The following is a 56,305-nucleotide window of genomic DNA, read 5'->3' as shown; positions in this document are numbered from 1 at the left end:
CCGGGTCAGCCGGTCCACCGAGGCCGGGTCCGACTCCTTTTCCAGGGCCAGCTCCTCCATCCGCAGCCGGTCCACGGAGCGCTGGAGTTCGTCGATCTCGACCGGGGAGGAGTCGATCTCCATCCGCAGCCGGGAGGCCGCCTCGTCGACCAGGTCGATCGCCTTGTCGGGCAGGAAGCGGGAGGTGATGTAGCGGTTGGACAGGGTGGCCGCGGCGACCAGGGCGGCGTCCGAGATCTGCACCTTGTGGTGCGCCTCGTACCGGCCCTTGAGGCCGCGCAGGATGGCGATCGAGTCCTCCACGCTGGGCTCGCCGACCAGCACCTGCTGGAAGCGGCGCTCCAGGGCCGGGTCCTTCTCGATCCGCTCGCGGTACTCGTCCAGCGTGGTGGCGCCGACCATCCGCAGCTCGCCGCGGGCCAGCATCGGCTTGAGCATGTTGCCCGCGTCCATCGCGGAGTCGCCACCGGCGCCCGCGCCGACCATGGTGTGCAGCTCGTCGATGAACGTGACGACCTGGCCGTCCGAGGCCTTGATGTCGTTCAGGACGGCCTTCAGCCGCTCCTCGAACTCGCCGCGGAACTTGGCGCCCGCGACCATCGCGCCGAGGTCCAGCGAGACCAGCCGCTTGCCGCGCAGCGACTCCGGCACGTCGCCGGCCACGATGCGCTGGGCCAGGCCCTCGACCACGGCGGTCTTGCCGACGCCGGGCTCGCCGATCAGCACCGGGTTGTTCTTGGTCCGGCGGGAGAGCACCTGGACCACCCGGCGGATCTCGTGGTCGCGGCCGATCACCGGGTCGAGCTTGCCGTCCCGGGCGGCCTGGGTGAGGTCGGTGCCGTACTTCTCCAGCGCCTTGTAGGTGCCCTCCGGATCCGGCGAGGTGACCCGGCCGCTGCCCCGGACGTCCTTGAACGCGGCCAGCAGCGCCTTCGGCGTGGCGCCCTGCTGCACCAGCAGCTCGGCCGCCTGCCCGCCCTCGGCGGCCAGGCCGACCAGCAGGTGCTCGGTGGAGACGTACTGGTCGTCCAGGTCGTTCGCGCGCTTGCCGGCCTCGGTGAGCACCGCGACGGTGTCCCGGGCGAGCTGCGGGGCGGAGACCGTCGAGCCCATCGCGCTGGGCAGCGCGGCCGCCTGGCGGCGGGCCTCGGCGCCGACCCGGGTGACGTCGGCGCCGACCGCCTCCAGCAGCGGCCGGGCGATGCCCTCGGGCTGTTCCAGCAGCGCGATCAGGATGTGCACCGGCCTGACGTCCGGGTTGCCGGCCGCGCCCGCCTGCCGGATCGCGGCGGCCAGGGCGTCCTGGGTCTTGGTGGTGAACTTGCTGGCGTCCACTGCTGGGGGGCCTCCCTCGTCGTCCTTCACTGCTGCCAACGGCACTGCTGTTCGTGGTGCTGCCACCGCGGCACCGCCGCTCGACGGCACTGCCACGTACAGCATGCACTAAGTTGAGTCTATTCCGCTCAACCTTTACCGACTCCCCCTCCGCCCCGACTTCTCGGTGAACGCTTGCCGGACTGCCGGGTCAGCCCCAGCAGCTCCCGGGCCGGCCCGCTCGGCCGCTGCCCGGCCGGCCAGACCGCCCGCAGCGGCCGCCGCAGGTCCAGTTCCTCCACCAGCGGCACCTCGACCAGCCGCCGGGTGGCCAGCTCCTCCACCACCGCCAGCTCGCTCAGGCAGACCGGCCCCGCCCCGGTCATCGCCGCCGCCTTCAGCGCGGTGGACGAGGCCAGCTCCATCCGGGGCCGCGCCGGGCCCCCGTACGGCCGCAGGGCCGCCTCCAGCACCTCGCGGGTGCCCGAGCCCGGCTCGCGCAGCGCCAGCGGGGTGGCCGCCAGCTCGGCTCCGGTCAGCGGGGTGCGGCGGCGCGCCCACGGGTGGCCGGGTGCCACCACGACCACCAGGCGGTCCGCCGCCACCACCGCGCCGGCCAGTCCGGGCGGGGTGGACGGGCCCTCGACGAAGCCGAGGTCGGCGTCCCCGGCCAGGACGTGTCCGGCGACCTCCGCCGAGTTCGCCGTCCGCAGCGTCACCGCCGTCCCCGGGCTGGCGTCGGACAGGCCCAGCAGCCAGCCGGGCATCAGGTACTCGGCGACGGTCAGACTGGCCACCACCCGCAGTTTGGCGTCCCGCCGCTCGCGCAGCGCGTCGATCCCGGCGTCCAGCGCCTGCGCCGCCTCCACCACCTGCCGGGCCCACTCGACCACCAGCCGCCCCGCCTCGGTCGGCCGGCTGCCCCGGGGCGAGCGGTCCAGCAGCGCGACGCCGATCTGCCGCTCCATGCCCTTGATCCGGGCGCTGGCGGTCGGCTGGCTGACGCCCAGCTCGGCCGCGGCCCGCCCGACGCTGCCCAGCCGGGCCACCGCGAGCAGCAGTTCCAGGGCGCCGAGTTCGGGGACGTGCGGGGAGAGAGCCATAGGTTCAGGCTATGCCCCCATAGAAGTCCCGGCGCTACCGGCCACCGGCCCCGCGGGCGACGGTGGGGACATGTCCACTATGGCCGGTATCCGCCCCCTCGCCCGTCCCGCCGTCCGACCCCGGCCCGACCTCGCCCAGCTCGGCCCCAACTGGTACGCCGCCGTGATGGGCACCGCGATCCTGGCCAACGGCGCCGCCGTCCTGCCGGTGCGGCCGCCCGGGCTGACCGGCTTCGGCGAGGTGATGTGGGCGCTCTCGCTGGCCGCCCTGCTGGTGCTGGCCGGGGCCCGGCTGGTCCACCTCACCCGGCACCGCGGGGCGGCCCGCGCCCAACTGCTGGACAACCCGGCCACCGCGGTCTTCTACGGCTGCCCGCCGATGGCGCTGCTGGCGGTCGGGCTGGGCACCCTGCTGCTCGGCTCCCGGGTCATCGGCACCGGTCCCGCGGTCGCCCTGGACGCGGTGCTGTGGGGCCTGGGCACCGTGTACGCGCTGGCCGTGGCCGGCGGCATCCCGTACCTGATGATCACCCGGCACCGGGTCTCCGCCCTGGAGGCCAACCCGACCTGGCTGCTGCCGGTGGTCGCCCCGCTGGTCGCCTCCGCCTGCGGCCCGGCGCTCGTCCCGCACCTGCCGGCCGGGCAGGCCCGGGAGGCCATGCTGTACGGCTGCTGGGCGCTGTTCGGGATCGGCCTGCTCGCCACCCTGGTGCTGCTGCCGGTCGTGTTCACCGGACTGTTCCACAGCAAGCTGTCCGCCCTGGCGCTCACCCCCACGCTGTTCCTGGTGCTCGGCCCGCTCGGCCAGTCCGTCACGGCGGTCCACCAGCTCGCCGACGCCGCCCGGCCGGTGCTGCCCGCGCTGGCGCCCGCCATGCTCGACCTCGCCGAGCTGTACGGCGTGGCGGTGATCGGCGTCGCGATGCTCTGGCTGGCCGTCGCGCTCACCGCGAACCTGCGCGCCCGGCGGGCCGGGATGCCGTTCGCGATGACCTGGTGGGCGTTCACCTTCCCGATCGGCACCTGCGTCACCGGCGCCTCGGCGCTCGCCCGGCACACCGGATTCGGGGGGTTCGGCGGGTTGGCCGTCGGCCTGTACCTGCTGCTGGCGCTCGGCTGGGTGCTCGCCGCCGGCGGCACCGCGGCCGGGCTGGCCCGGGGGCGGCTGCTGGGACGCGGCTGACGGGGGCGCGGCTCGACGGGCGCTCCCCGGCCCGCCGGCTCCGGGCCGGGCCCGGCCGGGCCCGACCGGTCGTGGATGCGGGAACGTGCACCTCCGCAATGACCGTGCACGGCCAAGCGGGCCCGGTGCCGGGGACCGCCGACACCCCCCGCGGGCCCAGGACTTCACCGGAATCCGGCCCACCGTCCGGACCGCCGCGGCCGCACCGGGATGCAGGTAGCTGCAATTGCGCGAACATGCACTCGGGCGGCACTTGTTCACCGGGCGTCACGCTGTGAGGGTGGAGACAACGCCGAAGCCGTCCAGGCAAACGCAGCCTGATGGTGGCGAACCGCTCTTCGACACCGACCGCGGGTGCGACATCCCGCGGTGGTGGAACGGGGGGGAAGAGCGCCGGCCGGGGACCATGTGTGGTGATGGCCTCCGACCGGTCCCGTCGAGGCGTTGCTGCTCCGCCTCGACGGGATCGCCTTGGCATTGGCGTAGCGACGGCGGCCCCGGGCACCCGGTGTGCGACGGCACCCGGGCCCCGGGGCCCGCCGTCCCACCCGGTACCGTGACCGCCTGATCCATGATCACGCCGTACCGGTCCAGCGGCACCGCGAGCCCGCCCGGCCCACCGGTGCCGCGGCCCGCACGGCGGGAACACGGTCGGCGCGGCGGGGAACACGGTCGGCGCCGGGGGAGAGGCGTCCGACGGGCAGGGCCCAGGGGGAGTACGACGTGACGGCGGAACCGGCAGCCACCCCGCACCAGGGGCCCGTGGGCGAGGAGCCCGACGAGGCGGCCCGGCAGCTCTACCTGGCCGTCATCGCCGCGGGCGGCCGCGTCCCCACCGGCGAGATCGCGGACGTCGACCGGGACGCGCTCCAACAGCTCATCGACATCGGGCTGTTGATGGTCAACCGGATGGACCGCTGCTACACCGCCGTCAGCCCGCGCTCGGTCAGCGACCGCCTCGGCGCCGAACTGCGCAGCGAGGCCACCCGGCTGCTGGTCCGCGCGGAGAACCTCCCCGGCGCCCTGGACGGCCTCACCCGGGCCTACGACGCGATGCCCCGCCCGACCGACCGGGCCGGCGGAGCCGTCCACGTCGAGGGGCACGTCCACATCCGCCAGCGGATCTCCCAGCTGGTCTCCGACTGCCGCTCCGAGGTCCTCACCGCGCAGCCCGGCCACCGGCCCGCCGACACCCTCCAGGTCGCCCTCCTCCAGGACGTCCAACTGCTCCAGCGGGGCTGCTCGCTGCGCACCATCTACCAGCCGGGCGCCCTCGCCGACCCGCCCGCCCTCGCCTACGCCGAGGAGGTCACCCGGCACGGCTCGCTCATCCGCGTGCTCGACGAGCCCTTCCAACGGCTGATCGTCTTCGACCGCTCCGTCGCCGTGATCTCCGCCAACGACGACAACAGCACCGCGGCCTTCATCACCGACCCGGCCACCATCGGCTACCTGGTCGGCACCTTCGAGCGCGACTGGGCCAGGGCCGACACCGCCGAGTCCGCCGCGTTCGGCCTGGCACCCGCCCGCACCGTCCCCGACCGGGTCGGCCGGCTGCTCGCCCGCGGCCTCACCCAGCGCGCCGTCGCCACCCGGCTGGGCCTCAGCGAGCGCACCGTCGCCGCCCACATCTCCCGGCTGCGCGACCGCTACGGCGCGCAGACCCTCTTCCAGCTCGGCTGGCTGATGCGGGGCGCCCGCGATGACCGATGAGCCGGGCCCGGCCGAGCGGGCGCTCTACCTCGCCGCCGTGCGCGGCGGCGGCCGGCTGCGCCCCGAGGACCTCGCCCCCGCCGACCGCCCCGCGCTGGCCGCCCTCGTCGCCCGGGGCCTGCTGACCCCCACCGCCACCGGCTGGACGGCCGCCAGCCCGCGCGCCCTCGGCGAGCGGATCGGCGTCGAGCTGCGCAACCGCGCCCTTTGCCTGCTGCAGTACGCGGAGCGGCTCCCGGCCACCCTCGGGCCGCTGGCCGGCGCCTACGACGCGGCCCGCCACCCGGTCGGGAGCCCGCCGCCCCTCGGCCCCCGGGCCGTCGAACCGCGGTCCGAAGGTCCCGCGGCCGAGGCTCCTCGTGCCGAGGCTCCCGGAACCGGTGCTCGGGGGGCCGGCGATCCCGGGGCCGGTACCGTCGGCGGCGCCGCCGAGGTCCGCCGGCGGGTCGGCGAGCTCGTCTCGGAGTGCCGGGAGGAGGTCCTGGCCGCCCAGCCCGGACCGCGCCCGCTGGAAGGCCTCCGGATGGCCCTCGCCCAGGACCTCTCGCTGCTGCGCCGCGGCTGCTCGCTGCGCACGCTCTACCAGCCGGTCACCCTGACCGATCCCGCGGTGTGGAGCCAGATCGCCCTGCGCACCGGGCAGGGCGCCCAGGTCAGGGTCCTCGCCGAACCGTACGAGCGGGTGCTGGTCTTCGACCGCGCGGTGGCCGTCATCCCCGCCGCCGAGGACCTCGGCCGGGCCGTCTTCCTCACCGACTCCACCACCGTCGCCCACCTGGTCGCCCAGTTCGAACGCGACTGGGCCCGGGCCGCCCCCGCGGGCCGGTACCTCGACGCGCCCTCCGCCACCACCGTCCGGATCGGCCGGCTGCTCGCGCGCGGCCTCACCCAACGGGCCGTCGCCGTCCGGCTGGGCGTGAGCGAGCGCACCGTGGCCGCCCACATCTCCCGGCTGCGCGACCGCTACGGTGCGCAGACCCTCTTCCACCTCGGCTGGCAGCTCCGGGGTGAGCACCATGACTGACGCCGCCGCCCGGGCCCTCCACCCCGCCGTGCCGCGCGAGGGCGGCCGGCCGCGGGCCCGGACCCGCCGTCACGTCGAGCGCGGCGGATCGGTCCGCACGATCGGCCGGCCGCGGGTCCGACCGGAGCGGGACCAGGTCGGGTCCGGCGCCGGGACCACGCGGACGGGCTCGCGGATCCGGGTCCTCGACGCCCCGTGCGGCCGGGCCCTCGTCCCCGGCCGGACCGTCGCCGTGATCCCGGCGACCTCGGGCGACGAGGTCGCCGCCGTGGTGGCGGATCCGGCGGTGGTCGGGTGCGTGGCGGGCGTCTTCGCGCAGCGCCGGGAGGAGGCCCGGGGCGTGGACCGGGCCGCGCTGTGCGCGGGTTCGTCGGGGCCCGCGGCCCACGAACGGGTCGGCCGGCTGTCGGTCGGGAGCTCACGCAGCGGGCGATCGCCGGCCGGACGGGGCTGGGCGAGCGCACCGTCGCCGGTCACATCGCCCGGCTGCGTGGGCTGTTCGACGTGGAGGCGCTGTTCCGATCGGGTCGGCGGATGCGAGGACTCCGGACGGGGAGGCCCGGTGGGTAGCCGTCGGTCAGCCGGTGGCGGCGCCGGTCGGCCAGTAGCCGGGGACCGGGGGCTGCTGCCGGGGGACGTTGAACTGCTCGCCGGGGGCGGTCCAGAAGCCCTCGCGCAGGGAGAGCGCCATGCCGGCCCAGTCCAGCGCGGTCTCGACCGTGTGGTTGAGGGCCTCCTGCGACCAGGTGTCGTCGAAGACCAGCGGCAGGACGGGGGCGACCTGCTCGATGGTGGCGATCAGCGGGTTGTGGGTGATGGCCTCGTCGACGAGCAGGACGATCGGCTTGCGCAGCGCCGACGCCCAGCCGAGCTCCAGGCTCACGCCGGCCGACAGGGGGGCGCCGACGTAGGCGAACACGAGGTCGGCGGACTGGAGGGCGCGGAAGTCGGACGGAACGCGGGGCTCCGGCGCGCGGCCGGAGATGGTCCAGGCGTCGCTGTGGTGCGCGCTGTACACGGCGGCACCGCTGCGGAGCAGGGTGGTGCGGAGCGTCGTCAGCCGCGTCCGGCTGGCGAGGGTCACCACGCTGTCGGCCGGCCCGGTCAGTCGCATCAGCGGGGCGGCCAGGAACACACGTGCACGCCGACCCTCAGGGGCCTGGCTGTCGTGGTGACGCAGGTAGGGCTCGGTCATGTCGACTCCGGGGAAAGGCCGACCGGGTTATGAAGTGGTGCCGGCAGGCGTTGAGAGTGGTTGCGTCTTCAATTTTTCCGGTGCCCTGCTATGGTCAAATTGACAGTACAGCAACAGAATTGTCGGTTGATGCTGGACCATCGGGGGCGAACTGATCGTCCATCGGTGGCCCCTGCCCCGTCCAGGGCTTCCCGGTGTCATATGGCTGCCTGGCAGAGAGATGACGCGTCCGTGGTCGTGCAGGTATTGGCAGGCTCGTGCACCCTGCGGCAACATGTGGTCGATAAGTTTGCCGTGACACTGCGTTCGAAGCAGATGACTGAAGGGGTGGGTATGTCTCACTTGTGCCGTTTCGTCCGTAAGGCGGTTCTGCCTCTGGTTGTCGGTGCGGCTGCGGTGCTGGGTGGATTCCTCGCGGTCGACCACGTGAACGACGCGTCCGATTCCTCGGCCGTCGCTTCCGTCGTCGCCATGGACGACATCAGCTGGGGCTAGTCGCGCACGTCGGGCGGATCCGGACCGGGGGCCGTCCGTCGGGCGAGTCCGGCCGCGGCCAGTGGCTTCGCGTACGGAGCGTTCCGTCGCGCCACGACCCGCGCGGAGCCGGAGGACTGCCGTCGAGATCCGGCCCTACGGCCGTTTCCCGCCGGCGGATTCGGCCTGCGCCAACGCGTACCCGAGTTGGAACAACGAGTCCACGTTGTACTCCTCGCGCATCTCGGCGATGTGGCGCGCCAGGGTGCGTTCGCTGATTCCCAGGCGTCTCGCGATGACCCGGTGGTTGGTCCCGGCCAGCAGCAGATCGATGATCGTCTGGCGGAGCCGGGAGACCACTTGCTGGGGGACGGTGCGATCCCCGTCGAAGTCCAGCGCGCGACTCCAACTGGGCTCGAATACCTGCTCGGCGAGATAGCTCGCCACCGCCGGTTCGTGGATGAACGCCGCCATGTTCAAGTCGTGCGCGACCGGGATGACGGCGATTTTCCGGTCTATGACGATGAGCCGGGTGTAGGGCTCGTCCAGGGTCCGGTACTGCCCGCCGGCCTTGGCCAGGCGCGCCACGTAGTCCCGAGTGGGCTGGTGGTAGCGCGTGCTGGCGTGGTAGATCGTCCGGATCTCCGTGCCGTTGCCCAGCATGGCGAGGTCCCGGTCGATCACCGAAGCCAGCAGTTCGGGAGGTCTCGGGCCCCCCGGTTGGAGTGCCAGTGCCTCTTCCGCGCCGGCATCCGCGTACTGCTGCATCTTCTGGTTTATCAGCACCTTTCCGTGGACGTACTCGATAGAGCCGCCCCCCTGCCCCGGAGTGTGAAACTCCTGGGCGAGGTCGCTCAATTCGGCGGGAAGTGCGACGGACCGGGAAAGAAGGTCGAGTGCCTGCCGCTGCCATGAGCTGCTGAGGCTCTCCGAGAGCTGGGTCGGGTCGATGGCGACCAGGTTGTCCAGGCTGTCGAGGTCCGGTACCAGCAGCCCTATTCGGATCAATTCGTCCTGCGGACCCGAGTCCTCCGGGGATGCGGCGACTTGTGGCGTACGACCGCCGGCCCTGACGATTCGCAGGAAGAGCGCACGAGCTTCTGCCGAGAGTATTGGTGCCCCACCTGCGATGGGGCCGAGTTGAGCTCGTCCACTCATGTCGGCTCCTTGCCGTTGACCCAGACCCGCCGGGACCCGTTCCATCAGATCCTAGGGCGGGTGACCATTACTGACGATGAGATCGCCGCTCCCCCCTGAACCAGGGCCGGTCGCCGGATCGACACTCTCTCACCACACGGCAGCCGCCGGCACCCCCCGGGAGGAGGGGCCGGCGGCCGGTGGATGGTCCCGTCAGCGCTTGGGGCGCCAGACCACCAGAGCGCTGGACTGCGGGGTGGGCGGCTGGTACGGGACGAGGTCGCGGCGGTAGGAGGCGTGGACGGCCGCCTCACGCTGCTGGAGGGCCGTGGCCGCGCCCTCCAGGGAGTCGACCAGTTCCGCGATGCGGGACTGGAGGGCGGTGACCTGGTTCTCCAGCTCGATGATCCGCTTGATGCCCGCCAGGTTGATGCCCTCGTCCTGGGAGAGCCGCTGGACCTCGCGCAACTGCTGGATGTCGCGCGCGGAGTAGCGGCGGCCGCGGCCGGCGGTGCGGTCGGGGCAGACCAGGCCGAGGCGGTCGTACTGGCGCAGGGTCTGCGGGTGCAGACCGGACAGCTCGGCGGCCACGGAGATGACGTACACCGGGGTGTCCTCGGTGAGGACGTACGGCGGCGGTGCCGCGGCGGCCCGGCGGGTGCGGCGGGGGCCGGCGCCGGGCAGGCCCTCGCCGAGGCCGGCGCCGATCGGGGTGTCGGGGTCGATCGGATTCATCGGGGACATCTGGTCGTCACGCTCCCTTCGCCGCCCGGAACAGGGCGGCGCGCGGATCGTCGGAGGCGGTGGCCTCGCGGTACTGCTCGAGGGCGTTCAGCGCGTCGCCGGTGACGTGCCGGGGCACCACGACCTCGACGGTGACGAGGAGGTCGCCGCGGGTGCCGTCCTTGCGGGTGGCGCCCTTGCCACGGGCGCGCATGGTGAGGCCGTTGGCGCTGCCCGGGGGCAGCTTGAGCTTCACCGCCGGACCGTTCAGCGTGGGCACCTCGATGGTGGCGCCGAGCGTGGCCTCGGGGAAGGTGACCGGGACGGTGACGGTGAGGTTGTCGCCCTTGCGCCCGAAGACCGGGTGCGGGTCGACGTGCACGGTGACGTAGAGGTCACCGGGCTGCCCGCCGCGCTCGCCCTGGGCGCCCTTGCCCTTCAGCCGGATGCGCTGGTCGGCCTGGACGCCGGCCGGGATCCGGACCTGCATGGTGCGGGCCGAGCTGGCCCGGCCGCTGCCGTGGCAGTCGGTGCACGGGTCGTCGACGATCATGCCCCGGCCGCGGCAGTCCTTGCACGGCTCGGAGAGCGCGAAGGCGCCCTGGCCGCGGCTGACGGTGCCCGCGCCGACGCAGGTCGGACAGACCCGCGGGGTGGTGCCGGACTTGGCGCCGGTGCCGTTGCAGGTGCGGCAGGGGGCCTGGCTGGTCATCCGCAGCGGGACGGTCGCGCCGTCCACCGCCTCCTCGAAGGAGAGCGTCACCTCGGTCTCGACGTCCGCGCCGCGCCGGGGCTGGGCCTGCCGGGTGCCGCCGCGGTTGAAGAGGCCGCCGAAGACGTCGCCGATGCCGCCGCCACCGCCGCCGGGGCCGCCCTGGCTCCCGCTGAAGAGGTCGCCGAAGTCGAAGCTGTAGCTGCCGGTGCCGCCGGGGCCGCCGGCGGCCCGGAAGCCGCCGTTGGCGAAGAGGCTGCGGGCCTCGTCGTACTCCTTGCGGCGCTTCTCGTCGGAGAGGACGTCGTACGCCTCGGAGATGTCCTTGAACCGCTCCTCGGCCTTGGCGTCACCCTTGTTGGCGTCGGGGTGGAACTCGCGCGCGAGCTTGCGGTAGGTCTTCTTGATCTCGGTGGCGGTGGCGTCCTTGGGCACGCCGAGGACCTTGTAGTAGTCCTTCTCCACGTAGTCCTTGCCGCTCATGCGTCCACCTCGCTGCACTCGGCAGCCGCAGAGCGGTACACGCGCCCCTCAACGGTTCGCTCGCTGCGCTCGCTCACGGCTTCCGCCACCTCCCGATGTCCATCGTCACAGAACTGTCAACAGGCACCGGGCGAAGGGCTGTTGACAGAGCGCTGCGGAGCCGGCCGCCGTACTGGCCGGCGTACGACTCCGCAGCGCACTGGGTGTCAGCTGTCACAGGTTGTCAGCTGTCCGAGCCACCGTCGGACTTGTCCGCGTCGGCGGACTTCGCCTCGGCGTCCGAGGACGCCTGGCTGCCGGGCTGGGGCTCCGCGACGGCCACCATCGCCGGGCGGATGATCCGCTCGCCGATGCGGTAGCCGGGCTGGAGGATCTGCACACAGGTGTCCTCGGTGACGTCCGAGGAGTAGCTGTGCATCAGCGCCTCGTGCATGGTCGGGTCGAAGGGCTCGCCCTCCTTGCCGAACTGCTGCAGGCCCAGCTTGGCGACGACCGTCTCCAGCGACTCGGCGACGGACTTGAAGCCGCCCGTGACCTCGCCGTGCTCGCGGGCGCGGCCGATGTCGTCCAGGACCGGGATCAGCGACTCCAGGATGTTGGAGACGGCGATCTCGCGGACGGTCAGCCGGTCGCGCTCGACCCGCTTGCGGTAGTTCTGGTACTCGGCCTGGAGGCGCTGGAGGTCACCGGTGCGCTCGGCGAGCTCGCGCTTGGCAGCGGCGGCCTCGTCCGAACCGGACTCTCCGGAGCCGGCCGCGGCGGCCTCCTCGGCAGCCTTGATCACAGCCTCTTCGGCGGCGGAGTCGTCGCCGGGCTTGCCACCCTGCGGCTTGTCCGTCATGCCGCACCGCCCTTGGGCTTCTCGTCGTCCACGATCTCGGCGTCGACGACGTCGTCGTCCTTGGCCTGGGCGGAGTCACCGGCAGCGGCGGCACCGGCGGGGGCGTCGGCGTTGGCGTACAGCGCCTGGCCGAGCTTCTGCGCGGTGGTGGAGACCTTCTCCGAGGCCTCGCGGATCTTCGCGATGTCCTCGCCCTTCAGGGCCTCCTTGAGCTCGCCGATGGCGGTCTCGACCTCGGTCTTGACGTCGCCCGGCAGCTTGTCGGCGTTGTCGGCGATGAACTTCTCGGTCGAGTAGACGAGCTGCTCGGCGGAGTTGCGGGTCTCCACGGTCTCGCGACGCTTGTGGTCGTCCTCGGCGTACTGCTCGGCCTCGCGGCGCATGCGGTCGACCTCGTCCTTCGGCAGCGAGGAGCCGCCGGTGACGGTCATCTTCTGCTCCTTGCCGGTGCCGAGGTCCTTGGCACCGACGTGCATGATGCCGTTGGCGTCGATGTCGAAGGTGACCTCGATCTGCGGCAGGCCGCGCGGCGCCGGCGGCAGGCCGGTCAGCTCGAACATGCCGAGCTTCTTGTTGTACGCGGCGATCTCGCGCTCGCCCTGGTAGACCTGGATCTGCACGGACGGCTGGTTGTCCTCGGCCGTGGTGAAGATCTCGGAGCGCTTGGTCGGGATCGTGGTGTTGCGCTCGATCAGCTTGGTCATGATGCCGCCCTTGGTCTCGATGCCGAGGGACAGCGGGGTGACGTCGAGCAGCAGGACGTCCTTGACCTCGCCCTTCAGGACACCGGCCTGCAGCGCGGCGCCGATGGCGACGACCTCGTCCGGGTTGACGCCCTTGTTGGCGTCCTGGCCGCCGGTCAGCTCCTTGACGAGCTCGGCGACGGCCGGCATGCGGGTCGAGCCACCGACCAGGACGACGTGGTCGATCTCGGAGAGCGAGATGCCGGCGTCCTTGATGACGTTGTGGAACGGGACCTTGCAGCGCTCCAGCAGGTCCGCCGTCAGCTGCTGGAACTGGGCGCGGGTGAGCTTCTCGTCCAGGTGCAGCGGGCCCTCGGCGGAGGCCGTGATGTACGGCAGGTTGATCGAGGTCTCGGAGGACGAGGACAGCTCGATCTTCGCCTTCTCGGCGGCCTCGCGCAGACGCTGGAGGGCCATCTTGTCCTTGGACAGGTCGACGCCGTGGCCGGACTGGAAGACCTTGACCAGGTGGTCGACGACGCGCTGGTCCCAGTCGTCGCCACCGAGGTGGTTGTCACCGTTGGTGGCCTTCACCTCGACGACCCCGTCGCCGATCTCCAGCAGGGAGACGTCGAAGGTGCCGCCGCCGAGGTCGAAGACCAGGATGGTCTGGTCGTCCTTGTCGAGGCCGTACGCGAGGGCGGCCGCGGTCGGCTCGTTGACGATGCGCAGGACGTTCAGGCCCGCGATCTCGCCGGCCTCCTTGGTGGCCTGGCGCTCGGAGTCGTTGAAGTACGCCGGGACGGTGATGACGGCGTCGGTGACGGTCTCGCCCAGGTACGCCTCGGCGTCCCGCTTCAGCTTCTGCAGCACGAAGGCCGAGATCTGCTGGGGGTTGAAGTCCTTGCCGTCGATGTTGATCTTCCACCCGGTGCCCATGTGGCGCTTGACCGAGCGGATGGTGCGGTCGACGTTGGTGACCGCCTGGCGCTTGGCCACCTCGCCGACCAGGACCTCGCCGTTCTTCGCGAAGGCGACGACGGACGGCGTGGTCCGAGCGCCCTCGGCGTTCGTGATGACGGTGGGCTCGCCACCCTCCAGAACGCTGACGACCGAGTTCGTCGTACCGAGGTCGATGCCGACCGCGCGTGCCATCGTAGATACCTCCACGGAAGAGTTGAGCTTTACAGGCTCAAGGATGCACGACCCGGTGGGTCGCGTCAACAGGTATGAGTTCGTCCCGCTCAACTTTGCTGAGCGCGGGGCGGATGCGGGGCGGATGTGGGGCGGATGTGGGCGGGTGCGGGGCGGTCCGCGGGCGCCCCGGCACCCCGGTCGGCGTCCGCGGGCCTGCCGCGCCGTGGCGGGGGTGCGCCCACGTGACTGCCGCCATAGCTTGGGAATCTTCTGGAGAACTGTTGCGCACCGGTAATGTCCGGGCCGTCGGCCCGGCAAGTTACCGACCAGTACACTCAGTTCCGAAAACCGTAGGGCCGAGGGCCTGCTCAACCGCAAAGCCGCAGGAGACGGAGAGCCGATGCAGCTAGCAGCGATCGTCATCTCGCTGGTCACATTCGTGATCGGCACCGCGCTCGCCGCCCGTGCGGCGCTGTACATCTACAAGGTGGTCCGCACCGGTGCGCCGGACTCCACCCGCTTCGGGCAGCCCGCCCAGCGGGCGAAGACCCTCGCGACCGAGTTCGTCGGCCACACCAGGATGAACCGGTGGGGGATCGTCGGCATCGCCCACTGGTTCGTCGCCGTCGGCTTCTTCAGCCTGGTGCTGACCATCGTCAACGCCTTCGGCCAGCTCTTCGACGCCGACTTCGCGCTGCCGATCATCGGGCACTGGATGATCTGGCAGCTCTTCGTCGAGCTGATCGGCACCCTGACCACGCTGGGCATCCTGGTCCTGATCGTGATCCGGCTGATGAGCCTGCCGTCCAGGTCGGGCCGCAAGTCCCGGTTCGCCGGCTCCATCGCCTGGCAGGCCTTCTACGTCGAGTACACGATCCTCGGCATCGGCCTCTGCATCCTGATGCTGCGCGCCCTGGAGGGCGCCCTCAACGGCGTCGACTCGTACGGGCCGGAGCACCTGGTCTCGTACCCGCTGGTCTCCGTGCTGAGCGGCCTGTCGCACGGCACGCTGGAGAACCTGATCTACCTGTTCGCGATGCTGAAGATCTGCATCTCGTTCGCGTGGGCGACGACCATCGGCCTCAACCCCTCGATGGGCGTGGCCTGGCACCGCTTCCTCGGCTTCTTCAACATCTACTTCAAGCGCGAGGAGGACGGCGGCACCGCGCTCGGCGCCCTCCGTCCGATGACCAGCGAGGGTCGGCCGATCGACTTCGAGGACCCGGCCGAGGACGCCGTCTTCGGCGTCTCCCAGGTCGAGCACTTCTCCTGGAAGGGCATCCTCGACTTCTCCACCTGCACCGAGTGCGGCCGCTGCCAGTCGCAGTGCCCGGCCTGGAACACCGGCAAGCCGCTCTCGCCGAAGCTGCTGATCATGAGCCTGCGCGAGCACGCCTACGGCAAGGCGCCCTACCTGCTGGCCGGCGGCGGCAAGGACATGGAGGGCGAGGAGCGGGCCACCGCCGAGCAGCTCGCGGACGTCCCGGCGGCCGCCCTCGCCGAGGCCGAGCGCCCGCTCATCGGCACCGCCGAGGAGAACGGCGTCATCGACCCGGACGTGCTCTGGTCCTGCACCACCTGCGGCGCCTGCGTCGAGCAGTGCCCGGTGGACATCGAGCACATCGACCACATCGTCGACATGCGCCGCTACCAGGTGATGATCGAGTCCTCGTTCCCGACCGAGGCCGGGACGATGCTCAAGAACCTGGAGAACAAGGGCAACCCGTGGGGCATGGCCACCAAGGCCCGCCTGGACTGGGTCAAGGAGCTCAAGAAGGAGACCGGCATCGAGGTGCCGGTGATCGGCGAGGACATCGACCCCGCCGAGGTCGAGTACCTCTACTGGGTCGGCTGCGCCGGCGCCCTGGAGGACCGCGCCAAGAAGACCACCAAGGCCTTCGCCGAACTGCTGCACACCGCGGGCGTGAAGTTCGCGATCCTCGGCAAGGAGGAGTCCTGCACCGGTGACTCCGCCCGCCGCCTGGGCAACGAGTTCCTGTTCCAGATGCTCGGCGCACAGAACGTGGAGACGCTGAACGCGGCCCTGGAGGACGCCCCGGTCAAGCGGATCGTCGCCACCTGCCCGCACTGCTTCAACACCATCGCGAACGAGTACCCGCAGCTGGGCGGCCACTTCGAGGTCATCCACCACACCCAGCTGCTGCAGCACCTGATCGACGAGGGCAAGCTCGTCCCGGTCAACCCGGTCGAGGGCCTGATCACCTACCACGACCCCTGCTACCTGGGCCGCCACAACAAGGTCTACAGCCCGCCGCGCGAGATCATGGACAAGGTCCCCGGTCTGCGCCAGCAGGAGATGCACCGCCACAAGGAGCGCGGCTTCTGCTGCGGCGCCGGCGGTGCCCGGATGTGGATGGAGGAGCGCATCGGCAAGCGGATCAACACCGAGCGCGTGGACGAGGCGCTGTCGCTCGACCCGGACATCGTCTCCACCGCCTGCCCGTTCTGCCTGGTGATGCTCTCCGACTCGGTCAACGGCAAGAAGAACGAGGGCGCGGCCAAGGAGCACCTGAAGGTGGTCGACGTGGCCCAGCTGCTGCTCGACTCGGTGAAGGCCCTCCCGCCGGCCGGGAGCGAGGAGCAGAGCGCGACGGTGGACGCGTGAGCAGTGCCTGACCAGGCACCGGCCACCTCCTGAACCACCGCCGCGGAGCCCGCTGTTCGACAGTTCTGCTACAACCGCCCGGCCCGGTGGACGCCGCTGACGCGTCCGCCGGGCCGGGCTTTCGGACTCTCCGGGCGGCCCGCGCCGGTACGGCGGGCGTACGGGGAGTGACGGCAATCGCACAGGCGCCGGACGGGCATTCGGTCGGAAGCAAATACAGTAGGCCCGGACCGGCTTCGTGCTGGTCGACCCGTTCCGGACGGAAGCCCCGGGCGGGTGGCGACCCGCGTCGGCCGGACGGCCGGGTCCCGACCGACGACGAGGTGTCGGCCCGGCGGGCCGGGCCGCAGAGACCACAAGGGGAACAGCGCAGACCATGACCGAGGCGATCATGCTGGTCGGTGGTAAGGGCACGCGACTGCGTCCGCTGACCACCCACACCCCCAAGCCGATGCTGCCGGTGGCAGGCGTCCCGTTCATCGCGCACCAGTTGGCCCGTGCGGCGGCCGCCGGCGTCACCCGCGTCGTGCTGGCCACCTCGTACCTGGCCGAGGTGTTCGAGGACCACTTCCAGGACGGCACCCCGTACGGAATCGAGCTCGTCTACCTGACCGAGCGCGAGCCGCTGGGCACCGGAGGCGCCATCCGCAACGCCGCCTCCGGGCTGACCTGCGGCCCCGACGAACCGGTGCTGGTCTTCAACGGCGACATCCTCTCCGGCGTCGACATCGCCGCCCTGCGCGACGGCCACGTGGCCGCCGGGGCCGACGTCACCCTGCACCTCACCCGGGTCGAGGACCCGCGGGCCTTCGGCCTCGTCCCGACCGACGAGGACGGGCGGGTGCTGGAGTTCCTGGAGAAGCCGGAGACCCCGGAGCAGATCGTCACCGACCAGATCAACGCCGGCTGCTACGTCTTCACCCGGTCCGTGATCGACCGGATCCCGGCCGGCCGCGAGGTGTCCGTCGAGCGCGAGACCTTCCCCGAGCTGCTCGACACCGGCGCGCTGCTGCGCGGCGTCGTCGACACCTCGTACTGGCTGGACCTGGGCACCCCGGCGGCCTTCGTCCGCGGCTCGGCCGACCTGGTGCTCGGCAAGGTCGACTCCCCGGCCGTCCCCGGCCCGACCGGCGACGCCCTGCTGCTGCCCGGCGCCACCGTCCACCGGGGCGCGGTGCTCAGCGGCGGCACGGTGGTCTCCGAGGACGCGGTGGTCGAGGCCGGCGCGATCGTCGAGGGCAGCGTGATCCTCCCGGGCGCGGTGATCGGCCCGGACACCCTGGTCAAGGACTCGATCGTGGGCGCCTTCGCCACCGTCGGCGACCGCTCGGCGCTGGACGGCGCCGTGATCGGCGACGGCGCGATCGTGGAGTCGGACAACGAGCTGCCGAACGGCATCCGGATCGCCTGCGGCACCCTGCTGCCGGTCGGCGCCGTCCGCACCTCGGCCGGCCCGGGCGGCTGCCCGGCCGGCACCAGCGCGGCCGCGGCGGTCCACGGGCCGTCGGTCGGCGCCCAGCGGTAGCGCCCCGGGGCCGGGGCCGGAGGGTTTTCGGCCCCGTTCGTCTCAGCCTCGCTGCAAACCGGCCCCGGCTCCGTCCGGGGGCCCACGCGGGCCGGGCCGGACGGGTACCTTCGGACCGTGGCTGGTAATCGATACGACAGCGGTCAGGGCGCCGACCGCCCGCACGGCGGGTGGTCGGCCCCTCCGCCGCCGGCGGCGCCCGGGGGGCACGGGGGAACGGACGGGCCGGAGTACTTCACGGCCTCGCACCCGGCGGCGCCCGGCGGGCCCGGCGGCGGTCCGTCCGGCGGTCCGGGGCACCCGGCGGGGGACGGGTACGACCCGTACGCGGCGGACCGGCCCGGCAACACCCGGGCCTTCCCGGCCGGCGACCCGTACGCGGGCGGCGGCCCGTACGGGCAGCAGCCGTACCAGGGGCACCCCGGCTACTACGACGACGGCCACGGGCCGCAGCAGCCGCCGTACGGCTCCGACCACGGCTACGGTCCCGAGCAGGGCTACGGCTCCGAGCAGGGTTACGGCTCCGAGCAGGGCTACGGTCCCGAGCAGGGCTACGGCTCCGACCAGGGCTACGACCAGCAGCCGTACGGGCAGGACAACGTTGCCACCTACCGGGCCGGCGGCCAGTCCGCCCCGCACGTCGCCGGGCCCCGCCCGCAGTGGCGCGAGCTGTTCACCGGCCTGTTCCGCTCCCCGACCGCCGTCTTCGACCGCACCCGGGACCACCAGGTCTGGCTGCCCGCCCTCACCGTCTCGCTGCTGTACGGCGCGCTCGCGGTGCTCGGCATCGGGCTGACCCACGACGACATCGTCAACTCGACCTTCACCGTGGCGCTGACCGGCATCCTCGCCGCCGCGATCGGCTTCACCGTGGCCGGCGCGCTCTTCGGCGGGGTCACCTACGCGATGGCCCGCCAGCTGGGCGGCGACGGCCCGTGGAAGGCGACCGTCGGCCTGGCCGCGCTGATCGGCTGGCTCACCGACGCGCCCCGGCTGCTGCTCGACCTGGTGATGCCCTCCGGCAGCATCGTCGTCCAGGTCGTCGGCTGGGCCACCTGGATGCTCTGCGCGTACCTGCTGACCAGCATGGTCCGGCGGCTGCACGACCTGCCCTGGGGCAAGGCCGCGGCCGCGTCGGCGATACAGCTGGTCGCGCTGCTGGTGCTGATCAAGCTGCCGACACTGGGCTGAGGGCTCCGAAGGGCGAAGGGCAGAATGGGGGCGGGTCGCGGCCGAGCGCCGGGCCCGCCACCCTCGTCGTCCACCTTCACCGGAGCCAGGCATGACCCTCCCCACCACCCACGTCAGCTTCCCGGCCGGGGCGGTGACCGGCGAGTCCCCGGTGCTCGCGGTGCACCCGCTGGCCGACGGCCGGTACGCCGTCGTCACCGAGGCGACCCCGTTCCACCCGCTCGACCACACCTGGCCCGACCAGCCGGCCGACCACGGCACCCTGACCGTGGACGGCACCGAACTAACCGTGGTCGACTGCCTGACCGGCGCCGTCGGCCCGGAGGGCGGGGAACCGCTGGTCGGCGCCGACATCCCGGTCCGGCGCGGTGACGAGGAGTGGTCCTGGCTGGTCCTGCACGTCGTCGACGGCGACCCGGGGGACCTCGTCGGCCGTACCGCGGCGCTCGCCGTCGACGCCGACCGCCGGGGCGCCCTCAGCGCCTCGCACAGCGGCTGCCACCTGCTCGCCCTCGCCCTGAACGCCGCGCTCGCCCCGCGCTGGCGCAAGGACCCGGGCCGCTCGGACGCCTTCGGCCACCCGGACTTCGACAGCCTCGCCATGGCGAGCTCGGTGATGGACACCGCGGCCAGCACCGACACCTACCGGCTCGGCAAGTCGCTGAAGAAGAAGGGCTTCACGGTGGACGCCACCGAGGAGTTCCCGGCCCTCGCCGACGCCCTGCCGGCCCTCACCGAGGCCGTCAACGAGCGGCTGGCCGCCTGGGTCGCCGCCGACGCCCCGGTCCGCATCGAGGTGCCCGGGCCCGAGCTCACCGCCCGCCGCCAGTGGCACTGCGAGCTGCCCGAGGGCGGCGCGCAGATCTTCTGCGGCGGCACCCACCTGCACCACCTCGGCGAGCTGGCCGGGCTGCGCACCGAGCTGCGGCTGTCCGAGGACGGCACCGAGCTGGTCGCCGTCACCAGCCCCGAGCGGGCCTGAGAAACGCCACGGGCGGCCGCCCCGTCCGTCCTCGGACGGGGGCGGCCGCCCGTCGTGCGTGCGCTCCGTCGGTCCCGCGGGCTCCGGTGGCCCGGCGGGAGTGCGGGCCCGGTGGGGCCCGCGGTCAGATCTTGGTCTGGTGGAAGTTCAGGTACGAGCGGGACGGCGTCGGGCCGCGCTGGCCCTGGTAACGCGAGCCGTAGCGCTCCGAGCCGTACGGGTGCTCCGAGGGCGAGGAGAGCCGGAACAGGCACAGCTGCCCGATCTTCATGCCCGGGTAGAGCTTGATCGGCAGCGTCGCGACGTTCGACAGCTCCAGGGTCACGTGGCCGCTGAAGCCCGGGTCGATGAAGCCGGCCGTGGAGTGGGTGAGCAGGCCCAGGCGGCCCAGGCTCGACTTGCCCTCCAGCCGGGAGGCGACGTCGTCGGGCAGCGTGATGACCTCGTACGTCGAGGCCAGCACGAACTCGCCGGGGTGCAGGATGAACGCCTCGTCGCCGTCCGGCTCGACCAGCCGGGTCAGGTCCGGCTGCTCCTCGGAGGGGTCGATGTGCGGGTACTTGTGGTTCTCGAACACGCGGAAGAAGCGGTCGAGGCGCACGTCGATACTCGACGGCTGGATCATCGCCGGGTCGAAGGGGTCGATGCCGACCCGACCCAGGTCGATTTCGGTCCGGATGTCCTTGTCAGAGAGCAGCACGCTTCGAGGTTACGTGCAAGAAAGGGCCCCGGACGAATCCGCCCGGGGCCCGTCACTCCGTCCGTCCGCCGTCAGGCCAGGAACTCCGCGGCCTCCAGCCGCATCGCCCGCGCCAGTTGCGGCTCCGACAGCTCCCGCACGTCGGCCAGCACCGAACTCCGCAGCCGTCCGCACTGCGGACAGCGGATCAACCGTCCGGGCCCGAGCCGGCCCGGACCGAGGTTCTGCATCGGGAACGTGGTGGTGCTGAACAGGTGCCCCTCGGCACAACGAACGACGGCGCGCTGCTCCATCGATCCCCTTCCCATCCCTAACCCAGTACTCACCCGTACTCGCACCCCGGCGGCCGAGCCCCGGGACAGCGTCACATTAGGGGATGTTCCGGACATTCCTCACCATGGCTCGCCGCCTCGGCTCCCACCCACCGGAGCACTCGCACGCGGCCCAAACAGTACGCCCCCGCACCCGCCCCACCGCTCTCCGCCACGTCCGCGGACCCCCCGTGCAACCACCGTCGCAGATGGGGTACAGTGACACTGGATCGAGCGGTCTCTGACGGCTCATCAGGCGGGCGTAGTTTAATGGTAGAACATGAGCTTCCCAAGCTTAGAGCGCGAGTTCGATTCTCGTCGCCCGCTCCAGCAGTAAAGCCCCAGGCCAACGGCCTGGGGCTTTCGCATTGTCTAGACCAATTCGACACCGCCGTGCCAGATTCGTGCCAGAACGCTCCCGGGGCAGCAGCCGCCTCCAGGTGGGGCGTGCTCGGCGGGGCGCCAGGAGCCGTCCTCAGTCGGCAGGGGGATCACATCTTAGTAGCTCGAATATCTCTCCATGCCACCCTCGGCGGAGACGAATTCGGTCCGTCAGATCCTTGAACTGTTTCATGCGTTGACCAAAGCAACGTGAGCACCAGAATTCCGAGTCGCTGCTGACGGCCTTTGGGTCAAGGCCCGCCAATGGATTTCTACATCCTGCACATGCGACACTGGCAGGCTCGCCATGCTCGGTGACGGAGTAGGCGTCGTAATCTCGAGTCGTCCGCCCTTTGGGCTCGGGCCGCATAGAGGATCGCATCGAACGCCTCTGGCTCATAGAGAGTCGAGCTTTCCCCGGGTGCAGCTCTGCGTTTGCCCGCTCCCATGCCATCTCCCATGACTTCAGCGCTGGGCCTCTCACGCCGCAGGTTCGCGCGAAGGCCGCGACAAATTCGCGGCTCGGCGGGTTCTGCCTATTAAAAACGCGACTTAGGGTCGAGATGGAGAGTCGGCCGTACCCTCCAGCCCGAATGGCCAGCTCGCGGTATGACCTGTACCCATCCCTGCGATGAAGATCTACGAGTGCGGCATGGAGATCTGAGAAGCTCTCGACGTAGCTGATATGTATGGTGGGAAGTTGCTTCTTTGCTGGAGGGATGACGTTTTCACTCCGCGCAAGCTTCCACAGCCGTTCGGCTTCGGAGGTGTCGGAGCCACATGCTTTCGCGAATTCCTGCACTACCGCCAGCCGGGGGATCTTCTTGCCAGAAGCGGCGCGCCTCAGGGTGTCGTCGCCATAGGAAGTCAGTGTCGCCAACTTCTCGTAGCTCAGCTTCGCGCTCTCGCGTTGGCAGCGAAGCCAGTTCGCGAGAGCGCGTAGCGACTCACTCTGCGCGCCGACGGGATTCTCTCGGCGCCCCACTGCTACGCGGCTTTGAGGCGCGCCAAGCGTACCGGCGTGACCTTGAGGCGCTTCTTGAGCCGCAGCCCAAGATCAAACGTCTGAGCGCCCACTGCCAGCGAGAGGGCGCTGGGAACGCTTGAGATCGTAAGGACCGTAACCAGCAGGATGACGATCACCACCAGCGTGACCTCGTACGAACCGAGCGTTGGCGTCTTGTTGTTGACGCACCGGGCTGCAAGCTTCGACCTGCTCATGAGATGTCCTTCGCGTATGGGCTCCAACTTACGGACGTGAAGCGGTGGTTGCCGACACCGTCCGCACGTCTGACTTGATTTTGACAGGACGTCACTTTGAATCCCAGTTCGCGACCGCCGGCACAGAGCTTTTCCGCAGAAGTGTTTCAACCTGGCGACCACCTGGGGCCCCTCCCAAAACGGCCGCACCGAACGGATCTGCGCAGGTCAGAGCCTTGCCTGCTCTGCCATTTCCGCAAAATCGTTCCAGTTGGGGTTGACCTGCTGGCACCTCGCCCCCATCGTTGTGGCTGAGATGGACATGCATGCCCACCGCAATGGAGCAGCCATCTCTTCCGGGCGCTGTGGGCTCCACCCAGGCTTCGGAACCGCCGGAAGTGGATCACGTTGCCGCGAGGATCGCTTCTGAAGTAGCGCACGTCAGTCATCTGGCGTGCGCTACTTGGTCGCACCCTCGGCCGTCGAGCCTGGTTTGTCGAGCGGTGACAGGTAGCGTTCCTATGGCATGCCGATCTGAGCCCCGTGGCCTGGCATGGCGCAGGCGGGGAGGTCACTTCACCGAATCGCGTGTGCTCTGGATCGCTGTCGGGAGCGACTGAGCCCGGCCGGCGAGAAGCTGGCCGGGCTCGTCCTCCCTGGGTGGTTACGCCTCGCGGGCTTCCCCTTCGAGGCCGGAGACCGGTCGTCGTCGGCGGGCGGTGCGGATGTCGACGACGGCGGCGCTGATGCCGTCGGAGATCCTGGTCTGCTGCTCCTCGGTGGAGTGCTGGTAGATCAGCGCGGCGCGAGGGGAGTTGTGGCCCATGAAGGCCATGAGGTCCCGGAGGCTGGCGCCGGTGTTGGCGGCGAGGACGTTGCCGGTGTGGCGGAGGTCGTAGAAGCGGAGGTGGTCGAGCCCCAGCTTCTTGCGGGCCTTGCGCCACTTGCGGCCGAAGGTCGAGCGGCGGAACGGGGCTCCGCGCTCGCCGACGAAGAGCAGGCCGTCCTCTCCCTCCTGGGCGTACCAGCGAAGGTGCCGCTCGAACTCCGGCAGGAGCTCGGGCGGGATGCGCAGTGCCCGCTTGCCGGCCTCGGACTTGGGGTCGCCCACGGCGCGTTCACCAGTGCAGAGTTCGGGGGCCGCGCGGCGGATCCACACGACTCCCTTCTCCAGGTCGACGTCGCGGCGCCGGAGTTCGGCCTGCTCCTCCGGGCGCAGGGCCATGAAGGCGGCGATGAACACCATCAACTGCCAGCGCGGGCCCATCAGCTCGGAGAGTTGGAGCACCTGCTCGATGGTCGCGTGCGGGCGCTCGGCGGCCACCTCCTTGCCGCCGCCCTTGACGCGGCAGGGGTTTCGGCGGATCAGCTCGTCGTCGACCGCGGTCTCCATGATCGACTTGAGCAGGCGGTAGGACTTGGCGGCGGTGGTCTTGATACCGCGCTTGCGGAGTCCGGCGCGCCAGGAGCGGACATGGGGAGCGGTGATCTCCTTCACCTCGGACTCGCCGAAGGTCGGCGCGATGTGGAGCCGGAGGAGCCGGCGGTACAGCTCCTCGGTGAGCGGCGCGAGGTCGCGCTCGTCGATCCAGGCAGTGGCGTAGAGGAGGAAGTTGACGGCCCCGGCGTTGGGGTCGCGCCACTCGCCGCGACGCATGTCCGCCTCGGTCTCGACGAGCCAGGCCTCGGCGTCGCCCTTGGTCTCGAAGGTCTCGGGCGCGTTGCGCAGGGCGCCGTCGGGGCCGGGGTAGCGGGCCTGGAAGCGGCCGGAGGGGAGCTTGCGGACGGAGCCCCAGCGGCGCCGACGGCCGGAGGTGTTCGCCATCAGACAGCCCTCCCGAAGCGGGAGCGGCCGGAGCGGGACGGACGCATGGCGGGGACGGTGCTGGCCTCGATGTAGGCGGTGAGGACGCTCTTGGCGATGCGGACGTGGGTGCCGATCTTGACGAAGGCGATGCGGCGCTCGGCGATCAGACGCCGGGGGAAGCGCTCGCTGGTGCCCAGGCGTTCGGCGACCTGGGCGACGGTGAGGTACTGCTCGGGCACGCGGCTCCAATCGCGGTGGCCCGGGCTGCAACCCGGGCCACCGCGTGCGGTGTCGTGGATGGGCGGTGTGAGGGGAGGGGAGTGGGCGCCGTCTCCGGGCAGGTGTGGGCGCGCGGGTGCGCGGCGACTGCGGGAGTGGCGTGGAACAGCGCGGGGCGCTGGAAGGGGAAGCCGCCGGGTGCCGGGTGGGCGGGCGGCGGCTGGAGAGGACCGTCAGATCGGTCTGGGAATTTCGGCGGTGAACGCCGGAGCCGCCGGAGTCGGCCGCGTGGACGGGCGGGGCGACGGGAGGGTGGTGCGCTTGGTGGGCGGCACGCGGTTCCTTCCTCGGTGGCTGGTGGGCTGCAACCCTGCACCGGGGTCGATCGTCGTGGATGGGCGGTTCGCGCGGTTGGTGGCCGCGTGGGGTGTGACGTTAGCTCTGCTTCCCGGCCGTGCCAAGCGGCGCTTCCGTGGTGCAGTGGGGACTGTAGACGGCGTCCGGCTCGCTCCCAAGAACGATCACGTTCGTGCTGCGGATCGCCCGGTTACTACTCCTGCGCGGCGGCGTCCGACGGCTTCTCGGCCTGCTGGAAGGTCGGGTAGCGCAGGAAGACCATCGGGCTCTCGCGGACGGGGCCGCGGCGGCGGTTCTCCTCGGCGATGGCGCGGGCGATGCGGTCGTTCAGCTCCTTGGCGTGCTGGGGGAACATCGCGTTGTACTGGTCGACGGCCTTGAACACCGAGCTGGTGCTCTGCATGAGGTCGAGCAGGAAGCGGTATCTGGCGACCACTTCGGTGGTGAGCTGAGTGATGTGCTTGTCGGAGGAGGACTCGGGCGGGCCGAGGAACTCCTCCAGCGGCAGGCCGAAGACCTTGGCGAAGCCGATCGCCTCGTCGAGGTTGATCCGGCGGCGGGGCTCGCCGCTCTCGATCCGCCAGACGGAGGACTGGTTCATCGGGTAGCCGGCAGCGGTCATCCGCTTCGCGAGTTCGCCGGTGCTCCACCCCAGGTACTCGCGTTCCAGGCGGACCCGTTCGGCGGCGTGTTCTTCGCTCAGCTCGGGTGTTGGCGATGGGCTTTCCGGCGCGGCCGGCTGCTCGGACATTCGATTCACCTCGCATCGATGGCTGATGGCATTTGCATGGGAGCCGGGTCGACTATAGGGTGACCCGTAGAGGATCGCAAGTCGATGCAAAGCGCATCGAGCGCTTTCTCTGCTCACGGAGATGCCGAAGGCCCCCGGTGCTACCAACACCGAGGGCCTGAAAGGTCCCAAAACCGCCCATCCACGACGATCGACCCCGGTGCAGGGTTGCAGCCCGAACGCACCGAGGAAGGAACCTGCGTGCTCCAGCGTACGGTGTTGCCCACCGCCGACGCAGCCGTCCGGCTCAGCCCCCTTGTTGTCTCCCGTCCCCGTGCCACCTTCTGGGACCGCCTCGCCGTCTCGCTGATCGGTTTGGCCGGCTTCATCCTGTCCTTCGACGCCCTCCAGCAGATGGCCGTCGCGATCCACGTGCGCGGACCGCTGACGTACGTCTTCCCGTTCACCATCGACGGGTTCATCGCCTACGGCGTGCGCGCCCTGCTCGTCCTGCGCGCCGCATCCTGGCCCGCCCGGGCCTACGCCTGGCTGCTGTTCGCAGGAGCGACGGCGGCAAGCGTGTGGGCGAACGCCCTGCACGCGGTCCGGCTCAACCACGTGCTCGACGGAACTGGTCCGCTCCGGCTCGGGGACGCGGCGGTCGGCGTGCTCGCCACGCTCTCGCCGATCGCCCTCGGCGGGGCCGTCCACCTCTACATCCTCATCGCCCGGCACATTCCCGAGCAGCCAGCTGGCCAGGGCGGCCCGGCCGAGGCGACTTCTGCCGACCCCGTGCCGTCGGCCGCCGACGAGCCGGACGGGACGGCTGCGGCCGGTCCGGTCCAGGAGCCCCGCGATGCCGACGACCATCCGTCCGCCGAGGGCGGTGATGGTCAGGGGGCCGGGTCGGCAGAACTGCCCGTCCCCGAGGAGCCGACGGACGGCCGCCCCTCGGACGAGGGGGAGGAGGTCCGGGCCCGACGGACCGGACGGCCTCCGGGCGCGTCGATGGACCAACTGCTGGAGGTCAGCCGTCCGGCGGTCCGGGCGCATGGCCGGCCCAGCCGTCCGGTCGTCGAGCGCGCGGTCCGCGAGGCCAACCTGCCGCTCGGCAGTACTCGCTTCACGGTCCTGATGGACGAACTCCGCAAGGAGTTCCCGGAGGACCAGGCCCGCCAGCACCCGTCGACCGACTGACCCGACCAGGGTGACCGACCGGACCGGTCCGGCCGGTCACCCCGACTTCTGCCGATGCGCAGAAGTCCTCCGCTCACCGGTCCCGCCTGCGGTCGATGACTGACCCTGGCGGGACCGGCAGCTCTCGTCCCGTCGACCGCGTGGTCCCCGACGCCGCGCGACCGCCGACCCGTACCAGCGATGTCCGGCGCCACCAAGCCGGACCCTGCGCGGACACTGTCGCCTCTTCCCACACACCCCGTACCCGAGGACCATCTTCTGACCGACATCCGACCCGCAACCTGCCCGCACCTGGCAGGCGCCATCGACTCTGTTGACCGCAACGACGGCGACCGCCCCTGCGCCAACAGCGGAGCAAGCGAGTGCATCCGGACCCCTGATCGGGGCCCGGATGCGGACGCCCCCGCCCAGGAGGGCGCGGGCGAGGCGGTGTTGCCGAGCGCGAGGGCGCGCCCGGCAACACCGCAGGACCACCGCGAGGGCGCGGCAATCCAGGAGAAAACCACCGCCGCCAGCGCTGCCGCCGTCCACCCTGCTGACCGTGCCGACGCGCGCCGCAAGCCCAAGCGCCGCCGCCGTGACGACGAGAACCCGAAGCACACCAAGGTCTCGTTCCGCGTCAGCCCCGCAGCGAAGACCGAGATCGAGAGCCGGGCGCAGGCGGCAGGACTGACCGTCGCGCACTACCTGTTCCGCAAGGCCTTCTCCGAAGACGGCGCCGGCCTCGGCGGACGGGACGCGAGCCTGGACGCGGCCGTCGACGAACTCAGGGCGACCCGCCGCCAGCAGGCCGGCGCGATGAACAACCTCAACCAGCTCACCCACGCCTACCACTCGGGCGCCAGCGTGCAGCCCGCCGCGGTCCGGGACGCCGCCACCGCCGTCCAAGGCGCCTTCGAGGCGGGGCTGCGGGCCGTCGCCGGAGTCGACTCCGCCGCGATGCGGCTGGCGAAGGCGAAGCGCGGTTGATCAGCAAGGCCGTCCATGGCAACAACACCCTCGGCGCGCTCCGCTACCTGTTCGGGCCCGGCAAGGCGAACGAGCACACCGACCCGCACATCGTCGCCTCGTGGGACGGATTCGTTCCTGACCCCGGCCGCGACCCGGCAGCCACCCTCGAACAGCTCCGGGACGTCCTCGACCTCCACGTCGTCCAGTACGGAAGGAAGATCAACAACCACGTCTACCACCGCATGATCCGCGCCGACCCCGATGACCGCATCCTCGGAGACGAGGACTGGGCGGCCATCGCCCGCCGGGTCATGTCCGCCGCCGGCATCGCCCCGGACGGTGACGAGGACGCCTGCCGCTGGGTCGCCGTGCGCCACGCCGACGACCACGTCCACATCCTCGCCACCGTCGTGCGGGCCGACCTCACCCAGGCCCGCCTGCGAGGCGACCAGTACCGCGTCGAAGCCGAACTCACCAGGATCGAACGTGAGTACAAGCTCGCCGACCTTTCCGACACCCGCACCCGCGAGTACCGGGATGCGATCCCCAGGCGTGCCAAGGGCTCCGAACTGCGCAAGGCTCAGCGCCTCGGCCGGGAAGGTACCGACCGCGACCGCCTGCGTGTCGCCGTCCGCCAGGCCCTGGCCGGGGCTGCGGACGAGGAGGAGTTCACCGCCCGGCTCGCCGCGAAGGGTGTGCTCCTCGGCGTGCGCCGCGCGCCGTCCGGCGACGTGACCGGTTACAAGTTCGCGCTCTCCAACGGCGACGGGGGCGGGCCGGTCTGGTTCTCCGGCAGCAAGCTCGCCGCCGACCTCACCCAACCCCAGATCCAGGCGCGCTTCGGCCTCGGCGTCGACCAGCCCACCCACCCCGCACCCGATCCACGCGCTCGGCCCGCCGTCGGCCGTCACCGCGCCAGCACCACCGTCGAACGCGCCTACCCGGCGTTCGACGACGACCAGGACGCCGCCCGCGCGGAGGCAGTGATCCGCGGCGGCCTCGAAGTCCTCGACGCGCTCGCCACCACCAGCCCGACCCTCAGCAGGAAGGAGATCCACCAGGCCGCACGGGCCCTGGAGTACACCCGCATCGCCCACACCCGCGCCGCCGGCGCCGACCTGCGCGCGATGCGCTCCGCCGCCCGCGAACTCCTCCACGCCGGACCCACCACCAGCCGCGGCGAGGACGGCACGGCCGCCGCCACGATCCTGACCAGCCTCGTCCTGCTCGCGATCGTGATCGCCAAGTGGCACGCCGCCCAAGGCCACCGCCACCAGGCCGACGCCGCCCGCACGGCGGCGGGACACCTGCGCGCCGCCTACTCCCGGCACGCGGCCAAGCCGCTCGCCCACCTCGACCTCGAAGGCCGGCACCTGCCCGGTGCCGTTCGGGACCGGCAGGAAGCAGCCCTCCGCCGCGTCCTGCCCGCCGACCAGGCCACCCGCCTGCTCACCGAGGACGGCTGGGCCGCGCTCGCCGCCACCCTCGCCGAAGCCGAAGCAGCAGGCCACGACCCCACCACCCTGCTCACCCAGGCCGCCGGACGGCGCGAACTCGCCACCGCCGACTCACCCGCCGCGGTCCTCACCTGGCGCATCCGCCGCAGTGCCCGCCTTCCCACACCCGCGCAGACCGTGACCCAGGAGGAACCGCGCACCGCTGCGGCCCGCTCCAGGAGCACCACCGGCCGCCCCACCGCTCCTGCGGTGACGGTGACCGTGCAGCCGCCCGGGCCGCCGGCGCCGCCCGCCCCTGGTACGGGACGCCCCAGGCGGTAACCGTCCGGCTCATGCCGGGCCCTTGACTGTCGCCGCACCGGCCAACCCGCACCTCTACCCCTTCAAGGAGTCATGTGAAGGTCCACCCCCTCACCGCCACGTTCCCGACCATGAGCGAGGACGAACTGCTCGACCTCGCCCAGGGCATCAAGGAGGACGGCCAGTACGAGCCGATCCTGCTCGACGCCGACGGCGTCCTGCTGGACGGCCGCAACCGCCTCGCCGCCTGCAGGCTCGCCGGCGTCGAACCCCGCTTCACCACATACAAGGGCGATGCCCCCGCCGTCGACGTGGCCTGGTCGCTCAACGCCCGACGCCGCAACCTCACCCAGGGCCAGCGCGCCATGATCATCGCCAAGGAGCGTTCAGCTTCGAAATCTTCCGCGCGAGCCGACGCCGCCACCTACGGCATCGGCCCCGCCCGCGTCTCCCTTGCCACCACGGTGATCAAGTACGCCCCAAGCCTCGTCCGTCCGGTGATCACCGGGGCGATGGGTCTGGACGCCGCCTACGAGCAGGCCCGCAAGAACAAGGCCGACGCCAAGGCCAAGCAGGCCCAGTGCGACCTTCTCCGCGACCAGGCCCCCGACCTCGCCACACGCGTCACCGAGGGCGACCTCGACCTGCCCGCGGCGCTCACTCAACTCGAGCGCCGCCAGGAGGAGGACCGGCTGCGCGCGCAGGTCGAGCAGGCCGACGCCGTCCGCACCGCCGACGGCGACACCCAGCCGGCCTTCGCCCAGCTGGTCGACGACGGCGTCATCGACTGGCCCGAGGCCGCCCAGCGCGCCGACCACTTCCACACCCAGCGCCAAGACGCCATTCAGCACTCCCAGCAGGCACTCCACCTGATCGCCGACCACTGGGCCACCATCCGCAACCTCGCCCTCCGGCCCGACAGCGCCTTCACCCGCGAGATCCTCGACGGCCTGGTGCCCGAGGCACAGGCCCTCGCCGAGCACCTCCTCGCCCGCGAATCCAGCCTGCTCACCGGTCGAGGCTGACCCGCCGCCCAGCACGAGGCTTTTCCCGGAAAATCCGCAGTAGTTTTCCGGGGAAAGCCACCTCGGATTTCCGAGAAAGGACGGTCTAGGCGACCCTCAACCGGCTTGCCGCGCAGCCGTGATGTCGATTCGATGTCGTTCTCCGGCGACCGGGAACCGTCCGGCTACTGGTCGGCTTGTGGTGCTTGCATCCGAATCGAAGGGCACCGCACTTGACCAATCCCGCCGACGCCGGCCGCAACGTCGTCCTCGCCGTTCCCCACCCCGGACCCCTCAACCCCCACGGCATCACCATCACCTGCGCCATGTGCGACGCCTCCCGCGACTGGCTGCTGATCCGCGTACGGCCCGACCTGGTCTTCGTCCGGTGCCGCTGCACCCACGAATGGCGCGAGCACGACCTCGGCGCCGCCGACGTCACTACCGCTCGCGGCTCCGGTGGAGACGAACGGGAGTGGGAGTCGTTCGAGCAGATGTACCGGGGACTCGGTTTCGACGGGCTGCTCGCCGGCACAGTGTGGAACCTGAGCTGACCGGCAACGGGGCCGCCACCGACCGGTGGCGGCTCTCCTCTCCCGGAGGGGGAGTTTCGAGACGTCAACTTCCCTGCTGCCATTGGCAGCAGAGTGTGATCGTGATCGCTCGCGATCCTTCGATCTTTCGGCCGTGCGTGTGCTACGTTCCGTAGTCCAACCGAAAATAGGCGACCCCGGCGGTGCTCGTAACACCCCGGGGTCCGGCACCAGGAGCGTCAACTCCCGATGCGAATCCATCGTAGCGCCCATGCGCGCAACTTCACCGTGCTGCCCAACGCCGTCCTGCAGTACCGACGGCTCTCCTACACCGCCCGCGGCCTGCTCGCGGACCTCCTCTCCCGCCCCGACGGCTGGCGCGAGGACGGCCGGCACATGGCCGACACCAGCCCCCAGGGACGCGGCGCGATCCGCAAAGCCCTGAAAGAGCTGGCCGAGGCAGGCTTCTATCGGGTCGAGAAGATCCGCATGCCGGACGGCACGATCATCACCGAGACCCACGTCTACGACACCCCGCAGCTCACGGTGCTGCCGAGTGCCACCCATCCGGTCTCCGGTGAAGCGACCACCGGCGGTCCTGACGCCCTTCCAAAGGAGCTGGTGAAAGAACCCTCCCTCCCCGCCGAGCAGATCATCGAGCCGATTCTCGCCGACGAGCCGCAGGCGAGGGCGGGAGGGCGGGAGGAAGACTCCGAGGAGAAGACCGACGAGCCGCTCGACGAGGCGGTCGCCACGCTGTTCCGGGTGATCCGCCCCGAGCCGCGCCTGCGGCTCGGCCAGGCCGAAGCCGAGGACCTCGCGCCCCTCGTCGCGCAGTGGCTGGAGCGAGGCGCGACCCACGCAGACCTCGCGCAGGCCCTTCTGCCGGGCCTTCCTGCCCCGATGCACTCGGCGGTCGCGGTGCTCCGCTACCGCCTGGAGCGCAAGATGCCGCCCGTCCAGCCCGTCGTACGGCCCGCAGCGGCCCGGTACGCCGAGTGCGCCAAGTGCCACGACCCGGTGCCCCAGCCGGGGATCTGCCGGGCGTGCGCGGGCCTCGGAGAGCGCATGTCTGCTGTCGGGGGAGGCGAAGCGGTAGCCCGTGGTGGAGCGGCCCGCGCCAGGGCGGCCCTGCGCGCCGCGCGGCCAGCCGGGCTGGGCTTCGGCAGCCTGGTCCCGACCGGCTGACTGACACGTCCGCCCGACAGCAGCACTACCGGGGGATCAGCGGCCAGCTCGAACGACGATGGCGGCCTGGGCGCCTGGCCGCTGGCCGGGGTTCTCGGCCCTGCGGGGTGGGCTGTGCCGGACAGGACGGCTCGTCGTTGAGCAGGATCGAGCGCCAGACCCGTTCCTGGAGTTCGCGGATGCAGGGCCCGCAGGCGTACATGGGCGCCTGGGCGCCGGCGACGTGAGCGGGGCCGATCCACAGGACGCGGGTCCACTGCTGGCCGCAGTAGAGCCAGCAGAAGCCGTCGACCCAGGCGTTGCCGTCGTCGGTCGCCGGCGGGTCGGGCACGTCGCCGCGGGCGAACCCGGCGATGCCGGGGATCACGATGTGCGGCTCGGGCAGCATGGGATCACCTTCCCGGGCTGTGCCCGCCATCGGACTCAGCGGCTCCGTCCGCTTCCAGCCCGTCGATCGGTGCCCACTCGTGGTCCAGGATCGAGTAGGTGATCGAGTCACGCCAGGCGCCGTGGACGAAGACGTGGTCGCGGATCCGGCCGTCCTCGGTCAACCCAGCCCGGAGCAGGGTGCGTTCGGAGGCCTCGTTGAGCGGTGATCGGGCGGCCCAGATGCGGTGCAGGCCGAGGGTGTTGAAGCCGAGGGCGCACAGCAGGTGAACGGTCTCCGTGCCGAGGCCCTTGCCCCACGCGGCCGGGTGGAGGGCGAAGCCGATGGTGGCGGCCTGCTGCGGCTCGGTGGCCAGGCGCGCGTAGCCGATCAGCTGGTGCTCACCGCGTCGGGTCACGGCCAGGCAGTACTCAGTACGCGGGGTGGCGTGCGCGGAGTCGATGGAGCGGGCGGTGATCGCTTCGACCTGCTCGCGGGTGCGGGGTTCGAAGCTGAGGTGCCGGGTGGCCTCGGGGTCACCGTAGATCGCCAGGAGGTCGTCGGTGTCCTCGGGTTCGACTTCGCGCAGTGCCAGGTTGGGGCCGGTCAGGCGGAGTGGGGTCATGGCTGCGGAGCCTATCCGCGGGGTCACCGGACGAGGGCCGAGGTGGGGGTGGCGGTGAAGGCCTCGATCTCCTGGCGCAGACCGGCCGCCGCGCCGCCGCTGCTGCGACGGCCGGCGCCGTGCAGGGCGGCGTGGACGCGTTGGGCGCTGCTGACGATGCCGAAGTTCCGTTGTTTGACGGGGAGGTCGAGCACGGGGCGGACGGCTTCGGCGGCGCCCTCGATCTCGCCGCGGGCGATGCGGGCGAGGGCGAGGTCGGTCTGGGCGCCGGCCTGGTCGCCGAAGGCCCACTCGTCCTCGGTGGCGTCGCGGTAGGCGGAGACGGCGGCTTCGGACTGGCTCTCGCCGAGGGCCGCGTCTTCGCCGAGCTGCACGGTGGCCTCGGCGACGTAGTAGAGCTGGCGGGGCAGCGGGAAGGTCATGATGCCGCCGAAGGCGTCGAGGTCGTCGGGTTCGACGGTCGCGCGGGCCTCCTCGACCTGCCGGATGGCGGTGCGGGTGGCCTCGCCGTTGCCGAGGAGGGAGTGGGCGCGGGCTGAGAGGCAGGCCAGCCAGACGCTGGTGGTGCCGCGGACGTCGCCGACGGCGCCCTGTCCGAGGGCGGCGTAGTCGGCGGCCTCTCCGGGGCGGCCGGCCCAGTAGGAGATCAGAGACTGGAGCGAGCGGACCCAGGCGCGCATGGCGTGGTGGTCGGCGTTGTCGGCGCAGACGAAGGCGGTGCGGGCCTGCATCATGGCGGCGCTCGGATTGCCCAGGTCGTGGCTGGCCTTGGCGAGCATGCCGGAGGTGATCCCGGCGAGCAGGTACAGCTCTCGGGCCTGCGACGGCTTGACCCGTCCGTGCTCCAGCAACTGGAAGGTGAGGTCCTGGACCTCGACCAGGTCGCCGAGCAGGGTCGGCAGTGCCAGCTTCGGGTAGGCGGCGGTCAGCCGCCGTACCTCGTCGTTGATCTGGCCCAGGGTCTCCGAGCCGATGCTGCTGCCCTCCGCCATTGCGGTGAATCGAAGCGCACGACGAGCTGCCATCGTGACCTGCCTTTCCAATTCCGTGGTGCCCGCGTCGAAGCGGGGCTTGCTGCTGAACGGGCCACCGACAGGCAGTGCCGCTGCCTGCTCGGGTGGGAGGAGGACAGGGGCCGGCCGTGGTGGCGGAACGGCGAACGAGGCGGTGGTGGCGGGCACGGATACAGGGCCGGCCGGTGCGGGCGCGAGGAGGTGGTCCACGCCGACGCCGAACATGGCCTCCAGCACCCGGCACTGGTCCGGGTAGGGGCGGGTCTTCACCGCGCCGCCGTACCAGCGCTCGAACTGCCGCTTGGAGACCGACAGACCTCGGAGCCGAGGGTCGCGCTCCTGCTCGGCGGCCGAGTTCGCCGTCGCCTCGAACCGGAGGCGGAAGGTCTCGTAGACCTGCCAGTGTCGCTGAAGCGTCAAAACCCTGAGGAGTGTGGGAGTTTCAGCCACCGCGGATCATCTCCGTCCCCGTTCGTCTGTTCTGACGATAGCCATGGTCGCTCGACAGGAAACCCGTTCGAGGTCGTCCCGGCCCAGATGACGGCGGCCGTGACGGCAGTCATGACGCGTACCGACATGGTTCGCCTTTCGGGACGGCGGGACGGTGACGGCAGCCGCGTCGTATCGGTGCCGCACCCGGCGCCGCCATCCTGAACGCCACCTCGCTGTCCGTGCATCACCGACAGCGAAGCGTGAGATCAAGGGCGCTGGGATCCGCGCCTGATCGACCCCATCCAGCACCACGTGCATTCCGGTTCGCCATGCCGCGAGCCGGCAACGGGAGGGAACCGATGGACAGCACCCTGACCGCTCTGGCCGGGCAGATCGCCCAGCTGGACGCCGTGGACTCCGCCCACCTGGAGTGGATGCGCCACGAAGCCCTGACCGCTCAGGCCCCCTGGAAGGCGGAGTACGGCGCCTACCAGTCCGGCGGCTGGTGGACCACCTCGCTGATGAACGCCTCCGGCGACGCCGCCGACGTGACGATCGGCGACTGCGCCGCCCGGCCTACCGACCTGCTGGGCCGGATGCCGGCCACCGCCGCGTTCCTGGCCGACCTCGGCCTGGACTTCATGTGGGTGCGGCTCGCCCGGCTGGAGGGCAACGCCTTCCTCTGGGAGCACCGCGACTACGACGACCTCGACCAGGTCGAACGGCACCGGCTGCACATCCCGCTGCACACCAACAGGTCCGCCTTCCTCGTCACCGGCGGCACCAAGGTGCACATGACGGGCGGGCGGATCTGGCGGCTGACGCCGACGTACGCCCACGGGGTGTGCAACCTGCTCGGCCCGGACCGGATCCACCTGATCGCCGACGTGTACGCCGACGACGCCTACCGCCACCTGGCCCGCCGTCCCGCGCTCAGCCCGGTGGTCGCGGAGCCGCTGCCCGCCGCCGATCAGACGGTCCTCGCCGTGCGGCTGGAGAGCGCCCGCAACATGGCCACCCTCGGCTACACGGAGGCGGCCGAGCGGATGCTGCTGCGGCTCTTCTACACCTACGCCCTGCCGGAAGGCACGGTCTACGACCTGATCGCCGAACTGCACACCTCCCTCGGCGACATGGAGGCCGCGACCCGCTGGGACACCGCCAAACGCCGCCTCCTCGCCATCCCCGCCTGATCCCAGCCCGCACCCACGCCCGGAAGGAAGAAGCGCATGCCCACCCTGCAACTGGCGGCGATCACCCAGGCCAACCGGCCCGCGCAGCTGCCGCTGCTGTCGAAGCTCGCCGACATCCTGGCCACTTCCCCGGCGGTGACCCACCTGATGGTCCGCGGGTCGCTGGCCCACGGCACCGCCGACCGCCTGTCCGACGTCGACTTCGTCGCCGGCGTCCACGACGCCCGGTTCCCGTCGTTCGTCGAGGCCCTGGATACCCTGATGCCGGTCGAGGCCGGCGCCCTGCTGCCCGGCTGGCGCGACACCATCGTCGCCGACCTCGGCGGCGTCGGGATGGTCTTCCTCGTCCCGGACGAGGGCAAGCTCCACCAGATCGACCTCTACGTCGCACCGGCCTCCCGGATTCCGCGGCTGCAGGAGACGGTCAGCACCGCCGTCCTCCTCGACCGTCGGCCCGGACCGGTCGCCGCGCCGGACGTCGCGGCGGCCGAGAGCTTCGCCGCCGCCTTCCTCGCCCGGCCGCGCTCCTGCGCCGAGTTGCTGATCGAACACCTGGTGCTGGCCGTTCTCCTGCACAAGCGGATCAAGCGCGGCCAGCGGTTCGTGGCGTACTCCGAGTGGCACCGGCTGCACACGGCCACGAAGGACCTGATCAAGACCGCCCTGGCCCCCGCCTCGCGGTTCTGGGGCTGGTACCAGCTGCGCGAGGAGATCGCCGTCACCCCGATCGGCCGCGCCTGCCTGGGCGACCTGGACGCCGCGATCAGCGGCCCGGCCATCCCGGAGGCGGCCGACGTCACCAAGGCGATCGAGCGGGTGCTCGCCCTGGCCGAGCGGGCCTGCCCGCAGGCGCTCGACGGCCTGCACGACGCCGTCGCCGCCTACCGCACCTACCAGGAGCTGGTGTGAACGCACTCCACCTCGCGGGCCCGGCCGCCAGCCGGGCCCGCGAGGGCCTGACCGCCGTCTTCTTCGGCGGCGTCGTCCCCGCCTCCGCCCAGGAGGAGACGTTGGCTGAGGAGATCGGCCGGGCCCTCGCCCAGGCCGGCTACCAGCTCCTGCACGGCGGCTACAACGGGCTCATGGAGGCCGCCGCCCGCGGAGCCGGAGGCCAGGGAGCCACGGTCACCGCCGTCACCCTGACCGGCAAGCACGACGAGTGGGGCGCGTTCAACCCCCACACCACCCTGTCCGTCCACCTGCCCGACCCCGGCGCCCGCCTCAACCACTACCTGGAGAACGCCGACCTGGTCGTCGCCATGGGCGGCGGAGTCGGCACCCTCCACGAGCTGACCGCCGCCCTCTACTACGCGACCACCATCCGGCCCGTGCCGGTCTGTATCGCGGGCGCGTCGGCCCTGCGCCTGCTCGCCTTCCTGCGCGAGGAGCGGTGGCTGTACGAGACCCCGACCCGGCCGCTCGGCTTCCTCACCACCGCCGAGTCCGCCGACGCCTTCCGCGCCCACCTCGCCTCGCTCGACACCACCCCGATCGGAGGAGCATGACCACCCGCACCCCGTCGGCCGGCCTCGCCGCCCGGCTCGCCGAAACCGCGTGCGTCAACGCCCCGTTCAAGCTCGCCGACGGCGGCCGGCTCGACGCGTACTTCGACGAGTACCGGCTCGCCTCCGACCCCGCGCTCCTGCGCGACACCGCCACCGCCATGGCCGACCTCGTCCCCGACGACGCCCAGGTGCTCGCCGGCATCGAACTCGGCGGCGTCCCCCTCGTCGTGGCGCTGTCCGCCGCCACCGGCCTGCCCGCCGTCTTCGTGCGCCGCAAGCCCAAGGGCTACGGGTCGTTCCACCAGGTCGAAGGCCTTCCCATCGACGGCCGCCGCATCGTCCTGGTCGACGACGTGGTCCGCTCCGGCGGCCAACTGCTCCACATGGCACGCATCCTGCGGATGGTGGGCGGACCGGTCACCCACGCGCTGTGTGTCCTGGAGCGCCCGCTCGGCGGCCGGACGCTGCTGGCCGAGCACCGCGTCACGCTGCGCTCGCTGTTCACCGAGGCCGACCTGCCGGCGCCCCGGGCGGGCGGTGCCGCGTGAAGCGGGCCGTGCTCTTCGACCTCGACGGCGTCCTCGTCGACAGCCGGGACGCCCAACTCGCCACCCTGGCCGGCTATGCGACCGTGGCCCTCGGCAAGCGAGTGACCGTCGCCGATCTCCCGCCCGCCGCCGCGACCACCCCGCGCGAGTACGTCCTGTCCGACCTCGGACTGGACGGATCGATCAACGAGGAAGGCTGGGCCGCGGCGAGCGCCACGGCCACCCTGACCGCCGAGGTGTTCCCATACGTCGCCGAGACCCTCGCCGCGCTCCGCGAGGCCGGAGTCGGCACCGGCATCGTCACCTTGCGAAGCCGCGAACGGGTCAACTGGCTGCTGCCGCAGGACACCCTCGACCAGCTGGACACGGTCGTCTGCTACGAGGACGCCCAGCCCAAACCCGCCCCCGACGGCGTCCTGCTCGCCCTCGACCGGCTCGACGTCACCCCGAGAGCGGGCATCTTCGTCGGCGACACCGAGACCGACATCCACGCCGCCCACGCCGCGGGCGTCACCGCCGTCGGCGCCGGCTGGGGCTTCGCCGGCCCCGAAGCCCTCACCCGGGCCGGAGCCCACCTCGTGATGCCCCGCGCCGACCGTGCCGCCTTCGTTCTGCCCCTCCTTGTGGGCATCGGCCGACAGGAGGACAACTCCAAGCGATCTTGACTCCGGAGCCGCTACTGTTGGTGGCGCAGTCGCAGCGCACCGTTGCGTCCGTTGTCGGCTGCGTCACCTCAGAGCGACGGATACCGGAGTCATGGTCTACACCGTGGGGGCGCGAGCTATCTGCGCCGAGCTGGAGAACTGAGAACCACTCAGTCCTCGTTCTCGGCCCGGCTCGGCGTGTGATCACCCCCCCACCTCTCCGCGACTCTTCCGTGAGGGCCCTACCGCCATGCGCTCGACGCAGATCCGCTCCACCTTCCTGGACTTCTTCACCTCACGCGGCCACCGCCACGTCCCGTCCAGCCCGCTCATCCCCTCCGACCCGACCCTGTTGCTGGCCAACGCCGGCATGAACCAGTTCAAGCCCTACTTCCTGGGCGAGGTCACCCCGGAGTACCCCCGCGCCACCACCATCCAGAAGTGCGCCCGCACCTCCGACATCGACAACGTCGGCCGCACCAACCGGCACGCCACGTTCTTCGAGATGATGGGCAACTTCTCCTTCGGTGACTACTTCAAGGCCGATGCCATCGCCTACGCCTGGGAACTCCTCACCCAGGGCTACAACCTGGAGAAGGACCGCCTCTGGATCACCGTCCACCAGAGCGACGACGAGGCCGAACAGCTCTGGCACAAGATCGGCGTCCCCGCCGAACGCATCCAGCGCCTCGGCGCGGACAACTTCTGGGACATGGGCGTCCCCGGCCCCTGCGGTCCCTGCTCCGAAGTCAACTACGACCGGGGCCCGGCCTTCGGACGCGAAGGCGGACCGGCCGTCGACGGCGAACGGTACGTCGAGATCTGGAACCTCGTCTTCATGCAGTCCATGCGCGGCGAGGACGACGACAACGGCACCTTCCCGATCCTCGGCGACCTCGCCCAGCAGAGCATCGACACCGGCCTCGGCCTCGACCGCCTCGCCGCGATCCTCCAGGACGTCGAGAACGTCTGCAGCACCGACCTCCTCCTGCCCACCCTGACCACCGTCCAGGAACTCGCCGGCCGTGACTACCCGGGCAGCGGTTCCGGTGGCGAGGAGAAGGTCTCCTTCCAGGTCGTCTCCGAGCACGCCCGCTCCATCGCCTACCTCATCGCGGACGGCGTGCTGCCCGCCAAGGACGGCCGCGGCTACGTCCTGCGCCGTCTGATGCGCCGGGCGATCCGGCACGCCCGCATGCTCGGCATCGACCAGCCCGTCCTCGCCCCGGCCACCGCCAGCGTCATCGCCAACCTCGGCGACGTCTGGCCCGAACTCACCGGCCAGGCCAGCCTCATCGAGCAGGTCGTCACCGCCGAGGAAGAATCCTTCACCCGCACCCTCACCCAGGGCACCCGGCTGCTGAACGCCGCCATCACCCGCAGCCGCGACAGCCGCTCCACCACCCTCACCGGGGACACCGCCTTCGAACTGCACGACACCTACGGCTTCCCCGTCGAGCTGACCATCGAGGCCGCCCGCGACGCCGGGCTGGCCGTTGACGAGGACCGCTTCACCGCCCTGCTCGCCGAACAGCAGAAGCGCGCCAAGGCCGGCGGCAAGGCCAAGACCGCCGAGGCCCTGCGCCACCAGGACGCCTACCGCGAACTATCCTCCCGCCACGGCCGCACCGACTTCACCGGCTACGACCGCCTCGACACCGAAGCCACCGTCCTCGGCCTCATCTCCGACGGCACCGTCGTGCCCGGCGCCGACCAGGGCAGCACGCTCGAACTGGTCCTGGACCGCAGCCCGTTCTACGCCGAGTCCGGCGGTCAGGTCGGCGACACCGGCACCATCCGTACCACCGGCGGCGCGCTCCTGGAGGTCCTGGACACCAGGCTCGGCCTGGAGGGCTTCCACGTCCACACCGTCCGCATCCTCGACGGCGAGATCCGCAGCGGCGAGCAGGCCGAAGCCCTCGTCGACGGCCCGCGCCGGGACGCCGTCGCCCGCTCCCACTCCGCCACCCACGTCCTGCACGCCATGCTCCGCCGCACCCTCGGCGACCACGCCCGCCAGCACGGCTCCCTCGTCGACGCCGGCCGCCTGCGCTTCGACTTCGCCCACTTCTCCGCGCTCGACCCCACCCAGCTCGCCGCCATCCAGGCCCTCGTCAACGACCACCTCCTCGACGACCCCGAAGTCCGCATCTGGCACGCCACCCGCTCCGAGGCCGAGGCCGCCGGAGCAACCGCCCTCTTCGGCGAGAAGTACGGCGACCACGTCCGCATCGTCGACATCGGCGACTTCTCCCGCGAACTCTGCGGCGGCACCCACGTCCCCCACGGCTCCAACGCCGGCCCCGTCCGCATCCTCGGCGAAGCCTCCATCGGCTCCAACCTCCGCCGCATCGAAGCCCTCACCGGCCGCGACGCCCTCACCTACCACGACACCGAACGCCGCCTCCTCGAAGAACTCTCCACCCTCCTCGGCACCCGCCCCCAGGACGCCCCCGACACCCTCCGCAAGCGCCTCGACGCCCTCACCACCGCCCAACAGGAACTCGCCCGCCTCCGCGACGCCGAGCTCCACACCCGCGCCCAGCAGCTCGCTACCTCTGCCCGCACTGTTCCCGGTGGCCGGATCGTCGCCGAGAAGGTCACTGGTCTCGGCCCCGACGAACTCCGCGCGCTTGCCACCAACATCGCCGACCTCATGGGCGACGACCACGCCGTCGTCGTCCTCGGCACCGAGCACGGCGGCAAGGCCCTCCTCGCCGCCGCCATCACCCGCAGCCTTCTCACTGCTGGCACTCAGGCCAGTCAGCTTCTCGCCTCCGCCGCCCGCACCGTCGGCGGCGGAGCCGGTGGCAAGGGCCCAGTTGCCAGTGCCGGCGGACGCCGCCCCGAGGCCCTCGATGAGGCCCTCACCATCGCCGCGCAGGACGCTGCGCGAGCCCTCGACCAGTAGCGTCGGCCGCCAGCGCGTGCGGTCGGTGCCTTCCAGTTGGGGAGGCACCGACCGCACGTTTTCACCGTTCCCGGCCAGCTGCGGCAAGGTCTTTCAGCAGGACCACGCTCTCGTAGTTGGTCACGTCCCACCGCCACGTCCCAACGGGGACGTACCCCCGTCGGCGATACCAAGCGACCAGCTCAGTGGCCTCGGCCGACGTATCGATGACCGCTTCCGCGGCCCCGAGAGCGACGATGCGGTCCTCCGCCACGGTCAACAGCCGTTGTCCGAGGCCCGTCCCCTGACACGCGGGATCCACCGCGAGCTGCCAGAATGAGCCCGCATCGGCTGGTGCCGGATACCCCACGGGCACCGTGTACGGTGCCGCTACCGTCACCGACCCGACCAGCTCAGCGCCCCGGAAGGCGAGCCAGCACTCCCCCCTCCCCATCCGGGTAGCCGTGTCCTGCACGGACTGGTACGACGCGAAGAAGACCCTGCCAGCCGCTGCATGAGCGGCGTATGCGCGGTGCAGGAGAAGGGTGAGTTCCTCGGCTGAATCACCATCGGTGAATCGCCGTATCGAGATGTCTCTTTCAGGGCCAGCCGACCGACCGTGAACGTTGCGCAAGATCACAACGAACAGTTTCGCTCCGATGCAGCTGGAGGGCCTCCGGGAACGCCCACCTGCCGGCCGGTGAGTGGTTGGCACGTAGCGACGGGACACCAGCAGGGCATGGCCGCACGTCCTCTCGCCGCTCCGTTCACCAGTCCAGGAAGTGTTCAGCGGGCAGGAATAGGTGGTCGCAGGGGTTGTTGTCGCGGTCGCAGTGGAAGACCAGCTGCCAGGAGTCTGCCATGCGCTTCCACCACAGCCGCTCCATCGCGTCCGCCAGGGCTGGCATCGGGATCGGCACCACCGGCCAGTAGCCAGCCATGAACGCCGAGGTCCGCTCCAGGTCGAGGCGGCGTCCACGACCACCCCGAGTAAGCTCTGCAGCTTAGACTCGCCTGGTCACAAAGAATCCGCTGTTCTCAACCTGCTAGATCGGAATTTCGAGCTCGACCAATTGGTATAGGTGGTCTCCATTTTTCGACCATTCGATCAGGATGTCGCGGTCGATCAGTTGAATACCGTATTCGGTGCCCCATTCGAGGGCGTCTCGCGTGAAGAAGCCGTTGGTCACGATGATCGAGTCTTTTGCCCCGTAGACTGTTTCGGATGTTCCTTTCACCTCGTACAGGACCCGACTGGGGACCTTGGCGCCGATGGTCGTATGCTTGCACTGGACTGCGATTGGCTGGCCATTGGCGCTGTGCGCCAGAATATCGACTGCTTGATCTCCGCGTCCTCCGATAACCTCGCCCGTTAGGCCATCGCGCACCATTAGCTGTAGAACTGCCCTCTCGAATTCGGCGGGCGAGAGTTTGTCGATTTCATCGATTGTTGGACTGTAGGAAGCCTTCCTCGCTGCTCGACCCGATTCTATTCCTGCAACCCAGGCTTCTCTTCTCTCCGCCTCCTGCTGGGCCTGAAGTAGGAGCATCTTCTGCCTTTCTTCCTTGAGCGACTGAACTTCTCGCTCATACTGCTTCAGCTGGCGGCGATGAGAGTTGGCGACAATGATCTCGACCGGAAGTGCCAGCAAGAGGCCAATGGTTAGGGCAATGGATATGTCCTGGATTCTCATGAATCCGTCACCGGGGTCTGCTACTGCTGGCGGAAAGCCTTTCGCCAGATTGTTAATGATGGGAAGTCCGAGGGAGCCAATTATTACTAGGAGAAGCTTCCAGGAGGTAGCCTTGCGGTGCGGGAATTCTGGCTTCTTTGGCAAATTTCAACCGCCCTAATTGATTTGCCGAGTTGGCGTCGACGGGGCCTGATCCGGCGAGTGGTCGGTTCGACGTGGGGACCTACTACTCATCCGAGCTCAGGGATCGTCTCCTTCGTTCTCTCGCGAATCCAACAAAGGAGACGAAGATGAACTTAACTCCGAGGGACGGACCAAATGCCCCGGCGAAGATCCATACCGTCCCCCACCAATCCCGCTGGTCGCCATGGTCCCAAACTGGAACGGAGAGGAAGTTTCCGGCGAAGAGTGCCAGCCATCGCCCCGTCTCCTTGGGGATCCGGCCGGCCCGGAACTCGAAATACATGGCTAGGGCGGCGAAGGAGATGAAAGTGTAGATATTCATCACCCAGGGGAGTGGACTTATGTCAGAGTATCTTTCGACGAATCTGATCTGGTAGGGCCATTCCCACGCCATGATGATTGCCAGGATCATCAGAGGAATGGCTCGTCGCACGTCTCGAGCCAGGGTGTCGATTTTTTCCTCGTGGCGGAGTGCAAAATCTGCAAACCCTTCGAAGAGGGGATTGGGTGCCGTTTCCGGATCCAGGCCCCTCCTTGCCCTGGCCGCCCCGCTAAAGCCCTCTTCTTGAGTTCTTCCGCGCACGCGCATCCCGGCGCTATCGACGTATTCTTCAACTTCGGCGGCGAATCCGCGCATGCTGTCGTTGGATAGCTTCGAATCTTCTGGGATCTGAATCCAGGAAGGGGCTTTAGGGGCCTCCCTCAACTTCTTGGTCAGGTTCGTCCAGAAAATCTCACCCGTGTCGGGATCGTAGACGAAGCCCAAAACCGGAATCCTGCTCTGCTTCCAGTCATCGTAGTGGTCGTCGATCGGGATGGCATAGCCGCGGGCGCGCTTGTATTTTTTTCCACTCTTGACTTGGACCGCGATGTAGTGGCCCGTTCGCTTGCCTCCGCGAGTGAGGTTCACGATGAGGTCTTCACCGTGGTCGTTGCCGCCATCAATTTCTTGCACGATGTGCTCGTGATCTTCAAGCAGGGTGCGAACGGCGTTGACGCCGGCCCGTTCGATGCGGCGGCTGGGACGAATGGTCGCCACGACTCTCTCCCCCTTACGCTCTGTTCGCCGCACCATACCGAAGGTCACTGACATGTCGGAGAGGTTTGCGGGGATCTGTGCAGGGTGGGCGGCTCGCGACCGACCGCCTGACGTTGTGTCTGTGGGCTTCCTTCAAGTGGCCAAGGGGGCCCATCTGGCTGGCGATTGAGCTGAGGATCTGAGACGAGCCGGTGCCCGACTCGCGAGCTGGTCGGCAAGGGCGGCAGCGGGCCCCTGTCGGGGGCTGTGCCAGATCCGTGCCAGAACGGGTGGTGAACGTCTCAGCGACGGGTGAAAACTGACCGCTGAACGGCGGACGGGCCGGCTGACCAGCGAGTTCGCCGCGTTCGCTGGCCTGCTCGCCACCACGACAGTTGGCAGGACTACGTCCTGCCCCGCAAGCGCTTCCACCTGGCCGGTGCGGCTGCGGGCCAGGCCGATGCCCAACTGGCCGACGGGCAACCGCAGTCGGGCTGGACCCGATCGGTCAAGGCCACCGGCCGGGACACCGGGGTCTTCGTCGCCCCGAAGCTGGTCCAGACCGGTCTGGCCGAGCGCATGGGCCTGCCGCACGTCTACAAGACCGCCGACATCGACCGCGACGTCGCCGCGATCTGGACCACCGCGCCGCTGGAGCAGCCCATGCGCGTCCAGGGCGACCTGGAGCTGCGGGTGACGGCGAAGCCGCGGGCGATGGACGCCACGATCGTGGCCTACCTGCTGGACTGCGACCCGGCCACTGGCAAGGCCTACATCATCACCCACGCCCCCTGCACCCTCACCAACGAGTAGGCCGGGCAGGCCACCACCCTGACCTTCCCCCTGCAGCCCGCCCACTACGTCCTGAGCAAGGGCCGCGTGCTCCAGTTGGTCATCGGCACCCACGACCAGTTCTTCGCCGACGCCAACTCCACCCCGACCAGCGTCGAGATCACTTCTCCCGAGGGCGCCGAGTCCTACCTCGACATCCCGCTTCACCCCCTGGACTGACACCCGCGCCCCACGGGGCGTCCGCAGCCGGTACGGCCGGTCCGCCCACGAGCAGACCGGCCGTACCGGCACTCGTGGGCTGGCAGTCGGGCTGAGCCACCGACGGCGTCACGGAGCCGGCGCGGCGGCGAGGAGACCGGTGGCGCGGTCCGCAGTGAGCACACCGAGGATGTAGCCGTCCTCGTCGACGACGGGCCAGACCGCCAGGCGCTTGATCCGCATGGCGATCGCGGCCAGGGCCAGGCCCATGGTCGGCCAGGCGAACGGGCCGCGCTGGTGGGTGGTCGCGCTGATCGCGGTCCGCTCGGTGTCCCAGGAGCGGGTGAGGAACGGGTGGAGTCCGGTGCGGGTGACCAGCCCCTCACACCGGCCGTCGTGGCCGCGGACGAGCAGGTAGTCGAGGTGGGCGCCGCGGAGGACGTCGTCGGCCTGGTCGACGGTGCTGTCGTCGGCTATCTGGTAGTCGCAGGGTTCCATGGCGTCGGCGACCGTGAGGCCGTGGCCGGGCCGTGCGGGCTGAGTCGAGTGAGTGGTCACGGCGTTCACCGTTCCCGTCTCCGGCTGCCCGCCGGAGCGGGATCTGCCGGGCTGTGCTTCACCCAGAACGAAGCCGGAACGGGGACCGGGATGCGGGATGCCCTGGATGTCTCCGAGGCTACTCCTGCGGTGGGCAGCTCGGGGGAGGCCGTGGGGGAGTAGCGTGGAACACAACCGAGGACATTCCGCACACCGGCATCAGCGTCGACGTCGCCCTGGGTCATGACGGGTCCCTCGTGGACCGGACGGGCGGCTTCGCATGATGCCGATTCCTTTCCCGACTTCTTCCTCTTCCGGCCCGTGGACAGTGTCCGGTGTGCCGCTGCTGCCGCGCTTGGAGCTGGAGCCGACGATGGCGCGGGAGGGCGTCTTCGACGGGGCCTGGTGGCCCCGCTCGAACCACGTCCTCGCCGAACTGCCGGACCTGATCACCGCGCTCGGCGCCCACTTCGGGCGCATCGTCCGGGTCGGCCTCGACACCACGGCCTGGGACAGTGTGCCCCGGTCCGTCGCGGCGAACGGCCTGACGGTCAGGGTCAACTGGTTCGCCGGCAGCGACGCGACGATCAGCGTCACCCGGGGATTCCAGGACCACTTCCTGCTGCTGGTGGTGCCGCCCGGCACCGCCCCGGACACGGCCGCCTCGGCGATGGCCGGCGCCTCCGCGACCGGTAACCACACCCCGGCGGCAGAACTCCTGCTCGCCTGAACGGCCGTTCCCGCGGCGGTCCGCGTCGGCATGCCGAGCAGGAGGAGGACGGCCGAGGCGGTGGGGCGGGGAGGAATCCGTCGCGAACGCCCGCCTCGGCGCGCACCAGGCGCGGTCGCCCGCCCGGCGAGCGACCACGCCGGAGCCGATCGATGATGGAAGTCCAGGGGCACGCGACGTTCGAGAGCGGCGTATGCGAGAGCGGCGTATGGCTGTATGGCATGTCCGGGACTTCACACCGGACGACCTCGAAGCGATGGTCCGGCTCGACGCCGAGAGCGCCACCACGGATCACGCCGCCGTCTTCCGTCTCTCCGACGTGGTCGCCGCGTTGCAGGCACGGAATCCGAGCGTCGTCGTGGTGGCCGACGGACATCTCGTGGGCGCGGCGGTGGGCCGGGTGGACGGGGATCGGGCATGGGTGCTGCGCATCGCCCTGCACCCCGCCTGGCGGAACCTGGGCATGGGCACCGCCCTGCTGTCCGCGCTGGAGCATCGTCTGCGGGACGCCGGTGCCAGGATCGTCGCGGCGCTGCTGCCCGATGAGGAGACCGGCGCCACCGCACTGGTCAACTCCGGATTCCAACCCCACCGGGGGCTCACGTACTTCGAGAAGTCGGAGGCCGTCAGTGCCCAGGGCGCGACGGTCCTGGCGATGCTGGGCGCGGTCATGCCCGAAGCCCGTCTCTGGGAGCGGCTCACGGGCATGGCCGACGAGAAGCGGCTCATCGAACGGCGACTGGTGCTGCCCCTGGCGAACCCCGAGCTGGCGGACGCCCATGGAGTGGAACCGCCCCGCGCGGTCGTGCTGTTCGGTCCGCCGGGCACGGGCAAGAGCACGTTCGCCAAGGCCGTGGCCGGTCGGCTCGGCTGGCCGTTCATCGAGATCTTCCCCTCCCGGCTCGCCTCCGAGGACGGGCTGGCCACCGGACTCAGCCGCCGCTTCGAAGAGGTGGTGCAGCTCGACCATGTGCTGCTCTTCATCGACGAGGTCGAGGAGGTCGCCGGTACGCGCAGCCTCGCCGCCCCCGCGTCGGTCGGCGTGGTCAACGAACTCCTCAAGTCGATCGTGCGGTTCCGTGACCGCGACGGCCGGCTCCTCGTCTGCGCCACCAACTCGGTGGCCGCGCTGGACCCGGCGTTCCTGCGCCACGGCCGGTTCGACTACGTCCTGCCGGTCGGGCCACCCGACTACGCGGCCCGCGACGCGCTGTGGGCCGGCTACACGGCGAAAACGGGTACCGCCGCCGACACGGCGGTCCTCGCCGAAGCCAGCGAGGGCTTCACTCCCGCCGACATCAGGCAGGTCGCCATGGCGGTCGCCCAGAGCGCGTTCGAGCACACGCTGGACACGGGGGAGCGGACCCAACCCAGCACTCAGGACTATCTGGACGCCATCCACCGCACCCGTCCGACAGTTTCCGAGGAGATGGCCCGGGAGTTCGCCGACCAGGCGGTCCGTTACGGGCGCGTCTGAGGGGCCGCCCTCGTCGTCGCTCGGTGTCCGTCCGAAGGCGCCGGGCGGAAACCCGACGGGGCAACCGTCGTCGGGGCCTGCGGTTCGCCCGGAGCGGATCGCCGCCAGTACGTCCGTCAGTACTCGGAGCCGCTTCGCAGGTAGGTGCCCACGACCTGGAGCCACGCCTCGGAGCTGAAGCATGCCTCGATCCGGTGCGGCGTGTCCTCGAAGACCCGCAGGACGCGCAGCGCGCCGCTCGGGTGCAGGTCGTACTCGAAGGTGACGCCGTCGTCCGTGCCGTCCTCGTACTGCAGGTCCAGCGGTCCCTTCGACGGCTCCGCCGGGGCGCGGGCGTCGGCCGAGAGTTTCACGTAGACGGACATCTCTGCGTCCTGCCTTTCCTGTCCGCTGGAGGAGCCGGGCCCACGAGGCCGTTCCTCAGGTCTCTTCGCCCGGCGGTTCGGAGCCGATGCCGGTGGCGACGAGGATCTGCCGTGCCGAGTCGCTTCCGCCTGCCTCGACCGCGCGGGCCATCGCGGCCAGGGCCGCCTCCTGGCTCGCCTGCGGGGGGACGACGAGCAGGCTGAAGTGATCGCGGTCGCCCCGCGTGACGATCACCGTGTCGTCACCGACCGGGTACCGGTCGATGTGCACCGACCGGCCGTCGACGACCAGCCGGGCCGGTACGTCGTCCCAGGCTTCCGTGTCCAGGCCGACGCTCGCGACGGGGCCGAGGTGTTCGGTCAACGCGCGGACCAGACCAGGCAGTTCGGCGCCGACGTCCCGTGAACGCGGCCACCACGCTCCGTCGAGCACGCCCTCGCGCGACTGTGTGGTCTCCAAGCGCAACAGGACCGTCCCGGGCTTCGCGGCCTGCCGGAACCGGTCCGGCAGAAGTCCCGGGAACGCGGCACCGGCTTCGTCCGACATGGCCCGCCACCTATCCGCGGACGCGGCCCAGCCCCCGCTGAGCGAGGGCCGACCCTCGGGGGAGCGGCGGCTCCGGCCGCTCCGATATCCCCACGGTACTCCGCCCGCACCGGGCCGGCCCGGCCGGTCACGAAAGCCCTGGTCGGGGCCGGTGCGTCAGCGCCACTCGATCAGGAAGAGGGTGGCGTCGTCGCTCGTGCGCCCGCCCCGCTTCTCCTTCAGGACGTGGGAGAGCGCGCGGACCACGGCCCGCACCCCGTCCTGCGAGCGCTCGACGCTGTTGACCCAGTCGATGAGCTGATCCTCCCCGAACTGCTCCCCGCCGGCCTCGCGCTCCTCGACCAGGCCGTCGGTGAAGCACAGCACCCGGTCACCGTGCCGCAGCACCCGCTCGCTGATCACCGGCTCCTCGCCGCCGAACCCGACCGGCAGGGTGGTGGCGCTCTCCAACCGTTCGACGACGACGTGGTCGCGGATCAGCAGCGGCTGGGGATGGCCGGCGTTGACCCGCTGCAGGTGGCCGGTCCCGGTGTCCAGGCGCATCATCTGCGCGGTGACGAAGTGGTCCGGCCCGAACTGCTCGGCGATGGCCCGGTCCATGAACGCGTAGATCTCGGCCAGCCCGATGTCGGCGCGCCGGGCGTGCCGGTACGCGCCGATGGCCACGGTCGCCATGGTCGCGGCGTCCAGCCCGTGGCCCATCGCGTCGATCGTGGCGACGTGCAGGAGGCCGTCGTTGAGCGCGTAGTCGAAGCTGTCCCCGGCCACCTGGTAGGCCGGTTCGAGGATGCCGGCCACGGCGACCCGGGGAACGGCCATCGACAGCGGTGGCAGCAGCGACCACTGGATCTCGGCGGCCACGCTCATCGGTTCGAGGCGCCGGGCCTGGAAGATCCGGTCGGTGTAGCCGCTCTTGGTGACCAGCAGATCGGCGACCAGGGCGGCGAGGCGCCGCAGCCGCCGCCGGTCGTCCTCGTCGACGGCATCCAGGGTGAGGGCCAGTACCCCCACCTCGTCGCCGCCGTCCAGCAACGGCAGGTACACCCGCACCCCGTCGGCCTGCGGTTCCTCGACGGCGGCACCGCGCAGGAAGGCCGCACCCGCGGGGGAGCCGTCGATCGGCACCGGCTCCCCGGCGGCCAACCCCCGCCCCGGCAACGGCGCCAGCACCACTTGGCCGTAGTCCTGCAGCAGCAGCGCCGGGTCACGGCCGCCGAACCTGCGCACCGCGTCGGCGACCAGCGGGGCGATCAGCCGGGGCGGCAGCTCGTGGGCCTGATCGAGCAGTGCCCCCAGCAGGTGTTCGCCGGGCCCCTCCGACCGGTCCGGTCGCGCTGCGCCGGACAGCTGCTCGCCGCTCATCCTTGCTCACCGCCGTCCTACTCCCGCCGCGGGCACTCGACACCGGCTTGATCAACCCCGACACCCGGATGCAGTTCGCCGGGGCAGGTCCTTCCATTACGCCCGACGGCGGTGCATCGCGCCCTTCGGCCACGTCTCGCGGACGCGGGCCTCCGAGCGGACGACTCCGGCGCGTGCCAGATGCGTGCCAGAACGGGCGGTGGTCGACGGGCAGCAGTGGTCTGCGCCGGGTGTCCGAAGGGGTCGACCGCGGCTGTATTCTCGCAGGTCATGGGCCATTTTTGGCCCGGAGGCCCAAAGATTCCCAAGCTTAGAGCGCGAGTTCGATTCTCGTCGCCCGCTCCAGCAGTAAAGCCCCAGGTCAACGGCCTGGGGCTTTCGCATTTCCGGGCTCCTCCAGTGCCCCCTGCGTGCCTCTACGGCTGGTCGAGCGGTGTCGTGCCCCCGACCGAGGGCATCCTTGATCGCTGCGTCCATGCCGTCCGCGATCTTCTTGTCCCGCTCGCTGGTGGCGTGCTGGTAGATCAGCGCGGCCCGGGGGGCCACTCGGCCAGATTGCGGTCAGGCCCAAGGAGCCCTGACCGAGTCGTGACAGCTTGCGGCCCCTCGATCACGCTCGACCCCGAACCAGGCAGGACACCGGCCAAAACCGCTCCACCGCCCGAGCGTCGAAGCTACCGTGCTCACATGGCTGACTACCCCACACACGTGTCCCGGGCCGAAGAGCTTCTCGAGATGCTGAACCCGAAGTCGTTGACAGCCAAAGGCAACCCGGAGTTGCGCATCCAGATGGCCCAGGTCGAGGCGATTCTCGCGCTAGCCGCAGCCATCGCCAGCCATCGCCGCCCGACACGAGAGGACGGCTGACCGACCCGCCTTGGTGAGCCACATGATCCGTGTCTCACCCGTGCCGCAAGAGGCAGTCTCGGCCGGTAAATCACGCTAAGCGGCGGTGCGGCCCGCCAAGGCCGCGACGACACCGGGGCAGCGTGACTGCACGCCAGGGCCATGGTTCCGCCGCGAGGGTGGCGAGCTGACCAAGCTGGGAGCGCGAGTTCGATTCTCGTCGCCCGCTCCAGCGGCGAAGGCCCAGGTCATACGACCTGGGCCTCTCGCGTTTTCCGGGGCCGGGTGGGCGGGGCGGTGGGGTCTCGGTGGGGGCGGACCCAGGTGGGGGTCCAGGTGGTGGGGGCGCCGGGAGTGGGGGTGGTGGCGAGGTGGGCGCGGAGGGTGGGCAGGGCGGGGTGGGGGTTGTCGCGGTGCCAGAGGAGTGAGTGGGGGTAGACGGGCGTCGGACCGGTGACCGGGATGCGGCGCAGGCCGTGGCCGGCGGGCCAGACGAGGCGGGTCCGCTCGCTCATGAAGGTGGCCAGGGCCGGGGTGCCGGCGATGGTGTCGAGGAGGGCGTCGGAGCCGAAGTTGGGCCCGGTGGCCTCGATGGTGAGGCCGAACTCGGCGACGAGGTCGTCGTAGTAGGCGGCCCACTCGCTGCCGGGGAGGATGCCGGGCATCCAGATGCGGTGGCCGACCAGCTCGGCGACGGTCACGGAGTCGGCGTCCGCGAGGGCGTGGGCGGGGCCGGTGAGGAGCTGGAGCGGTTCGTCGAGGACGCGGACGGACGCGATGTCCTCGGGCAGGGGGCGGCCTGGCATGGCGACGGCGCGGAAGGTCGCGTCGAGCGCGCCGGAGCGGAGGGCGGCGAGGGCGGCCTCGATGTCGAGCAGCATCAGCACGTCGAGGTCGACGTCCGGGTGCGCGTGGTGGAAGCCGCGCATCAGGCCGGAGGCGGCGCCGCGCGAGTTGATCACGTCGACCCGCAGCGGGCGGTGGTCGGTGCGCACGGAGGCGACGGCGCGTTCGGCGGTGCGCAGCAGTTCGCGGGCGTGGGGGAGGAACGCCTGTCCGTCGATGGTGAGTTCGGCGCCGCGGGGGGTGCGGGTGAACAGCCGCACGCCGAGGTCGCGTTCCAGGGCGGCGACGCGCTTGGAGACGGCCTGCTGGGTGACCGACAGGTCGACGGCGGCCTTCTGGAACTGGCCGGCGTCCGCGACGGCGGCGAAGGTGCGCACTGCTTCGAGGTCCACGCCGATCCACCTTAGGGAACAACCGGTGGTTGTGCCGGGCGGGTGAGTCGGTTGTTTGACCCGCCGCCGCACCGCCGGGTTGGCTCTCACTCGCCGAGGCCGGTCGAGGCCAGGGGAGGTCGACGGAGGCCAGTGGAAGCCGACGGAGGCCGACGGAGGCCGGCCCGTACGGGCGCGGCCGGGGCACCGAGGGGAGCACTCCGGGCATGGTGGGCGGGAAGCGGCTGGGCCGGCGGTTCGGCTGGCTGTGGGCGGCGTACGCGGTGAGCGCGTACGGGTCCGGGCTGGGGTTCGGGGCGCTGCCGCTGATCGCCGTCCTGGTGCTGCGCGCCGGCCCCGCCGAGGTGTCCGCGCTGTCCGCGGTGGGGCCCGCGGTGGGTGCGCTGGTCGCGGTGCCGCTCGCGCCGTGGGTGGAGGTCCGGCGCAAGCGCCCGGTGATGATCGCGACGGACCTGGTCCGGTTCGCGGCGATGGCGACGATCCCGGTCGCCCACGCCCTCGGAGTCCTCTGCTTCGCCCACCTGCTGGTGGTCTCGGTCGTGATGGCCGCGGCCAGGATCGCGTTCGGTGCGGCGAGCGGCGCCTACCTCAAGGCCCTGGTCCGGCCGGAGGACCTGCTCGTGGCCAACGCGCGCTTCGAGTCCACGAACTGGAGCTCCATCGCGATCGGGCCGCCGCTGGGCGGGGCGGCGGTCGGCCGGCTCGGGCCGGTCACCACCGTGGTGGCCGACGCGCTCAGCTACCTGTTCTCGGCGCTGGCCGTCACCGCGATCCGCGGCCGGGAGGAGCTGCCGCGGCGGGCCGGCGGGAACCCGGTCAGGGCGGGGGCGGTGCTCGACGGCTGGCGGCACATCACAGGCGATCCGGGGCTGCGGTCGCTGTACCTCAACAACATGCTCGTCGCTGGTCTGATCATGGCCACCGAGCCGGTCCTCGCGGTGCTCCTGCTCCGCCAACTCCACTTCGCGCCTTGGCAGTACGGCCTGGCCTTCGCTGCCCCCTGCCTCGGCGGGCTGGTCGGCTCCCGGCTGGCCCGGAGGGTCGTGGAGCGCCACGGCCGGGACCGGGTCCTGCGGGTCGTGGGTGCCCTGCGCGCCGTCTGGCTGATCGGTCTGGTCTTCGTCCGGCCCGGCGTGGCCGGCCTCGTCACCGTGATGGCCGTCGAGCTGGCGATCATCGTCAACATGAGCCTGTTCAACCCGGTGCTCGCCACCTACCGGCTGGAACGCACACCTCAGCACCTCGTCGCCCGCACCCTGTCGGCCTGGTCGATCGGCCAGCAGGCCTCCATCGCCGTCTGCACCGCGCTCGGCGGGCTGCTCGCCGCCGCGACCGGTCCGCGCACCGCCCTCGCGGTCGCGGGACTGCTCGTCCTGGCCACCCCGCTCCTGCTGCCCCGGGCGGGAGGCACGGCGGGACCGGACGCCGTACCGGGAACACCGCCGCCGGTGCGGCGGACACCCGCATGACCACGCCCCCGCGCGCGGCAGCCGCGGGCCGGTGGGCCTGCGGCTGCCGCGGAGCGGGGTGTCAGGGGCGGTCGGCGAGCTTCTCCAGGGCGGGGACCAGGGCGGCCGGGCTGGGCAGGGCGGTGTTGTCGGCCCGCAGGCGGTGGGCGGCGTCGCGCAGCGCGGCGTCGGTGAGGAGGCGGGTGAGCAGCGGGGTGTCGACGGCGTCGGAGGTGGAGGTCAGCGCGGCGCCGGTGGCGGAGAGGGCCTCGGCGTTGACGAAGTGGTCGGCGCCCTGGGGGAGCACCAGCTGGGGCAGGCCGGCCTGGAGGGCGGTCAGCATGGTGCCCGAACCGCCGTGGTGGATCAGGGCGTCGGCGCGACCGAGCAGCTCGTTGAGCGGGACCCAGGGCAGGCCGCGGACGTTGTCGGGCAGGGTGCCGAGCGGGGCGAGGTCGGCGCCGCCGACCGCGAGCAGGAAGTCGGCGTCGACGTCGGCCGCCGCCTCGACCAGGCGGACCACCGCGCGGACGCCGTCGATCTCGGCGAGCACGGTGCCGAGGGTGACGACCACCCGCGGGCGCTCGGGCTCGCGGAGGAACTCGGCCGGGACGGTGCCGCCGCCGTTGTACGGGACGTAGCGCACCCGCAGGCCGTCCGGGTCGCCGCCGAGCGGGCCGACGTTGAGCGCCGCGGTGACGGTCGGGCCGGACACGCCCCACCGCTCGTACAGGTCGGACATGTGCGAGGCGACCAGTTCGACCATGGGGATGCCGGGGGTGGCACCGAAGTTGTGGACCACCGCCGGGATCTTGAGCCGGGCGGCGACCAGCGGGGGAGCGGCCTGGAACGAGTCGTGGACGATCAGGTCGGCGCCCCAGTCGGTGGCGGCCGCCAGCAGGTCGTCCACGGCGGGACGGGAGGCGTGCGCGAACATCGCGGCCGCCCGGTCGAAGATCTCCTCCTGGGTCGTGTTCGGGAGCACGTACTGGACCTTGCCGCCCAGGCGCTCCTCGATGATCTCCCGCAGGCCCCGGCCGTCACCGATCTCCACGACCGGGAAGCCCGCGGACTTGATCACGTCGATCGGCTGTCCGGTGGCGAACAGGGCCTCGTGCCCGGCGGCGCGCAACGCCTGGGCGGTGGGCACCATCGGGTAGAGGTGGCCGGCCGAGGCGGGGCCGACGAAGAGTATGCGCATGGTGGTCTCCTTGCGAATGTTGCTGTCGAGGCAGTCTCACCTTTGAAGTTGACGTTCAGTCAATTCGATGGGGATGACCATGCGCGGTAATCGGACTTTCTGGAGCGGGGCTTGCCTCCGGGGCGACGGTGTGCTCCGAGCGCCGGTCGTGCGGGTGGTGTGCGCCTGTCGGCCGTGCCGTGTCCGCGCCGTCGCCCGCGCCCTCCCGGCGGTCGGCCGCGCGGCGGGCCGGTCGGCCGGCGGGGCCCCGTACCGCGCGGTGCGGACCGAAGGTGTGGGAACGGTGAGGGACGGTACCGGGAGGGGAACTGCCCGTACCCGTTCGCCGTCCAAGGAGTGACGGAATGCCTGCCCGGGTTGAACGCCGGGGGGAGTACGGAGGGCCCTGTGCAGTCAGGTGGTGCCGAACTGAACGTCGGATGCCCGGGCGGTGGCCCCGGAGGCCCGGAGGGGTCCGGTGGTGCGCGGGGCGCGGCGGTCCGGTGGGCGCAGCGCCGGGGGGCGGTCGATCAGCTCGACGCCGCCGAGCGCTGCGAGACGCTGCTCCAGGACACCCTGGACGCCGTCCGTCCGGCGCCGGTCTGGCAGGGGTCGCCCGCTCGGGCGGGTGCGCGGCTGCCGTTGCCGGGGCACGCGTCGGAGCTGCTCTGGTACGTCACCCGCGGCCGGGACCTCCTCACCGTGGTCTCGCTGCCCCGGCGGGCGGTGCTGGCGGACGTGGTGGAGCGGCACTGGCGGCGGCGCGGCTGGACGATCACCTCGTTGAACGCCGGCCGGGACCGCCCGGGCGTCGCCGCGGCCACCCCGGACGGGTACCGACTGGCACTGCGCTTCGGCGAGTCGGGTGAGGCGGGGCTGACCGCGAGCTCGCCCGGAGTGGCCCGGTCGGAGCGGGGCCCGGTGCTGTCCGGGAGCGTCGACCACTGTGCGCCGCCGCTGCCCTACGTCCGCTGTCCGTACTGGAGCGCGCTGCTTTAGAGGGCGTTTGATCTCGTGAGTTCCATGATGTCGGGTTCAGGTGCCTCGCCAGGTGGGTGTTGATTCGCCGGTGAGGCGGCGGGTCATGTTGTC

General features: G+C 71.2%; 54 protein-coding genes, 1 tRNA gene and 1 pseudogene (1 of these 56 cut by a window edge). 28 read left to right on the top strand and 28 right to left on the bottom strand.

Features of this window, described 5'->3' with window-relative positions; all coding sequences use genetic code 11:
* Both clpB and ACWD4P_RS06535 read right to left on the bottom strand, forming a co-directional pair.
* Positions 1-1,335, bottom strand: the 5' portion of a protein-coding gene (gene clpB, locus ACWD4P_RS06540; protein WP_359817768.1) for an ATP-dependent chaperone ClpB. The gene continues 1,287 nt to the left of window position 1, outside the view; 1,335 of the gene's 2,622 nt are visible here — the first part of the coding sequence; its start codon is at positions 1,333-1,335; its stop codon lies off the left edge, out of view.
* A 128-nt stretch (positions 1,336-1,463) separates the two neighbouring features.
* Positions 1,464-2,417: a LysR family transcriptional regulator gene (locus ACWD4P_RS06535; protein ID WP_359817770.1), complete on the bottom strand. Its 954-nt coding sequence runs from the start codon at positions 2,415-2,417 to the stop codon at positions 1,464-1,466.
* 70 nt (positions 2,418-2,487) lie between these two features.
* Here ACWD4P_RS06535 and ACWD4P_RS06530 point away from each other — a divergent pair, with 70 nt between their 5' ends.
* From ACWD4P_RS06530 to ACWD4P_RS06520, 3 genes are all read left to right on the top strand, one after another.
* A complete protein-coding gene (locus tag ACWD4P_RS06530; protein ID WP_449778794.1) occupies positions 2,488-3,600 on the top strand; it encodes a TDT family transporter in 1,113 nt (370 codons plus the stop codon).
* 723 nt (positions 3,601-4,323) lie between these two features.
* Positions 4,324-5,313, top strand: a complete 990-nt coding sequence (locus tag ACWD4P_RS06525; protein WP_449778793.1) for a LuxR C-terminal-related transcriptional regulator — start codon at positions 4,324-4,326, stop codon at positions 5,311-5,313.
* Positions 5,303-6,337, top strand: a complete 1,035-nt coding sequence (locus ACWD4P_RS06520; protein WP_449778792.1) for a LuxR C-terminal-related transcriptional regulator — start codon at positions 5,303-5,305, stop codon at positions 6,335-6,337. Before ACWD4P_RS06525 ends, ACWD4P_RS06520 begins: the two co-directional genes overlap by 11 nt.
* 577 nt (positions 6,338-6,914) lie before the next feature.
* On the opposite strand, the gene ACWD4P_RS06515 is transcribed toward ACWD4P_RS06520, so the two are convergent.
* Entirely contained in the window at positions 6,915-7,532 is a 618-nt protein-coding gene (locus ACWD4P_RS06515; RefSeq protein WP_051709310.1) for a TIR domain-containing protein, read from the bottom strand.
* Positions 7,533-7,763: 231 nt separating this feature from the next.
* Between ACWD4P_RS06515 and ACWD4P_RS06510 the strand changes: the two genes are divergently transcribed.
* Complete coding sequence (locus tag ACWD4P_RS06510) at positions 7,764-8,027, top strand: hypothetical protein (protein ID WP_359817778.1); 264 nt, start codon at positions 7,764-7,766, stop codon at positions 8,025-8,027.
* A 135-nt stretch (positions 8,028-8,162) separates the two neighbouring features.
* Here ACWD4P_RS06510 and ACWD4P_RS06505 read toward each other — a convergent pair whose 3' ends face one another.
* The 5 genes from ACWD4P_RS06505 to dnaK form a co-directional block, all read right to left on the bottom strand.
* A complete protein-coding gene (locus ACWD4P_RS06505) occupies positions 8,163-9,164 on the bottom strand; it encodes a helix-turn-helix domain-containing protein (protein WP_359817780.1) in 1,002 nt (333 codons plus the stop codon).
* Positions 9,165-9,356: 192 nt separating this feature from the next.
* Complete coding sequence (locus tag ACWD4P_RS06500) at positions 9,357-9,887, bottom strand: heat shock protein transcriptional repressor HspR (RefSeq protein WP_359817782.1); 531 nt, start codon at positions 9,885-9,887, stop codon at positions 9,357-9,359.
* Positions 9,888-9,894: 7 nt separating this feature from the next.
* Entirely contained in the window at positions 9,895-11,061 is a 1,167-nt protein-coding gene (gene dnaJ / locus ACWD4P_RS06495) for a molecular chaperone DnaJ (protein WP_359817784.1), read from the bottom strand.
* Between the two features lie 223 nt (positions 11,062-11,284).
* Positions 11,285-11,902 carry a nucleotide exchange factor GrpE gene (gene grpE / locus ACWD4P_RS06490; RefSeq protein ID WP_359817786.1) on the bottom strand — a complete coding sequence of 206 codons (618 nt, stop codon included), beginning with the start codon at positions 11,900-11,902 and terminating at the stop codon, positions 11,285-11,287.
* On the bottom strand, positions 11,899-13,740 hold the full coding sequence (gene dnaK / locus ACWD4P_RS06485) for a molecular chaperone DnaK (protein WP_359817788.1): 1,842 nt from the start codon (positions 13,738-13,740) through the stop codon (positions 11,899-11,901). Before dnaK ends, grpE begins: the two co-directional genes overlap by 4 nt.
* Before the next feature lie 382 nt (positions 13,741-14,122).
* On the opposite strand from dnaK, the gene ACWD4P_RS06480 reads away from it, so the two are divergent.
* From ACWD4P_RS06480 to ACWD4P_RS06465, 4 genes and pseudogenes are all read left to right on the top strand, one after another.
* Positions 14,123-16,348: a heterodisulfide reductase-related iron-sulfur binding cluster gene (locus ACWD4P_RS06480; protein ID WP_449778791.1), complete on the top strand. Its 2,226-nt coding sequence runs from the start codon at positions 14,123-14,125 to the stop codon at positions 16,346-16,348.
* 376 nt (positions 16,349-16,724) lie between these two features.
* Positions 16,725-17,798 (top strand): annotated as a pseudogene (locus tag ACWD4P_RS06475) (sugar phosphate nucleotidyltransferase); the annotation flags it as partial.
* A 192-nt stretch (positions 17,799-17,990) separates the two neighbouring features.
* Positions 17,991-19,064 (top strand): YIP1 family protein, encoded by a 1,074-nt coding sequence (locus ACWD4P_RS06470; protein WP_449778790.1) that lies wholly within the window; start codon positions 17,991-17,993, stop codon positions 19,062-19,064.
* Positions 19,065-19,155: 91 nt separating this feature from the next.
* Positions 19,156-20,046 (top strand): metal-dependent hydrolase, encoded by an 891-nt coding sequence (locus ACWD4P_RS06465; protein ID WP_449778789.1) that lies wholly within the window; start codon positions 19,156-19,158, stop codon positions 20,044-20,046.
* A 124-nt stretch (positions 20,047-20,170) separates the two neighbouring features.
* Here ACWD4P_RS06465 and dcd read toward each other — a convergent pair whose 3' ends face one another.
* Together dcd and ACWD4P_RS06455 are read right to left on the bottom strand one after the other, a co-directional pair.
* Entirely contained in the window at positions 20,171-20,746 is a 576-nt protein-coding gene (dcd, locus tag ACWD4P_RS06460) for a dCTP deaminase (RefSeq protein ID WP_359817795.1), read from the bottom strand.
* 71 nt (positions 20,747-20,817) lie between these two features.
* Positions 20,818-21,039 carry a hypothetical protein gene (locus tag ACWD4P_RS06455; protein ID WP_174315667.1) on the bottom strand — a complete coding sequence of 74 codons (222 nt, stop codon included), beginning with the start codon at positions 21,037-21,039 and terminating at the stop codon, positions 20,818-20,820.
* A gap of 274 nt (positions 21,040-21,313) precedes the next feature.
* On the opposite strand from ACWD4P_RS06455, the gene ACWD4P_RS06450 reads away from it, so the two are divergent.
* A tRNA-Gly gene (locus ACWD4P_RS06450) sits at positions 21,314-21,387 on the top strand.
* Positions 21,388-21,532: 145 nt separating this feature from the next.
* Here the strand turns inward: ACWD4P_RS06450 and ACWD4P_RS06445 are convergent.
* From ACWD4P_RS06445 to ACWD4P_RS06425, 5 genes are all read right to left on the bottom strand, one after another.
* Positions 21,533-22,423: a helix-turn-helix domain-containing protein gene (locus ACWD4P_RS06445; RefSeq protein WP_449778788.1), complete on the bottom strand. Its 891-nt coding sequence runs from the start codon at positions 22,421-22,423 to the stop codon at positions 21,533-21,535.
* 2 nt (positions 22,424-22,425) lie between these two features.
* Positions 22,426-22,659 carry a hypothetical protein gene (locus ACWD4P_RS06440; RefSeq protein WP_449778787.1) on the bottom strand — a complete coding sequence of 78 codons (234 nt, stop codon included), beginning with the start codon at positions 22,657-22,659 and terminating at the stop codon, positions 22,426-22,428.
* Between the two features lie 643 nt (positions 22,660-23,302).
* Positions 23,303-24,463, bottom strand: coding sequence for a tyrosine-type recombinase/integrase (locus ACWD4P_RS06435; protein ID WP_449778786.1), 1,161 nt, complete (start codon positions 24,461-24,463; stop codon positions 23,303-23,305).
* Complete coding sequence (locus ACWD4P_RS06430; RefSeq protein ID WP_449778785.1) at positions 24,463-24,684, bottom strand: excisionase family DNA-binding protein; 222 nt, start codon at positions 24,682-24,684, stop codon at positions 24,463-24,465. Before ACWD4P_RS06430 ends, ACWD4P_RS06435 begins: the two co-directional genes overlap by 1 nt.
* A 530-nt stretch (positions 24,685-25,214) precedes the next feature.
* A complete protein-coding gene (locus ACWD4P_RS06425; protein WP_449778784.1) occupies positions 25,215-25,772 on the bottom strand; it encodes a helix-turn-helix domain-containing protein in 558 nt (185 codons plus the stop codon).
* A gap of 240 nt (positions 25,773-26,012) precedes the next feature.
* Here ACWD4P_RS06425 and ACWD4P_RS06420 point away from each other — a divergent pair, with 240 nt between their 5' ends.
* The 6 genes from ACWD4P_RS06420 to ACWD4P_RS06395 all read left to right on the top strand — a co-directional run bounded on the left by ACWD4P_RS06420 (position 26,013) and on the right by ACWD4P_RS06395 (position 32,381).
* Positions 26,013-26,948, top strand: coding sequence for a DUF2637 domain-containing protein (locus ACWD4P_RS06420; protein WP_449778783.1), 936 nt, complete (start codon positions 26,013-26,015; stop codon positions 26,946-26,948).
* A gap of 432 nt (positions 26,949-27,380) precedes the next feature.
* Positions 27,381-27,917 carry a plasmid mobilization protein gene (locus ACWD4P_RS06415; protein ID WP_449778782.1) on the top strand — a complete coding sequence of 179 codons (537 nt, stop codon included), beginning with the start codon at positions 27,381-27,383 and terminating at the stop codon, positions 27,915-27,917.
* Entirely contained in the window at positions 27,914-29,677 is a 1,764-nt protein-coding gene (locus tag ACWD4P_RS06410; RefSeq protein WP_449778781.1) for a relaxase/mobilization nuclease domain-containing protein, read from the top strand. The genes ACWD4P_RS06415 and ACWD4P_RS06410 overlap by 4 nt, the downstream gene beginning before the upstream one ends.
* Positions 29,678-29,751: 74 nt before the next feature.
* Positions 29,752-30,681 (top strand): hypothetical protein, encoded by a 930-nt coding sequence (locus ACWD4P_RS06405; protein ID WP_449778780.1) that lies wholly within the window; start codon positions 29,752-29,754, stop codon positions 30,679-30,681.
* A 212-nt stretch (positions 30,682-30,893) separates the two neighbouring features.
* Positions 30,894-31,214 carry a hypothetical protein gene (locus ACWD4P_RS06400; RefSeq protein ID WP_449778779.1) on the top strand — a complete coding sequence of 107 codons (321 nt, stop codon included), beginning with the start codon at positions 30,894-30,896 and terminating at the stop codon, positions 31,212-31,214.
* Between the two features lie 228 nt (positions 31,215-31,442).
* Positions 31,443-32,381 carry a hypothetical protein gene (locus ACWD4P_RS06395; protein ID WP_449778778.1) on the top strand — a complete coding sequence of 313 codons (939 nt, stop codon included), beginning with the start codon at positions 31,443-31,445 and terminating at the stop codon, positions 32,379-32,381.
* 25 nt (positions 32,382-32,406) lie between these two features.
* Here the strand turns inward: ACWD4P_RS06395 and ACWD4P_RS06390 are convergent, their stop codons facing one another.
* The 3 genes from ACWD4P_RS06390 to ACWD4P_RS06380 are packed head-to-tail and all read right to left on the bottom strand — an operon-like array spanning position 32,407 to position 34,806.
* On the bottom strand, positions 32,407-32,769 hold the full coding sequence (locus ACWD4P_RS06390) for a hypothetical protein (protein ID WP_449778777.1): 363 nt from the start codon (positions 32,767-32,769) through the stop codon (positions 32,407-32,409).
* A gap of 4 nt (positions 32,770-32,773) precedes the next feature.
* Positions 32,774-33,373, bottom strand: coding sequence for a GNAT family N-acetyltransferase (locus ACWD4P_RS06385; protein WP_449778776.1), 600 nt, complete (start codon positions 33,371-33,373; stop codon positions 32,774-32,776).
* Positions 33,374-33,396: 23 nt separating this feature from the next.
* Positions 33,397-34,806 (bottom strand): hypothetical protein, encoded by a 1,410-nt coding sequence (locus ACWD4P_RS06380; RefSeq protein ID WP_449778775.1) that lies wholly within the window; start codon positions 34,804-34,806, stop codon positions 33,397-33,399.
* Between the two features lie 371 nt (positions 34,807-35,177).
* On the opposite strand from ACWD4P_RS06380, the gene ACWD4P_RS06375 reads away from it, so the two are divergent.
* The 6 genes from ACWD4P_RS06375 to alaS all read left to right on the top strand — a co-directional run bounded on the left by ACWD4P_RS06375 (position 35,178) and on the right by alaS (position 41,619).
* Positions 35,178-36,011, top strand: coding sequence for an aspartyl/asparaginyl beta-hydroxylase domain-containing protein (locus tag ACWD4P_RS06375; RefSeq protein WP_449778774.1), 834 nt, complete (start codon positions 35,178-35,180; stop codon positions 36,009-36,011).
* A gap of 36 nt (positions 36,012-36,047) precedes the next feature.
* Complete coding sequence (locus ACWD4P_RS06370; RefSeq protein WP_449778773.1) at positions 36,048-36,920, top strand: nucleotidyltransferase domain-containing protein; 873 nt, start codon at positions 36,048-36,050, stop codon at positions 36,918-36,920.
* Positions 36,917-37,516, top strand: a complete 600-nt coding sequence (locus ACWD4P_RS06365) for an SLOG cluster 4 domain-containing protein (protein ID WP_259316763.1) — start codon at positions 36,917-36,919, stop codon at positions 37,514-37,516. Before ACWD4P_RS06370 ends, ACWD4P_RS06365 begins: the two co-directional genes overlap by 4 nt.
* Positions 37,513-38,064, top strand: a complete 552-nt coding sequence (locus ACWD4P_RS06360; protein WP_449778772.1) for an orotate phosphoribosyltransferase — start codon at positions 37,513-37,515, stop codon at positions 38,062-38,064. Before ACWD4P_RS06365 ends, ACWD4P_RS06360 begins: the two co-directional genes overlap by 4 nt.
* Entirely contained in the window at positions 38,061-38,729 is a 669-nt protein-coding gene (locus ACWD4P_RS06355) for an HAD family hydrolase (protein WP_449778771.1), read from the top strand. The genes ACWD4P_RS06360 and ACWD4P_RS06355 overlap by 4 nt, the downstream gene beginning before the upstream one ends.
* A 229-nt stretch (positions 38,730-38,958) precedes the next feature.
* A complete protein-coding gene (gene alaS / locus ACWD4P_RS06350; RefSeq protein ID WP_449778770.1) occupies positions 38,959-41,619 on the top strand; it encodes an alanine--tRNA ligase in 2,661 nt (886 codons plus the stop codon).
* Between the two features lie 61 nt (positions 41,620-41,680).
* On the opposite strand, the gene ACWD4P_RS06345 is transcribed toward alaS, so the two are convergent.
* The 4 genes from ACWD4P_RS06345 to ACWD4P_RS06330 form a co-directional block, all read right to left on the bottom strand.
* Positions 41,681-42,238 carry a GNAT family N-acetyltransferase gene (locus tag ACWD4P_RS06345; RefSeq protein ID WP_449778769.1) on the bottom strand — a complete coding sequence of 186 codons (558 nt, stop codon included), beginning with the start codon at positions 42,236-42,238 and terminating at the stop codon, positions 41,681-41,683.
* 127 nt (positions 42,239-42,365) lie between these two features.
* The gene (locus ACWD4P_RS06340) at positions 42,366-42,539 is read right to left on the bottom strand and encodes a hypothetical protein (RefSeq protein ID WP_427394954.1); all 174 of its coding nucleotides are present in this window, start codon (positions 42,537-42,539) and stop codon (positions 42,366-42,368) included.
* 105 nt (positions 42,540-42,644) lie between these two features.
* Positions 42,645-43,292 (bottom strand): restriction endonuclease, encoded by a 648-nt coding sequence (locus tag ACWD4P_RS06335; protein WP_449778768.1) that lies wholly within the window; start codon positions 43,290-43,292, stop codon positions 42,645-42,647.
* 226 nt (positions 43,293-43,518) lie between these two features.
* Complete coding sequence (locus ACWD4P_RS06330; RefSeq protein ID WP_449778767.1) at positions 43,519-44,514, bottom strand: DUF4365 domain-containing protein; 996 nt, start codon at positions 44,512-44,514, stop codon at positions 43,519-43,521.
* 390 nt (positions 44,515-44,904) lie between these two features.
* Here ACWD4P_RS06330 and ACWD4P_RS06325 point away from each other — a divergent pair, with 390 nt between their 5' ends.
* Both ACWD4P_RS06325 and ACWD4P_RS06320 read left to right on the top strand, forming a co-directional pair.
* Positions 44,905-45,306: a CocE/NonD family hydrolase C-terminal non-catalytic domain-containing protein gene (locus ACWD4P_RS06325; RefSeq protein WP_449778832.1), complete on the top strand. Its 402-nt coding sequence runs from the start codon at positions 44,905-44,907 to the stop codon at positions 45,304-45,306.
* Positions 45,307-45,372: 66 nt separating this feature from the next.
* Positions 45,373-45,504, top strand: coding sequence for a hypothetical protein (locus ACWD4P_RS06320; RefSeq protein WP_449778766.1), 132 nt, complete (start codon positions 45,373-45,375; stop codon positions 45,502-45,504).
* A gap of 108 nt (positions 45,505-45,612) precedes the next feature.
* Here the strand turns inward: ACWD4P_RS06320 and ACWD4P_RS06315 are convergent, their stop codons facing one another.
* Positions 45,613-46,041, bottom strand: a complete 429-nt coding sequence (locus ACWD4P_RS06315) for a CBS domain-containing protein (RefSeq protein WP_449778765.1) — start codon at positions 46,039-46,041, stop codon at positions 45,613-45,615.
* 316 nt (positions 46,042-46,357) lie between these two features.
* On the opposite strand from ACWD4P_RS06315, the gene ACWD4P_RS06310 reads away from it, so the two are divergent.
* Together ACWD4P_RS06310 and ACWD4P_RS06305 are read left to right on the top strand one after the other, a co-directional pair.
* Positions 46,358-46,750, top strand: coding sequence for a DUF5994 family protein (locus tag ACWD4P_RS06310; RefSeq protein WP_449778764.1), 393 nt, complete (start codon positions 46,358-46,360; stop codon positions 46,748-46,750).
* A 208-nt stretch (positions 46,751-46,958) separates the two neighbouring features.
* A complete protein-coding gene (locus ACWD4P_RS06305) occupies positions 46,959-48,227 on the top strand; it encodes an ATP-binding protein (RefSeq protein WP_449778763.1) in 1,269 nt (422 codons plus the stop codon).
* 116 nt (positions 48,228-48,343) lie between these two features.
* On the opposite strand, the gene ACWD4P_RS06300 is transcribed toward ACWD4P_RS06305, so the two are convergent.
* The 3 genes from ACWD4P_RS06300 to ACWD4P_RS06290 form a co-directional block, all read right to left on the bottom strand.
* Complete coding sequence (locus ACWD4P_RS06300) at positions 48,344-48,592, bottom strand: hypothetical protein (RefSeq protein WP_449778762.1); 249 nt, start codon at positions 48,590-48,592, stop codon at positions 48,344-48,346.
* A gap of 55 nt (positions 48,593-48,647) precedes the next feature.
* Positions 48,648-49,052, bottom strand: coding sequence for a DUF5994 family protein (locus ACWD4P_RS06295; protein ID WP_449778761.1), 405 nt, complete (start codon positions 49,050-49,052; stop codon positions 48,648-48,650).
* Positions 49,053-49,295: 243 nt separating this feature from the next.
* On the bottom strand, positions 49,296-50,501 hold the full coding sequence (locus ACWD4P_RS06290; protein ID WP_449778760.1) for a PP2C family protein-serine/threonine phosphatase: 1,206 nt from the start codon (positions 50,499-50,501) through the stop codon (positions 49,296-49,298).
* Between the two features lie 687 nt (positions 50,502-51,188).
* Here ACWD4P_RS06290 and ACWD4P_RS06285 point away from each other — a divergent pair.
* Positions 51,189-51,368, top strand: a complete 180-nt coding sequence (locus ACWD4P_RS06285; RefSeq protein ID WP_449778759.1) for a hypothetical protein — start codon at positions 51,189-51,191, stop codon at positions 51,366-51,368.
* Between the two features lie 227 nt (positions 51,369-51,595).
* On the opposite strand, the gene ACWD4P_RS06280 is transcribed toward ACWD4P_RS06285, so the two are convergent.
* Positions 51,596-52,585, bottom strand: a complete 990-nt coding sequence (locus ACWD4P_RS06280) for a LysR family transcriptional regulator (protein ID WP_449778758.1) — start codon at positions 52,583-52,585, stop codon at positions 51,596-51,598.
* 206 nt (positions 52,586-52,791) lie between these two features.
* Here ACWD4P_RS06280 and ACWD4P_RS06275 point away from each other — a divergent pair, with 206 nt between their 5' ends.
* A complete protein-coding gene (locus ACWD4P_RS06275) occupies positions 52,792-54,054 on the top strand; it encodes an MFS transporter (protein WP_449778757.1) in 1,263 nt (420 codons plus the stop codon).
* Positions 54,055-54,115: 61 nt separating this feature from the next.
* On the opposite strand, the gene ACWD4P_RS06270 is transcribed toward ACWD4P_RS06275, so the two are convergent.
* Positions 54,116-55,234 carry a glycosyltransferase gene (locus ACWD4P_RS06270; protein WP_359817805.1) on the bottom strand — a complete coding sequence of 373 codons (1,119 nt, stop codon included), beginning with the start codon at positions 55,232-55,234 and terminating at the stop codon, positions 54,116-54,118.
* Between the two features lie 387 nt (positions 55,235-55,621).
* On the opposite strand from ACWD4P_RS06270, the gene ACWD4P_RS06265 reads away from it, so the two are divergent.
* Positions 55,622-56,212, top strand: coding sequence for a hypothetical protein (locus ACWD4P_RS06265; RefSeq protein WP_449778756.1), 591 nt, complete (start codon positions 55,622-55,624; stop codon positions 56,210-56,212).
* Positions 56,213-56,305: the final 93 nt, after the last annotated feature.

It is taken from the genome of Kitasatospora sp. NPDC002543, from assembly GCF_053594915.1.
Note: the sequence above shows the minus strand (reverse complement) of the source record. Positions and strands in the feature narration are given on the sequence as shown.

Bases quoted from the DNA above. Each gene is read 5' to 3' on its own strand.
- ACWD4P_RS06535 (WP_359817770.1), bottom strand. From the start codon at position 2,417: ATGGCTCTCTCCCCGCACGTCCCCGAACTCGGCGCCCTGGAACTGCTG.
- ACWD4P_RS06530 (WP_449778794.1), top strand. From the start codon at position 2,488: ATGTCCACTATGGCCGGTATCCGCCCCCTCGCCCGTCCCGCCGTCCGA.
- ACWD4P_RS06520 (WP_449778792.1), top strand. From the start codon at position 5,303: ATGACCGATGAGCCGGGCCCGGCCGAGCGGGCGCTCTACCTCGCCGCC.
- ACWD4P_RS06515 (WP_051709310.1), bottom strand. From the start codon at position 7,532: ATGACCGAGCCCTACCTGCGTCACCACGACAGCCAGGCCCCTGAGGGT.
- ACWD4P_RS06505 (WP_359817780.1), bottom strand. From the start codon at position 9,164: ATGAGTGGACGAGCTCAACTCGGCCCCATCGCAGGTGGGGCACCAATA.
- ACWD4P_RS06500 (WP_359817782.1), bottom strand. From the start codon at position 9,887: ATGTCCCCGATGAATCCGATCGACCCCGACACCCCGATCGGCGCCGGC.
- dnaJ (WP_359817784.1), bottom strand. From the start codon at position 11,061: ATGAGCGGCAAGGACTACGTGGAGAAGGACTACTACAAGGTCCTCGGC.
- grpE (WP_359817786.1), bottom strand. From the start codon at position 11,902: ATGACGGACAAGCCGCAGGGTGGCAAGCCCGGCGACGACTCCGCCGCC.
- dnaK (WP_359817788.1), bottom strand. From the start codon at position 13,740: ATGGCACGCGCGGTCGGCATCGACCTCGGTACGACGAACTCGGTCGTC.
- ACWD4P_RS06480 (WP_449778791.1), top strand. From the start codon at position 14,123: ATGCAGCTAGCAGCGATCGTCATCTCGCTGGTCACATTCGTGATCGGC.
- ACWD4P_RS06465 (WP_449778789.1), top strand. From the start codon at position 19,156: ATGACCCTCCCCACCACCCACGTCAGCTTCCCGGCCGGGGCGGTGACC.
- ACWD4P_RS06455 (WP_174315667.1), bottom strand. From the start codon at position 21,039: ATGGAGCAGCGCGCCGTCGTTCGTTGTGCCGAGGGGCACCTGTTCAGC.
- ACWD4P_RS06440 (WP_449778787.1), bottom strand. From the start codon at position 22,659: ATGAGCAGGTCGAAGCTTGCAGCCCGGTGCGTCAACAACAAGACGCCA.
- ACWD4P_RS06435 (WP_449778786.1), bottom strand. From the start codon at position 24,463: ATGGCGAACACCTCCGGCCGTCGGCGCCGCTGGGGCTCCGTCCGCAAG.
- ACWD4P_RS06425 (WP_449778784.1), bottom strand. From the start codon at position 25,772: ATGTCCGAGCAGCCGGCCGCGCCGGAAAGCCCATCGCCAACACCCGAG.
- ACWD4P_RS06395 (WP_449778778.1), top strand. From the start codon at position 31,443: ATGCGAATCCATCGTAGCGCCCATGCGCGCAACTTCACCGTGCTGCCC.
- ACWD4P_RS06390 (WP_449778777.1), bottom strand. From the start codon at position 32,769: ATGCTGCCCGAGCCGCACATCGTGATCCCCGGCATCGCCGGGTTCGCC.
- ACWD4P_RS06385 (WP_449778776.1), bottom strand. From the start codon at position 33,373: ATGACCCCACTCCGCCTGACCGGCCCCAACCTGGCACTGCGCGAAGTC.
- ACWD4P_RS06375 (WP_449778774.1), top strand. From the start codon at position 35,178: ATGGACAGCACCCTGACCGCTCTGGCCGGGCAGATCGCCCAGCTGGAC.
- ACWD4P_RS06370 (WP_449778773.1), top strand. From the start codon at position 36,048: ATGCCCACCCTGCAACTGGCGGCGATCACCCAGGCCAACCGGCCCGCG.
- ACWD4P_RS06360 (WP_449778772.1), top strand. From the start codon at position 37,513: ATGACCACCCGCACCCCGTCGGCCGGCCTCGCCGCCCGGCTCGCCGAA.
- alaS (WP_449778770.1), top strand. From the start codon at position 38,959: ATGCGCTCGACGCAGATCCGCTCCACCTTCCTGGACTTCTTCACCTCA.
- ACWD4P_RS06340 (WP_427394954.1), bottom strand. From the start codon at position 42,539: ATGGCTGGCTACTGGCCGGTGGTGCCGATCCCGATGCCAGCCCTGGCG.
- ACWD4P_RS06335 (WP_449778768.1), bottom strand. From the start codon at position 43,292: ATGAGAATCCAGGACATATCCATTGCCCTAACCATTGGCCTCTTGCTG.
- ACWD4P_RS06305 (WP_449778763.1), top strand. From the start codon at position 46,959: ATGGCTGTATGGCATGTCCGGGACTTCACACCGGACGACCTCGAAGCG.
- ACWD4P_RS06300 (WP_449778762.1), bottom strand. From the start codon at position 48,592: ATGTCCGTCTACGTGAAACTCTCGGCCGACGCCCGCGCCCCGGCGGAG.
- ACWD4P_RS06290 (WP_449778760.1), bottom strand. From the start codon at position 50,501: ATGAGCGGCGAGCAGCTGTCCGGCGCAGCGCGACCGGACCGGTCGGAG.
- ACWD4P_RS06285 (WP_449778759.1), top strand. From the start codon at position 51,189: ATGGCTGACTACCCCACACACGTGTCCCGGGCCGAAGAGCTTCTCGAG.
- ACWD4P_RS06275 (WP_449778757.1), top strand. From the start codon at position 52,792: ATGGTGGGCGGGAAGCGGCTGGGCCGGCGGTTCGGCTGGCTGTGGGCG.
- ACWD4P_RS06270 (WP_359817805.1), bottom strand. From the start codon at position 55,234: ATGCGCATACTCTTCGTCGGCCCCGCCTCGGCCGGCCACCTCTACCCG.